The organism is Shewanella sp. SM29 (genome assembly GCF_025654245.1).
In the GTDB taxonomy this organism is placed as follows: Bacteria; Pseudomonadota; Gammaproteobacteria; order Enterobacterales; family Shewanellaceae; genus Shewanella; species Shewanella oncorhynchi.
Genome location: NZ_JAKKRN010000028.1, coordinates 1 through 57,671, shown reverse-complemented (window position 1 = coordinate 57,671; position 57,671 = coordinate 1). Strand labels below are relative to the sequence as shown.

At 46.0% G+C, this 57,671-nt stretch carries 47 protein-coding genes and 1 riboswitch (1 of these 48 running past the window's edge); of the genes, 19 read left to right on the top strand and 28 right to left on the bottom strand.

The features are described from left to right. Positions 1 to 184, bottom strand: partial view of a LysR family transcriptional regulator gene (locus L5L77_RS17225; protein ID WP_263207293.1) — the start only. 731 nt of this gene lie to the left of the window's left edge; only the first 184 of its 915 coding nucleotides appear in the window; its start codon is at positions 182 to 184; the stop codon falls past the left edge of the window. Between the two features lie 96 nt (positions 185 to 280). Between L5L77_RS17225 and L5L77_RS17220 the strand changes: the two genes are divergently transcribed. Then, complete coding sequence (locus L5L77_RS17220) at positions 281 to 1,348, top strand: tartrate dehydrogenase (protein WP_263207291.1); 1,068 nt, start codon at positions 281 to 283, stop codon at positions 1,346 to 1,348. A gap of 128 nt (positions 1,349 to 1,476) precedes the next feature. Here L5L77_RS17220 and L5L77_RS17215 read toward each other — a convergent pair whose 3' ends face one another. Next, positions 1,477 to 1,935 (bottom strand): GNAT family N-acetyltransferase, encoded by a 459-nt coding sequence (locus tag L5L77_RS17215; protein ID WP_028759274.1) that lies wholly within the window; start codon positions 1,933 to 1,935, stop codon positions 1,477 to 1,479. Positions 1,936 to 2,052: 117 nt separating this feature from the next. Between L5L77_RS17215 and L5L77_RS17210 the strand changes: the two genes are divergently transcribed. Beyond that, positions 2,053 to 3,516, top strand: a complete 1,464-nt coding sequence (locus L5L77_RS17210; protein ID WP_263207289.1) for a PLP-dependent aminotransferase family protein — start codon at positions 2,053 to 2,055, stop codon at positions 3,514 to 3,516. 9 nt (positions 3,517 to 3,525) lie between these two features. On the opposite strand, the gene L5L77_RS17205 is transcribed toward L5L77_RS17210, so the two are convergent. The 3 genes from L5L77_RS17205 to L5L77_RS17195 form a co-directional block, all read right to left on the bottom strand. Beyond that, on the bottom strand, positions 3,526 to 3,909 hold the full coding sequence (locus L5L77_RS17205; RefSeq protein ID WP_113941155.1) for an MAPEG family protein: 384 nt from the start codon (positions 3,907 to 3,909) through the stop codon (positions 3,526 to 3,528). Positions 3,910 to 4,001: 92 nt separating this feature from the next. After that, positions 4,002 to 4,397: a GNAT family N-acetyltransferase gene (locus tag L5L77_RS17200; RefSeq protein ID WP_028759277.1), complete on the bottom strand. Its 396-nt coding sequence runs from the start codon at positions 4,395 to 4,397 to the stop codon at positions 4,002 to 4,004. Between the two features lie 29 nt (positions 4,398 to 4,426). Further along, positions 4,427 to 4,942, bottom strand: a complete 516-nt coding sequence (locus L5L77_RS17195; RefSeq protein ID WP_263207287.1) for an AAA family ATPase — start codon at positions 4,940 to 4,942, stop codon at positions 4,427 to 4,429. Between the two features lie 471 nt (positions 4,943 to 5,413). Between L5L77_RS17195 and L5L77_RS17190 the strand changes: the two genes are divergently transcribed. After that, positions 5,414 to 6,532 carry a glycerol dehydrogenase gene (locus L5L77_RS17190; RefSeq protein WP_131525605.1) on the top strand — a complete coding sequence of 373 codons (1,119 nt, stop codon included), beginning with the start codon at positions 5,414 to 5,416 and terminating at the stop codon, positions 6,530 to 6,532. Between the two features lie 224 nt (positions 6,533 to 6,756). Further along, positions 6,757 to 8,148, top strand: coding sequence for an NAD-dependent succinate-semialdehyde dehydrogenase (locus L5L77_RS17185; protein ID WP_263207285.1), 1,392 nt, complete (start codon positions 6,757 to 6,759; stop codon positions 8,146 to 8,148). A gap of 62 nt (positions 8,149 to 8,210) precedes the next feature. Here L5L77_RS17185 and L5L77_RS17180 read toward each other — a convergent pair whose 3' ends face one another. From L5L77_RS17180 to L5L77_RS17125, 12 genes are all read right to left on the bottom strand, one after another. After that, positions 8,211 to 9,038: a cobalamin-binding protein gene (locus tag L5L77_RS17180; protein ID WP_263161634.1), complete on the bottom strand. Its 828-nt coding sequence runs from the start codon at positions 9,036 to 9,038 to the stop codon at positions 8,211 to 8,213. A gap of 76 nt (positions 9,039 to 9,114) precedes the next feature. Then, positions 9,115 to 10,149: a DUF2235 domain-containing protein gene (locus tag L5L77_RS17175; protein WP_263161631.1), complete on the bottom strand. Its 1,035-nt coding sequence runs from the start codon at positions 10,147 to 10,149 to the stop codon at positions 9,115 to 9,117. 927 nt (positions 10,150 to 11,076) lie between these two features. Then, positions 11,077 to 11,460 carry a DUF952 domain-containing protein gene (locus L5L77_RS17170; RefSeq protein ID WP_263139934.1) on the bottom strand — a complete coding sequence of 128 codons (384 nt, stop codon included), beginning with the start codon at positions 11,458 to 11,460 and terminating at the stop codon, positions 11,077 to 11,079. A 113-nt stretch (positions 11,461 to 11,573) separates the two neighbouring features. Then, entirely contained in the window at positions 11,574 to 12,362 is a 789-nt protein-coding gene (locus tag L5L77_RS17165; protein ID WP_263139932.1) for a trypsin-like serine protease, read from the bottom strand. A gap of 760 nt (positions 12,363 to 13,122) precedes the next feature. Continuing rightward, the gene (gene cobO / locus L5L77_RS17160) at positions 13,123 to 13,746 is read right to left on the bottom strand and encodes a cob(I)yrinic acid a,c-diamide adenosyltransferase (RefSeq protein ID WP_028759371.1); all 624 of its coding nucleotides are present in this window, start codon (positions 13,744 to 13,746) and stop codon (positions 13,123 to 13,125) included. A gap of 44 nt (positions 13,747 to 13,790) precedes the next feature. After that, the gene (locus L5L77_RS17155; RefSeq protein ID WP_263161624.1) at positions 13,791 to 15,410 is read right to left on the bottom strand and encodes a cobyric acid synthase; all 1,620 of its coding nucleotides are present in this window, start codon (positions 15,408 to 15,410) and stop codon (positions 13,791 to 13,793) included. A 105-nt stretch (positions 15,411 to 15,515) separates the two neighbouring features. Then, the gene (gene cobU / locus L5L77_RS17150) at positions 15,516 to 16,142 is read right to left on the bottom strand and encodes a bifunctional adenosylcobinamide kinase/adenosylcobinamide-phosphate guanylyltransferase (RefSeq protein WP_263148783.1); all 627 of its coding nucleotides are present in this window, start codon (positions 16,140 to 16,142) and stop codon (positions 15,516 to 15,518) included. Next, complete coding sequence (locus L5L77_RS17145; protein WP_028759425.1) at positions 16,139 to 16,927, bottom strand: adenosylcobinamide-GDP ribazoletransferase; 789 nt, start codon at positions 16,925 to 16,927, stop codon at positions 16,139 to 16,141. The genes cobU and L5L77_RS17145 overlap by 4 nt, the downstream gene beginning before the upstream one ends. Positions 16,928 to 17,032: 105 nt before the next feature. Next, on the bottom strand, positions 17,033 to 18,115 hold the full coding sequence (cobT, locus tag L5L77_RS17140; RefSeq protein ID WP_263148782.1) for a nicotinate-nucleotide--dimethylbenzimidazole phosphoribosyltransferase: 1,083 nt from the start codon (positions 18,113 to 18,115) through the stop codon (positions 17,033 to 17,035). A 208-nt stretch (positions 18,116 to 18,323) separates the two neighbouring features. After that, complete coding sequence (locus tag L5L77_RS17135) at positions 18,324 to 19,454, bottom strand: FecCD family ABC transporter permease (protein ID WP_105251612.1); 1,131 nt, start codon at positions 19,452 to 19,454, stop codon at positions 18,324 to 18,326. Then, positions 19,451 to 20,326 carry an ABC transporter ATP-binding protein gene (locus L5L77_RS17130; protein ID WP_263161622.1) on the bottom strand — a complete coding sequence of 292 codons (876 nt, stop codon included), beginning with the start codon at positions 20,324 to 20,326 and terminating at the stop codon, positions 19,451 to 19,453. The genes L5L77_RS17135 and L5L77_RS17130 overlap by 4 nt, the downstream gene beginning before the upstream one ends. A 99-nt stretch (positions 20,327 to 20,425) precedes the next feature. Continuing rightward, positions 20,426 to 20,619: riboswitch (cobalamin riboswitch) on the bottom strand. A gap of 221 nt (positions 20,620 to 20,840) precedes the next feature. Beyond that, positions 20,841 to 21,566: a histidine phosphatase family protein gene (locus tag L5L77_RS17125; protein WP_263161619.1), complete on the bottom strand. Its 726-nt coding sequence runs from the start codon at positions 21,564 to 21,566 to the stop codon at positions 20,841 to 20,843. 268 nt (positions 21,567 to 21,834) lie between these two features. On the opposite strand from L5L77_RS17125, the gene metH reads away from it, so the two are divergent. Continuing rightward, positions 21,835 to 25,569 carry a methionine synthase gene (gene metH / locus L5L77_RS17120; protein WP_263223272.1) on the top strand — a complete coding sequence of 1,245 codons (3,735 nt, stop codon included), beginning with the start codon at positions 21,835 to 21,837 and terminating at the stop codon, positions 25,567 to 25,569. A 422-nt stretch (positions 25,570 to 25,991) separates the two neighbouring features. Here metH and L5L77_RS17115 read toward each other — a convergent pair whose 3' ends face one another. Continuing rightward, positions 25,992 to 26,870 carry a hypothetical protein gene (locus L5L77_RS17115; protein ID WP_219251132.1) on the bottom strand — a complete coding sequence of 293 codons (879 nt, stop codon included), beginning with the start codon at positions 26,868 to 26,870 and terminating at the stop codon, positions 25,992 to 25,994. Then, entirely contained in the window at positions 26,870 to 28,567 is a 1,698-nt protein-coding gene (locus L5L77_RS17110; RefSeq protein WP_219251131.1) for a hypothetical protein, read from the bottom strand. Before L5L77_RS17110 ends, L5L77_RS17115 begins: the two co-directional genes overlap by 1 nt. Before the next feature lie 68 nt (positions 28,568 to 28,635). On the opposite strand from L5L77_RS17110, the gene L5L77_RS17105 reads away from it, so the two are divergent. The 4 genes from L5L77_RS17105 (at position 28,636) to L5L77_RS17090 (ending at position 35,969) form a co-directional block, all read left to right on the top strand. Then, entirely contained in the window at positions 28,636 to 29,748 is a 1,113-nt protein-coding gene (locus L5L77_RS17105) for an N-6 DNA methylase (protein WP_263223271.1), read from the top strand. A gap of 1,504 nt (positions 29,749 to 31,252) precedes the next feature. Then, positions 31,253 to 34,150 carry a xanthine dehydrogenase family protein molybdopterin-binding subunit gene (locus tag L5L77_RS17100; protein WP_263161605.1) on the top strand — a complete coding sequence of 966 codons (2,898 nt, stop codon included), beginning with the start codon at positions 31,253 to 31,255 and terminating at the stop codon, positions 34,148 to 34,150. Next, positions 34,147 to 34,680, top strand: coding sequence for a (2Fe-2S)-binding protein (locus L5L77_RS17095; protein ID WP_006082848.1), 534 nt, complete (start codon positions 34,147 to 34,149; stop codon positions 34,678 to 34,680). The genes L5L77_RS17100 and L5L77_RS17095 overlap by 4 nt, the downstream gene beginning before the upstream one ends. Continuing rightward, complete coding sequence (locus L5L77_RS17090) at positions 34,680 to 35,969, top strand: cytochrome c (RefSeq protein ID WP_263161602.1); 1,290 nt, start codon at positions 34,680 to 34,682, stop codon at positions 35,967 to 35,969. Before L5L77_RS17095 ends, L5L77_RS17090 begins: the two co-directional genes overlap by 1 nt. A gap of 175 nt (positions 35,970 to 36,144) precedes the next feature. Here L5L77_RS17090 and L5L77_RS17085 read toward each other — a convergent pair whose 3' ends face one another. Beyond that, positions 36,145 to 37,107 carry a dienelactone hydrolase family protein gene (locus tag L5L77_RS17085; RefSeq protein WP_263161599.1) on the bottom strand — a complete coding sequence of 321 codons (963 nt, stop codon included), beginning with the start codon at positions 37,105 to 37,107 and terminating at the stop codon, positions 36,145 to 36,147. A gap of 89 nt (positions 37,108 to 37,196) precedes the next feature. Beyond that, positions 37,197 to 37,943 (bottom strand): CPBP family intramembrane glutamic endopeptidase, encoded by a 747-nt coding sequence (locus L5L77_RS17080; RefSeq protein WP_263161597.1) that lies wholly within the window; start codon positions 37,941 to 37,943, stop codon positions 37,197 to 37,199. 216 nt (positions 37,944 to 38,159) lie between these two features. Between L5L77_RS17080 and L5L77_RS17075 the strand changes: the two genes are divergently transcribed. The 6 genes from L5L77_RS17075 (at position 38,160) to L5L77_RS17050 (ending at position 48,604) form a co-directional block, all read left to right on the top strand. Then, complete coding sequence (locus tag L5L77_RS17075) at positions 38,160 to 39,107, top strand: LysR family transcriptional regulator (protein WP_028761657.1); 948 nt, start codon at positions 38,160 to 38,162, stop codon at positions 39,105 to 39,107. 279 nt (positions 39,108 to 39,386) lie between these two features. Then, positions 39,387 to 40,595, top strand: a complete 1,209-nt coding sequence (locus L5L77_RS17070) for a NupC/NupG family nucleoside CNT transporter (protein WP_263161593.1) — start codon at positions 39,387 to 39,389, stop codon at positions 40,593 to 40,595. Positions 40,596 to 40,812: 217 nt separating this feature from the next. Next, positions 40,813 to 43,110, top strand: coding sequence for a hypothetical protein (locus L5L77_RS17065; protein ID WP_263161590.1), 2,298 nt, complete (start codon positions 40,813 to 40,815; stop codon positions 43,108 to 43,110). 12 nt (positions 43,111 to 43,122) lie between these two features. Continuing rightward, entirely contained in the window at positions 43,123 to 44,883 is a 1,761-nt protein-coding gene (locus L5L77_RS17060) for a toxin-antitoxin system YwqK family antitoxin (protein ID WP_263223270.1), read from the top strand. 167 nt (positions 44,884 to 45,050) lie between these two features. After that, positions 45,051 to 47,363 (top strand): toxin-antitoxin system YwqK family antitoxin, encoded by a 2,313-nt coding sequence (locus tag L5L77_RS17055; protein ID WP_263223269.1) that lies wholly within the window; start codon positions 45,051 to 45,053, stop codon positions 47,361 to 47,363. A gap of 143 nt (positions 47,364 to 47,506) precedes the next feature. Beyond that, positions 47,507 to 48,604, top strand: a complete 1,098-nt coding sequence (locus tag L5L77_RS17050; RefSeq protein WP_025008445.1) for a calcium:proton antiporter — start codon at positions 47,507 to 47,509, stop codon at positions 48,602 to 48,604. Positions 48,605 to 48,633: 29 nt separating this feature from the next. On the opposite strand, the gene L5L77_RS17045 is transcribed toward L5L77_RS17050, so the two are convergent. The 5 genes from L5L77_RS17045 to L5L77_RS17025 form a co-directional block, all read right to left on the bottom strand. Further along, positions 48,634 to 49,539, bottom strand: coding sequence for a hypothetical protein (locus L5L77_RS17045; protein ID WP_263223268.1), 906 nt, complete (start codon positions 49,537 to 49,539; stop codon positions 48,634 to 48,636). Between the two features lie 165 nt (positions 49,540 to 49,704). Further along, a complete protein-coding gene (gene pbpG / locus L5L77_RS17040) occupies positions 49,705 to 50,673 on the bottom strand; it encodes a D-alanyl-D-alanine endopeptidase (protein WP_105251600.1) in 969 nt (322 codons plus the stop codon). A gap of 396 nt (positions 50,674 to 51,069) precedes the next feature. Then, positions 51,070 to 51,561: a GNAT family N-acetyltransferase gene (locus L5L77_RS17035; RefSeq protein ID WP_263223267.1), complete on the bottom strand. Its 492-nt coding sequence runs from the start codon at positions 51,559 to 51,561 to the stop codon at positions 51,070 to 51,072. 175 nt (positions 51,562 to 51,736) lie between these two features. Further along, positions 51,737 to 52,456, bottom strand: a complete 720-nt coding sequence (locus L5L77_RS17030) for an LrgB family protein (protein ID WP_263223266.1) — start codon at positions 52,454 to 52,456, stop codon at positions 51,737 to 51,739. Between the two features lie 2 nt (positions 52,457 to 52,458). Then, positions 52,459 to 52,893, bottom strand: coding sequence for a CidA/LrgA family protein (locus tag L5L77_RS17025; protein WP_028761649.1), 435 nt, complete (start codon positions 52,891 to 52,893; stop codon positions 52,459 to 52,461). Between the two features lie 122 nt (positions 52,894 to 53,015). Here L5L77_RS17025 and L5L77_RS17020 point away from each other — a divergent pair, with 122 nt between their 5' ends. Beyond that, positions 53,016 to 53,906: a LysR family transcriptional regulator gene (locus L5L77_RS17020; RefSeq protein ID WP_219254006.1), complete on the top strand. Its 891-nt coding sequence runs from the start codon at positions 53,016 to 53,018 to the stop codon at positions 53,904 to 53,906. Positions 53,907 to 53,914: 8 nt separating this feature from the next. Here the strand turns inward: L5L77_RS17020 and L5L77_RS17015 are convergent, their stop codons facing one another. Further along, entirely contained in the window at positions 53,915 to 54,733 is an 819-nt protein-coding gene (locus L5L77_RS17015) for a hypothetical protein (RefSeq protein WP_263192298.1), read from the bottom strand. Between the two features lie 433 nt (positions 54,734 to 55,166). Between L5L77_RS17015 and L5L77_RS17010 the strand changes: the two genes are divergently transcribed. Genes L5L77_RS17010 through L5L77_RS17000 form a run of 3 tightly spaced genes read left to right on the top strand, consistent with a single transcriptional unit; the run spans position 55,167 to position 57,307 of the window. Then, positions 55,167 to 55,901: a basic amino acid ABC transporter substrate-binding protein gene (locus L5L77_RS17010; RefSeq protein ID WP_006085902.1), complete on the top strand. Its 735-nt coding sequence runs from the start codon at positions 55,167 to 55,169 to the stop codon at positions 55,899 to 55,901. 7 nt (positions 55,902 to 55,908) lie between these two features. Further along, positions 55,909 to 56,589 (top strand): amino acid ABC transporter permease, encoded by a 681-nt coding sequence (locus tag L5L77_RS17005; protein WP_263192297.1) that lies wholly within the window; start codon positions 55,909 to 55,911, stop codon positions 56,587 to 56,589. After that, positions 56,582 to 57,307, top strand: a complete 726-nt coding sequence (locus L5L77_RS17000; RefSeq protein WP_028761645.1) for an amino acid ABC transporter ATP-binding protein — start codon at positions 56,582 to 56,584, stop codon at positions 57,305 to 57,307. The genes L5L77_RS17005 and L5L77_RS17000 overlap by 8 nt, the downstream gene beginning before the upstream one ends. Positions 57,308 to 57,440: 133 nt before the next feature. On the opposite strand, the gene L5L77_RS16995 is transcribed toward L5L77_RS17000, so the two are convergent. Next, positions 57,441 to 57,671: transposase (locus L5L77_RS16995; RefSeq protein WP_263185067.1), on the bottom strand; the 231-nt coding region annotated here is incomplete at its 5' end.

Genomic DNA, 57,671 nt, shown 5'->3' with positions numbered 1-57,671 from the left:
TGAGGCTGACACGTCTGGCAGAGCGCAGAAACAAACGCACTCCGAGCGCTTTTTCTAATAGGCCAATGCGTTTACTCACATACGCTGGAGAAAAAGATAATTGCTCCGCAGCGGCTGTAAATCCCCCGCTTGTTGCGGCGATAACAAAGACCCGTAAATCTTCAAGTGGCGGCAGTTGACTCACGATTCGTAATCCTTAACAAAACATTTAGCCTATTCATACACGATACGAATATGGAATAACATACTAAAAACGCAGAATCCCCTATTGGAGTCAAAGATGTCTAAGGTAAAAATCGCCGTAATTGCCGGAGATGGCATAGGTACAGAAGTGATCCCCGAAGGGATACGCACACTCGAAGCCGCAGGAAAAATCTTAGGTGTGGTGTTTGAGTGGACCTACTTCGACTGGTCCTGTGAAACCTACCATAAAACCGGTCGCATGATGCCAGAGGATGGACTTAAGCAACTAAAATCCTTTGATGCCATCTACTTAGGCGCTGTTGGATTTCCAGGAGTTCCCGACCATATTTCACTCTGGGGATTGCTACTACCGATCCGCAGAGCCTTTGAGCAATACGTGAACCTTAGGCCTATTCGGTTATTTGAAGGCGTGCCCTGCCCACTCGCGGGTAAAAAGCCCGGCGATATCGATTTTTATGTAGTACGTGAAAACGTGGAAGGCGAATATTCCGCCGTCGGCGGCATTCAATATGAAGGTACTGAACATGAGATTGTCTCCCAGCAGAGCATTTTTACCCGTCGTGGAACAGACCGCATCTTAAAATATGCCTTCGATTTAGCCCAAAGCCGCAAAGCAAAGCACTTAACCTCGGCGACCAAATCCAATGGCATATTTCACTCTATGCCCTATTGGGATAGTCGCGTCGGGGAAATGGCAAAACAGTATCCCAATGTTAAGGTCGACCAATATCATATCGATATTCTGACGGCAAATTTCGTGCTGCAACCCGAGCATTTTGACGTGGTTGTTGGCTCAAATTTGTTTGGCGATATCCTGTCTGATCTTGGCCCTGCGTGCACTGGCACTATCGCCATTGCCCCTTCGGCGAACATCAATCCAAGCAAGGAATTTCCGTCGATGTTTGAGCCGGTACATGGTTCGGCGCCGGATATTGCAGGCCAAGGTATTGCCAATCCTTTAGGCACAATTTGGGCTGGCGCTATGATGATGCAACATTTAGGTTATAGCGCAATGCACGACCTGATACTCAGCGCGATAGAAAACGTATTGAAAGGTAAGCAGTCTTTAACCCGCGATATGGGCGGAACGGCGAATACTCGGGAGCTGACCGATGCAGTGATCGCTGCGATTAGTCGCAATTAAAACGTGCATTAAAACCTAATGCTAAAAGCCCTTTAGCATTAGGATTGAAAGGATTTTAGACTATCAAGACGCTGATAATAAACGCATCAATAAGCTAACCAGTTAATGCGTTAATTAAAGGCCCTTCCTTACAGCGGCATTCTGTACTCAATAACGCCCGGTTTTTCACCAATCCAGTTATAGAGTTTTTGCGCGGTTAAATTTGTTTCCTGTGTATGCCAGTACAGGCGCGCGCAGTTGTGTTCAATGGCCGCTTGCTTTACATACTCAATCAATTGTTTTCCAACATGTTGACCCCTTGCCGTTGGGGCAACAAACAAGTCTTCAAGATAACAATAATCCGTTTCGGCCCAAGTAGAACGATGAAAAACATAGTGTACAAAACCGAGTAAGTTTTGGCCCTCTCTTGCGACGGCGCAATAAATAGGTTCTTGGTCATCGAAGAATCGGCGCCACGTGGCTTGGGTGGTCGCTTCCGATAACGCCACTTTATAAAAAGTCTGGTAATCACGCCAGTGTGGTAACCAGAGTGAATAGTCTGTTTCTTTAACCATATCAATGGTTACTGTTAGTGACTGGCTGGACATTAGCGCACTCCTTGAAATTAAGTAAATGGTCTCAGTTTTACTGAAGCAAGATTCTAGATTCAATTGTGGTACCGCATAAGGTACACTTTTTGCATTTTTTACAGTACCAGTTAGCAAATGAAAAAACCTCAATCCAATTTCCCTCACTTGCAACTCAAAGATGGCATCCTCAAAGATCAGCTTTATCATGCGTTTAGAGAGGCCATTCTTGATGGACGTTTACACCCGCGAATGAAGCTCCCATCCAGCAGAGCCTTGTCGGAAACCATGCAGATTTCACGTAACTCAGTACTGCAAGGGTTTGAGCGCCTGATTGATGAAGGCTATCTGCTGACTAAACCGGGATCGGGCACTTATGTGTCAGATACCATTCCCGATGAATTGATCGATATTCCAAACCGTGCCATAGAAAGCGCTCAAGCCACTGATTCCGAATTAGAAATTAATCCACAGTTAATAGAAATGGCGCGACTGAAAGCGAAGGGAAATACGGACCACAGCCATAGCATGTTTAATATTGGCGTCGGATGTATTGATCTTTTCCCGCACCAACTTTGGGGACGGCTGTTAGGCCGAGTTTGGCGGCAATCGCGTAAAACCTTAGGTAAATCAAACCATAGCGCGGGGTATTTGCCGCTGCGTGAGACGATAAGTGACTATGCGCGTTCGACCCGCGGCCTCAATTGCACACCTGAGCAGATCATCATAGTCAATGGAACTCAGCAGGCCATTAACCTCACAGCGCAGGTACTACTCCAACAGGGAGATGAAGTCTGGCTTGATGAACCTGGGTATGACGGGGCTTTAGGCGCTTTTCTCTCGCAAAATATGCAAGTTCGTCCTGTGAGTGTTGATGATGAGGGCACAAATATTGCCGATGCGATACAGCGGTGGCCCGCAGTGAAACTGGCTTTTACCGCGCCCTCACACCAATTTCCCCTCGGCGGTATGCTAAGTCTGCCACGACGATTGGCCTTACTCGATTGGGCCGCTGAGCAGAGTAAATGGATTTTAGAAGATGACTATAATAGCGAGTTTCGTTATAGCGCCCGTCCGATACAGGCATTACAGGGGCTCGATAAACATCAAAGGGTGATCTACGCTGGCACCTTTTCCAAGATGCTGCTGCCCGAATTGCGACTCGGCTTTTTGGTGGTGCCCCCTAAACTGATACAGGCTTTCCAGTTGGCAAAATATTATGCCGATACGCACACGGCTCACCTAGAGCAAGCAACATTAGCGTTGTTTATCGCCGAAGGACATTACTCGCGGCATGTTCGCCGAGTGAGAAAAGCCAGCTTAGCACGCCAAACGGCGTTAATCGCGGCAATTGAGCAGTATCTGCCCGACAAATTGTCCGTTCAAACCTCTGACTCAGGTATTCACCTCGTATGTTGGCTAAAAGGCAACTTAACCGAAGAGGAAGTGATCAATAAATGCCGCCAACTCAGTTTAGGTGCACAGCCTTTGTCTCGATATTGCCAAGCGCCCTATCCAAGGCAAGCAATCTTACTGGGCTATGCCGCTCATACGCGTGATGAGTTGCGGGAAAGTATCAAAAAACTGGCGCAGATCCTTTAATATCCAAGCTTAAAAAGCCTGAAAGAAAATCCCGAAAGCACTGAAGATGGCAACAAACCATGTGAGGGATCTTAAGGTGCCTTTGTTGGCAAGATAGAGGATGTGATACACAAAGCGGGCGCCTACATGGACGATTGCGAGCCACTCAGTGGTGGGATTCACTTTGCCCGTGGCGATAACCACTAATACGGCTAGGCCAAACACCAGCAATGATTCAAAGGCATTTTGATGTCCCGCTAAAGCGCGAGCGCCAAAACCAGTGAGCTGCGCCTGCTGAGCACGGGGATGATTATTATCGTAACCACCCGCCTTTGCCATCGCCCAAGCCACTGGACCTTTCGCAAGATATGGCAATAACATGGCGACAAATAAGCAAATAAGTAAGGTATTCATGGGGTAATCTTCCTTTGATTGTTGTTTTGAGTTCTACTGTTTGAGTTCTACAGCTATAAGTGCCTAAGCTACAAGTGTATTGGTTAGCGACGTTATTTCACCATATACATGCCTTCACTTGCGGGACGACTAAATTTAAAGCCAAACTTTTCATAAAGTTCTGGCACATCCGCCATCAGGGTAATATACGCGCCCTCAAAAGCCTCACGATCTAAATAAGCCATGATGTGCTGCATAATAAGCCGCCCTAATCCCTTACCTTGATGCTCAGGATCCACTGCAATATCAACAATTTCGAAGTTGAGCGCGCCGTCACCAACCACACGCCCCATACCCACAGTCTGCTCAGCGAGCTTTATTTGCACGCCATATAAACTCCTTGGCAAGGCCTTAATGGCGCCCTCCAATGGTCTAGGGCTTAAGCCTGAAATCTGTCGTAAGCGAACAAAATCATTGGCAGACACAACGCCTTCAAGTACTTGGTACATGATATTTCCTATTGTTTTTATTCACGAACTTATCTTTCTATCACCTCAAGCTCAAAGCCTTCATCCATAGTCGGCGGCTGAAAATAACGGCTCACATGCCAGAACATCGCCTCAGTATCGAACATGGCGCGCTCAGGGTGGCTTTGTCTGCGTTTATCGAGTTGACTCAAACAAAGCGCATCGCTGTGATTAAGATAAATAAGTTTATGGGCGGCGCAATCAGTAAAAATGCTTCGAAACCACAGGCGCTGATTGATAGTATTCGCGGGAAAGTCCATGACCACAGAAACACCCGAACAGAGCAGTTCCTGCACATGCTTTTTAAGCAAAGGCTTAAGGCGAGCGGAATAGCTCAAGTAAGTATCAAAATCTTTAATTTCATCGGGATATAGCGCCGCCAGCCATGCGTCTTCCGAGATTAAAATACAGTTTTCGGCCTCAGCAAGTTGTCGCGATAAGGTTGATTTACCTGCGCCCATTTTGCCACAAAAGAATATTAACGTACCTTTACTGACCAATTGTCCTAACGCATTCTGCTGTGTCATCTTCACTCCTTGATTACTGGTCTTTTATCTCAGCCGACGATTTCACTCGCTATGACACTAATGAACGACAGTACAGAGCATCACATAAAGCATGAACACCGAGCAAGACTTGGGACGAGTTTAAGGTAATAAAATCCCATTACATTAATGACTATCCTGTGTTTAGACAGCAGACGTTTACCGCTATTCGCACAATCCACCGTTAGCTTTTTTTGAGTTCTGACATCTCTTCGCCCGCTTAGATCGCCTCGCTCTCTTAGCCCTATCTTTGCCTTAAATCAGGGAGAAACAAAAGCATTTAACTCGAAGAATAAAACAATAAGCCACATTATTAATCTAACAATTAAGCACTAAAGTAGTAATTTACGCTTAGCAATAAAAACATTACCACCATTCATGCTATGACATTAATTTAGGCGTATGCTAGGGTAAGAATGAAAGGATAACCGTCATAAGTGCAAAGGAGGCTCTATGAGCACTGTAGTTCCACGTACCGTCACTTCCCCTAAAAAATTCATTATCGGCAAGGGCCTATTAGCTCAAATGCATGATTATGTTAAGGACTTTGGTGACAATGCTTTTATCATCTGCGATGAATTTATCCTCAGCCGCGTGAAGAATGAAGCGGTCGCTGGGCTAGATCAAAATGGGATCAGCAGCCACCTCGAAAAATTCAACTATGAGTGCAGCGAAGCCGAGATAAAGCGCTTAGGCGCGCTGGCAGAACAGCATCATACCAACGTTATTGTTGGAGTTGGCGGTGGAAAAACCTTAGATGCCGCCAAAGCCGTCGCCTTCTATCAAAAACGGCCTGTCATCTTGTACCCCACAATTGCCTCAACCGATGCGCCTTGTACTGCACTTGCAGTGATCTACTCCGAAACAGGTGAGTTTGAACGCTATCTGTTTCTGCCACAGAACCCAGATGCTGTCGTTGCCGACACTGCCATTATTGCCGCGGCTCCGGCCCGATTTTTTGCGGCAGGCATAGGCGATGCACTGGCAACCTATTTTGAAGCTCGTGCCTGCTATCAATCAGATGGCGTCAACCTAGTCCTGAAAAAGCCTTCCCGCACAGGGCTGGGATTGGCCCAACTTTGTTATCAGTTACTGACTGAAAATGTTGAAGCTGCTATGGACGCCGTTAAAAACAAAATAGTCACACCTGCGCTAGAGCAAACCATTGAAGCCACCATCTATCTCAGTGGTGTTGGTGCAGAAGCAGGCGGGTTAGCCGCCGCCCATGCCGTAAACAATGGTATGTCAGCGGTGGCGGACTTACATAAAGCTCAGCACGGCGAGAAAGTCGTCTTTGGGCTGCTAACTCAGCTCGTGCTCGAAAATGCCCCAAAAGCCGAAATCGATAACGTTATCCGCATTATCAAAACGGCGGGACTGCCGCTCACTCTCGCAGATTTAGGGCTGAAAACCTTTATCGAGGCCGAGTGGCGCAAAGTGGCTGAGATAGCCTGTGCTGAGGGCGATACTATGGGCAATATGCCGATGAAATTAACCGCAGATGACGTCTATCAAGCCATGATAGCCGCCAATGCCATGGCTGAACGCTATAAAACAGCTGAAGCTTGTTAACCGTAACAATATGACGTGTACGCCGTATGTGGAAACCATCTATCAATTTGATTTAATTGATTAATACTACTGAGATAGTTCCTACTACCACACGAGTTTACCGTTCATCCTAGGCTTCCTTGCCACATATCAATGGCAAGGAAGTCCACAACAAACAAGACATTTCCACCCTCGATGCCAAAGCTGGCATTTACGCTCTATTTGTTAAACGCTTGGAGGCACATATGGCTTATGCAACAACCAATCCCTTTACGGGAAAGCTCATTAAAGAATTTCCAAATGCAACAGATACCGAAGTCACACAGGCGATAGAATCCGCCCATCAGGCATTTTTAAGCTGGCGAACCACTCCCTTTGCCGACAAGGCCGCAATACTGTCTAAGGCAGCAAAGATCCTCAGAGACAATAAATCCAAATACGCCAATCTACTGACCTTAGAAATGGGCAAAGTCACAGCAGAAGCCGAAGCTGAAGTCGAACTGTCGGCGCAAATTTTCGAATACTACGCCGAACATGCCGAGCGACTGCTGGCACCGCAAAAACTGCCGGTTGCCGATCCCGCTGAAGGTGAAGCGATACTGGTTAACGAACCGCTGGGCGTATTATTGGCTATCGAACCTTGGAACTTTCCCTACTACCAAATTGCGCGCATCTTAGCGCCGCAGCTTGCAGCCGGAAATACCTTACTACTCAAACATGCATCCAACGTGCCCCAGTGCGCTGCGGCCTTTGAAGGCTTAATGCGCGATGCCGGACTGCCCTCAGGTGCATTCCAAAATCTGTATGCCACCCGAGAGCAGATAGAACAGATCATCAATTCGCCCAAAGTGCATGGTGTTGCGCTCACGGGATCAGAAGATGCGGGATCGATCATTGCCGCTCTGGCGGGTAAGGCACTGAAAAAGTCCACCCTAGAACTGGGTGGCGCAGATGCCTTTATCGTACTTGAAGATGCCGATCTGCCTAAAACCATCGACTGGGCAGTGTTTGGCCGTCACTGGAACGCGGGACAGGTCTGTACATCATCTAAGCGGATGATCTTAGTTGAAGCCATTTACGATGAATTTATGAAGGGTTATATCAAGGGGATCGAAGCGCTAAAAGCCGGCGATCCTATGGACTCGGCCACTACGCTAGCGCCGCTCTCTTCCCAAGGCGCGGCCGATGAGTTGAAGCAGAAGATCCGTGATGCCATAAAACACGGCGCAACTGCGACCGAAGTGGGTCCTAAAGTGCCGCAGCAAGGCGCCTTTGTGCAGCCAACAATACTGACAAACCTGACGCCAGATAACCCCGCCTATTATTGGGAATTCTTCGGCCCTGTGTCCAGTATCCACAAAGTGAAGGATGAGCAAGCAGCGATTGCCATCGCCAATGACTCGCCCTTTGGATTGGGTGGCTCAGTGTTTACCGCCGATACCCAACGCGGGCTGGCGGTCGCTAAGCAGGTTTCCACAGGCATGATGTTTGTCAATCATCCAACTATGGTCAAGGCCGACTTACCCTTTGGTGGCGTACGCCGCTCAGGTTATGGCCGCGAGTTGATTGATTTAGGATTGAAAGAGTTTGTAAACCACAAGCTGATTAATGTGGTCGACATCAACGCGCCTTTCTAAACGCATAGAAAATAGCAACATCTGACTAAACGCCTGACGGAATAATCTGTCAGGCGTTTTATTTAACGTGCTTTATCCAAGGCATCACATAAGGCTTGAACGCCGAGTAAAGCTCTGGGCGTCGCGCGATGTAATAAATCGGCATTGAGTTGATAAATATGCTGTTTCTTCACGGCAGGAATTTCTGGCCATTGGCGCCAATCAACCCCTTTCACATTACCTTCTTCCCCACTTTGCAAAATCACCTCGGGCAAGGTCAGCAAGACGTTTTCTAAACTGACTTGCGGATAATCACTGGCGGCATCGTAAAACACATTTTGTCCATGGCACACACTGATGATCTGTTGGATCCAACTGTTTTTAGAGACTGTCATCAAGGGGGTCGACCAGAGTTGATAGAATACCTTAGGTTCTGATTTTTTAGCATTTTCAACCCGCAATCGGATAAGTTCAGCGCGATAAGCGGCCGCAGCCTTGCTTGCTTCTTCAACATGCCCCGTAAGTTGGCCTAACTCTTCAAGCTCCTTGGCGACGCCTTCTAAGGTTTTAGGATCGCTACCATAAAGGTTAAATCCTAACGTCCTAAGCTGGTTGATATCTTCGGCTTTATTACCCGAATCCCACACCACAATCAGATCGGGATTAAGCTCCATCACCCGCTCCATTTGAATGCCATAGTAACCGCCAATACGCGGGATATTTTTTGCCGCCTCGGGATAATCCGCATAATCGGTTGCGGCCACAATCGTATCGCCCGCACCTATGGCGTAAAGCATTTCCACCGCATGGGGCGAGAGCGCAATAATGCGTTTAGCGGGCTGCGCCAATACGCTATGGGGAAGAAATAGACTGAGCCCCAAAAAGAGTCCAGCTAAGTGTCGCTTAATCATGATATGCCTTAGTATTTATCCCCAAACCGCCTGAAGATGCAGGCGTAGTCTCTTCAGGTCACTTGGGGTTATAGAGTTAAACTAGCTGCTCTGGCCAGCCATAGTGTTCGATATAAGTTTGTAGATTCTTCGGGCGATACTGAGGATCTTGATCCCAGCGGGCCTTCACCGAATGATGCAAAAGTACTGGGACTTGCTCAGGGTCGAGTGGTCGTAAATATTCCTGTTTTATCCGATAAAAACTGCGTCTCGAGTTATGTAAGGTCGCGAGCGGATTTGGATGCACACTCGCGGCTAAGTGTGGCTCTAGGCTTAAATTAAATTTCTGCGCCTCGGATATCATCCACAACAGTGCAATATCCGACAACAATGAACCGTCTTTATCGGGTTTATAACTGCCGCCAATATTGCTATGGGCGCCCGCAAACCACACTTGCTGCATGTCCATATTGTCGCGTAGTTGCCAAATAGTCGGCTCAAAATCACTGCGGTGTTCATCTATGGCTAAGGCATGGCGGGCAACGCGCACATTGCGGCCAATTTTAGTGTCGTAAAACTCGTCTTTATCTTCGAACAAGCCTAAAAATGAAATAGGGATCCCCATAGCACCCACGGTATCCCACACACCAACAAACTTGATTTCCCGTGATTCATGACTGTATTTAGCTCTAAATTCGAGGGATTTTTCACCATCAGGCGCAAAGGGCGCACTGCTTTTTTTATAGTGATCGAAAGCTTGTTGAATCAACGCCGCATCGGGGCGTTTAAGTATGCCGCAGTTATTAATCAAGCCACACAAACAACGCACAGTGTAAGCACCACGGCTAAAACCAAAGAGATAAATCTCATCGCCAGGGGAATAGTTTTGCACTATATAGCGATACCCATCCATGATGTTTTTATGCAAACCGCGCCCTGTCGCACCACCGATGGTTTGATCGTAATAGGAACCCACGCCCCAATCATAAAATACCTGCTGGGGTTTGCCATCAGCCGCTATCGGGCTGATAGCACGCGCGAGGCGCAGCACATTGGTTGGGAAATCGACCTTAAGATCTTTCTCGGGCCGATTCCAAGTCCCATCGGCACAAATCACGATACGCTTATTCATAGGATCATCCTTGAGTCACTGATGCCCAATCTCGCAGGTAAAAAACTGTCGATAAAGACGCTAACGGGTTTTACCAAGGAATAACAGCCTCGCTATCCTTGTTTGCTGGCGATTCAAGGCGTTAAAAGCTCATCTTGCTTTACATGCTAACGTCACAGCAAAAAACCTATAGTGACATAAAAACCTAAGCTGACAAATTAGAACAATAAGATGCCGCTACAGTTTGCATATGTAATGTTCGTACGAGAGAAGATTAATGCTTTCTTTAACAAGAGTTAGACAGAGGAGCGTTAAATATAGAAGGGCTAATATCACTAAATGACTTATTGCTTGGTTATTAAATGCAGGCCCCTATTGAAGGGGGCGCTCCATGGTATTTGCTCGACGACATGGTGAATAGAAACCTAGGGTTTCTAAGCTTATGAACGAGAGCCATGGATGACGAACTGGCAATTAAACACGGATGTTGTCCAAGCCGCTCGACCGCCCCGACTTATAGGTTTGCCATGCCATTTGCTCATCGACTCGCAGCCAGTCCATCCTTGGATGCTCGACCGCCCCGTCCATGGGGTGGACGGTCGTCTCGCAAATCACCATGGCTCACCGTTTTGGCTTTAGCGTAACCTGTAGATTTAAAAGACATACGCAACACAGTTTTTGGACAAAACCTTGTTAGATGTTTAGCTCTATTTCAAAGCTTTAAGATTAAAATTTCTATGGATTAACGAACGCTTGTTGCAAGTCCAGCGGCCGCTGGCCACGCTGTTTAAGGGGCTTGTTAGCATTTTACCCTACGGAGGTAAATGCAGAACGATACTTAACAAAGCATCAATTTACTCTTTGCTGACCCCGACATAATCTGAAAAATAGATATTCACCCGATCCCTCTTTTTAATTTAGCGTCACACAGAGAATGCGCTTCAATGCTTAGTTAGAATACAGCTCCTCAGACAGAGTTTTTCCTATCCGAAATGAGACTGCACCTTCGTCATCTGGCCCTGCGTCTAACGTAAAAACTCGAACCACATTCTCAACTGGTACGCCCTCAACATAGAGATTTGGCCATGTACCCAAAGGCTCCTCAGCCCTCTCCTCCCATTTCAGATATTCCGCCATTCCAGAAACATCAATCTCAAGAACGACAGGCTCTTCCTCAACAGAAAACCATCGGTTCGCGACAAGCTCCACATCCTTCAACTCGTTCAGATGAACTCTGCCCCGCCGTTTATCTGCCTGGCATCGAGAGACACGCCCGCAACGCTGAGCCTCAACCCAATCTTCTTTAGGAACAACTCTATACAAATGATTCACATCAACGCTTCCTATCAGTTTTATAGACGCCCATTTAAGGGGCTGATTGTTTGCTGAAATGTACAGCGAAGCGAAACAGAACAAACTGTTAGCAGTCTCGCTTTAGATTCTTGTTAGCTATCCAATACACCTAATATCCAGTCACAGTAACTTGACACCCTAACTTGATAAGCAATAGTTCCATACAAACCACCTTTAAAAGTAGATATATCTCCATGCCCCAATTGCCAACTTGATAAACCTACAAGAAAAGGAACACTGTCTTCAAATATGACTGATGCTCCACCACTATCTCCAGATCCATGCATTCCTTCAAGTGATAGTGCATTCGCTGGTTCATCAAATTTAAATGCTAGCCAGTTACCTTCTGCGCTTTCAACAACATTTTGAAAATGGCTCATAACACGAAGTGACTTAGTATCAGGATACTCACCAGTTACTCCGTTCCCAGTAGCTCCCTTACCGTATACTGTGATCTTTTTGCCTTCTTCACTTTTACCCGTGTATATATTGATTGGTTCTATACCGCTAACAGGTGAAGTTAATTTGATTAATGCAATATCACTTCTAGATTTAAAAAATCTCATCAAAGGCGCTAAATCACCTTTGAGTAAATTTTTATCAGGTTCGGAGTAATCTGGGTGTATATGAACGCTTTCTATTTCATAATTTTTTGAACCAACAATTAAACTCTTACCAACATAATCATAAAAAATAGTATGTGCTACAGTCAGAATCCATTGAGAGTTGATAAGAACACCATGACCTTCATGTGGCATATCAATTAGATATTCAGGTGTTTTTTCTACAACATAATTTTCAGGGGGAATGTCATGTCTCATCACTACGGCATCACTGCCAATAGAAAAGAAACAAAAGAATAAGAGAAATAAAATTTTCATGTTACGTCCATGTTCGTTGATGATAGCTATAATTTAGTAGTGCACATGCACGTTTAACTCACTAGACAAGCAAAATTGCGCGTCCTTAACTATCTGTATTAACAAGAAGTTATCAGCTTTTTATTGCTTTTCATATACAAAAAACCAGCAGAAAAACATGCATACGCATTTTCTAAACCTATTATCTAAAAACGATAATCTTTAAGTTATTAATTCTAAGGGTCTTTAGATTTAAGAATTCGAGATATCACGCAAAGATAGCAACTTAAAATAGCTTTAAACCAAGCGATTTGAATACGACGGTACACCAATCCAGTTTCAAACAATCAAATAATGTACGCGCTAAATACAAGGCTAAAAGATGAGATTTTGTAGGGCAACTCATTCGTCAGTTTTCGATACACTAAACGAGTGCTAGCAAGCTTTGGGGCAATAGCTTTTTAGCTAAACGAGCAGCGAGAGGGTTAGTTAAGATTGGCATTGGTGTACCAGTGACCGTTGGCGACATGGATGTCGCCGTCGAGCCTATAGGGATATATTTACGGCGTGTCACTGAGGAAGCAATGACAATTAATACGGAATGCGCGTAACTCAACTGTCTTGCTTTGGGGCATTAGCTTTTTAGCTGAACGAATAGCTAAAGGGATTGTTAAGATTGCCATTGTTGCAACAGTGATCGTTGGCGGCATGACCGCCATTTTATATCTGCCCAATATGGATATAAAAAATATCGCTTTATGATGATAACAACACGCTCAGTTTAATAATCAAAACCTTGCTGTGCCTTGATACCCGCTTCGAATGCGTGTTTCAACGGTTGCACTTCGCTGACAGTATCTGCAAGCTCGATAATCGAGCGATGACAAGCGCGGCCCGTAATAATCACATGCTGCATGGGTGGACGATTTTTAAGTGCGCTAAGCACACGTTCCACATCCAGATAGTGATAGCTCACCATGTAGGTCAGCTCATCGAGCATCACGCAGTCAATCGACTCATCTTGCAGCAGCTTTTCGGCGGCTTCCCAAGCGAGTACAGCGGCGGCGGTATCTTTTTCTTTATCTTGGGTTTCCCAGGTAAAACCTGTGCCCATTACATGAAACTCAACCCCTGCACCTTCGAGTAAATTGCGCTCACCGCACTCCCAAGTGCCTTTGATAAATTGCACTACCGCGGCTTTTTTACCGTGACCGACGGCGCGGGCCACTGTGCCAAAACCTGAGGTCGATTTGCCTTTACCGTTACCGGTTAACACCAGCAGAATCCCCTTCTCCTCTTGGGCGGCGGCAATTTTAGCATCCACACCGGCTTTCACTTTCTGTTGGCGAGCCTTGTGGCGTTCGGCCTTGATTTGCGCTTGTTCGTTGTCGTTCTGTGCTGTCATGGTCTTCTCTTCACTCTGCTGCTAAAAATGTCTGCTTTTAAAACTTATGCTTCTAAAATTGGCTGTAATTTTTGCATGTCTAAATGCTCGGCTAACACATCGGCTAAACGATCGAGTTGCTGCTCACGTATTTGATTGATATCTATCGCCTTAGCATCGTTTAATCCCGCCCAACGTAAAATCAACTGACACGCATCAGGGCTATCAAATAGCCCATGTAAATAAGTGCCAAGGATTTGCCCGTCATCACTTTGCAGGCCATCGGCAAAGCTCACAGATGTGGATTCAGGGATTAACTGCAAGGGCGCATTCGTTTGTTCAAGCCTAGGGATAAGATAGCTTGATTCACCGCAGTGGATTTCATAGCCCTTAACAGCAACCTTTTGCCCAAGTAACGTTAGCTCACCTCTCACTCGCCGTAACTGTTTTTCGGCTTTGAGTTCTGTGCTCAGCGGCAGGTAGCCAAGTCCTGCGGTATCACCCGCACTGTCTTCAATGCCTAAGGGATCAGCAATGCTTTGGCCTAACATTTGGTAACCGCCGCAAATGCCGAGCACTTTGCCGCCGTAACGCAGGTGTGTGGCAATATCTTTATCCCAGCCTTGCTGGCGTAAAAAGGCCAAATCGGCGCGCACATTCTTACTGCCGGGCAAGATCAATACATCGGCGGCGGGCAAATGAGTGGTGTGACTCGCGGCTTGAGTTTGCAATGACACATAGTCAAAATCGATATCGGGATGCAGCCGCAGCGGATCAAAATCAGTGTGATTACTGATCCTTGGGTACACTAATACCCGCACTTTTAAGCGGCTGTTAGCGCCTTTGGTCGGCGAGCTTATCAGCGCATCTTCGGCATCGAGATGTAAATCATGCAGATAAGGCAACACACCTAAAACAGGCTTGTTTGTATAAGCTTCAAGCCAATCGAGGCCAGATTGCAACAGGCTAATATCGCCACGGAAACGATTGATCACAAAGCCCTTTACCCGCGCCTGTTCGGATTCTGATAATAAAGCCAAGGTCCCGACCAAATGGGCAAATACGCCGCCTTTATCGATATCGGCAATGATAATCACTGGACAATCCACAGCTTCGGCAAATCCCATGTTAGCAATATCACCTTCACGCAGATTGATCTCCGCCGGACTACCCGCGCCTTCAACCACTATGGTTTGATACTGGGCCGTCAATCGCTCGAAGGACTCCAGCACAGCGCCAAGCGCCATTGCCTTGTAATCTTTAGATTTAGGCCCAAAAAAGGCCGAGGCTTCGAGTGTTGTCAGGGCTTTGCCATGAACGATAATTTGCGCGCCCGTGTCCGAGCTTGGTTTAAGCAGTATGGGATTAAAATCGGTATGGGGCTCAAGATAACAGGCCACGGCTTGCAAGGCCTGTGCGCGGCCAATCTCGCCGCCATCGACAGTAACAGCGCTATTGAGCGCCATATTTTGCGGCTTAAAGGGCGCAACCTTAATCCCCTGACGGGCGAGCAAACGACAAATGCCTGCGACTAAGGTGCTCTTGCCCGCATCCGATGTAGTGCCCTGCACCATCAAGACTGCCGCGCGCCGAGGTGAATTAACCGCAAGCGTATTAACTACAGGTGTGTCAGCGGTATCGAGTGCATTAGCACAGGCTGTGTTGTCTGTGTTTGGAGAGGACATAGGTTTAAAAGGCTTATTCTAGTTTGCAGTCATTAACATAACAGCTCAGTCTAAAAATCACTTAAGTATGCAACTTAAGCTTAAAACGTGGACTGAGCCCAAAGTCTAAAGTGGTTTCAATGCTAAGGGTAAACCAGCGACCACTAAGGTGACATTATCCGCTAAGGTCGCCACGGCTTGATTTAACCAGCCCGCTTCATCGACAAATTGTCGGCTCAACTCACCTAAGGGTACTATGCCAGAACCGACTTCGTTACTGATCAAAATCACCACTCCCTCAAGCTCGACGAGGGAATCCACAAAAGCGGTTTTCTCGGCCTGCCAACTCGCATGAGCTTTATCGTCAGAGGTTGAAGTGGCAGAGGGTGAAACGGCAAAGTCAGTCGCATTCCACTCAGTCGGCGCGGGTTCATCATCGATGTTAACGTTCGATGCAAGTAATTGATTCGTTAACCAAAGAGTTAAACAGTCTACTAAAATCACTCGCCCAGGTTTTGCTAACTGTTTTAACAGTGCAGTGAGGGCGAGCGACTCTTCAAACAATTGCCATTCGATACCATCGTCCGATCGTCCCGCTTGATGCTTGGCGATACGTGTCGCCATTTCATCATCTAGCGCCTGCGCCGTCGCCACATAGCAGGCATCGAAGCCAAGCGCAGTGTACTGACGCACTAAGGCTTCGCCGTAACGACTCTTACCGCTACGGGCGCCGCCTAGGACGAGGTGGATCACAGTATGTTACCCACAACGAGCAATACAAAATAACACACGATTTCAGATATTTGTTGCGCCGCGCCTAAGGTATCACCCGTGTAACCGCCAATCTGGCGTCTAAAGATCACTATGATCAAACGGCGCAGTCCTATCATCACCAATAGCAATGACAATGCCGCTAACCCCTTGAGGAATAACAGCACTAATACGCCGCTGGCGATCAGGATAAGCAGCTCATTAATGCCTTGATGTTGCGATAGCGGCTTAGACTTACTGGTCTCGTCATCGCGGACATATTTTTCACTAAAGATGATACTGGCTGATACCACACGGCTCACTGTGTGCGCGACGATAAGTGCAGAACCCGCGACTACAGGATCGTACAGGGCCAACTCGACTAACAACTGCCATTTCAGCAGCAGGGCCAACATCAGTGCCAGTGCGCCATAACTGCCAAGGCGCGAGTCTTTCATGATCCGCAGCTTGTCTTCAGCCGTCCAACCCCCGCCAAAACCGTCGAAGGTATCGGCGAGGCCATCCTCGTGGAATCCGCCCGTGAGCAAGACGCCAACCAACATAGCTAAAAGAACAGAAACGCCAGCGGGGAGCCAGTTCTGCGTCAGCCAAAACACTATGGCGCTTAACAAACCGACCAGAAGACCGACGAGACCGAAATAACGGCTGGCCTTATTCAACTTATCGCTATCGACTTCGACCCACTTAGGCATAGGAATGCGGGTAAAATAGCCCATGGCAACTAAAAATAAATCTATCTCTTTGTGCCAGCTTTCGCGTTCTGACATAAAGCATCCTTAGTGAATTCACACTTGCTGCAAGGTTTAAAATTAAAACGGTTGGCTAAAGGCTATTATTTTAAATAAGTAAAATAAGCGACTTAGCAGAGCACATCATACAACAGCCTCAATCCCCGCATCACTAAAACTCGCCATTTGATTGTAAAAATTTACTGAGGCTTGAATAAGCGGCAATGCCAACGCCGCCCCCGTACCTTCGCCTAATCTCAGCCCTAGGGATAATAAAGGTTTAGCCTGCAAAAATTCTAACATTCGCAGATGACCTTGCTCATCGGATTGATGGGCAAAAATCAAATAATCACGCACATTGGGGGCGATTTGCACTGCGACTAATGCCGCCGCTGTCGCGATAAAACCGTCCACGACCACCAGCATTTTACGTTCGGCGGCGGCTAACATAGCCCCCGTCATCTGCACAATTTCAAAGCCTCCTAGGCAAGCTAACACTGACTTAGGCCCAGTTAAAGCGCTTTGATGCAGCAATAACGCGAGCTCAATCAGCATCAGTTTACGTTCTAAGGTTTCGCTATTAATGCCAGTACCACGGCCAACGCAATCAATCACATCCAGCTGCATAATCGCCGCCATAATGGCCGCAGCAGAGGAGGTATTGCCTATGCCCATTTCACCAAAGGCGACTAAGTTACAACCCGCTTGATGGTGACGCTCAATCAAATCGCGCGCCATAGCAAAGCCTTTATCGACGGTTTCCAACGTCATCGCGGGTTCTAAATGGATTGCCCCCGTTCCAGCGCCAAGACGTTGATCGATAATACCTTCAACTCCTTCAACTGGCGTTAACATACCGCAATCGATCACTTCGAGCTTAAAGCCCACCTGCCGACAAAAAACGTTAATCGCCGCGCCGCCATGGGCAAAGTTTTGCACCATTTGGTGAGTCACTTCGCTAGGGGCAATCGACACGCCTTCTGCGGCAATGCCATGATCCCCCGCAAACACTAACATAGTTGGATGGACTATTTTGAGCACATCCGTTTGTGGCTGCTCCGTTTTTTGCAAATCAGTCGTTTGCACGCGGGCAATCTGCAAGGCTAAGGATTCGAGCTGACCTAAGGCGCCGGGCGGCTTAGTCTTAAGATCAATTTTCTGCAGAATCACCAGATCCTGCGCTTTACTCACAAGGCTTATTTGAAAAGACACGGCTGACTGAGACATCCACACTCCACTTTGTAATCTACATTAAATAACCACAACGCATCCCGCGTCTATGACGAACATGTCCAATTGTGCATTTCCAATCGCGGGTGGGATATCAACAGAAATACTGATTATCCCGTCAGTCTGCACTTACGGCATGACTCAAAGATGACGACTTAACTCTGGGTTTACGTCCTGACTAGGTGACTACGGCATGACCTTGTATTTACGGCATGACTCTACGCTTACGTAAAATCAGCAAAAAGAACATGCTACCTATGGCGGCCGTGATAATGCCCACGGGCAACTCTTGATTACCCAATAAACAGCGCGCTAATACATCAATCCACACCATAAATAATCCGCCCACCAGCGCCGTTAATAAAATCGGCTGACGACCGGGAAACAGCATGCGTACTGTGTGGGGGATCATTAACCCGACAAAACCGATACCGCCGCATGTAGCCACCAAAATAGCGGTAATCAAGGAGCAGAGCAGCAACATATTGAGCCGCAGCTTAGGCACATTCACCCCTAAGGTATGCGCCGTTTCATCCCCCGCCTGCAACGCCATGATCTGCCGTTTCATGCCTAAAATAATGAATAAACTCGCACCAATCACCAGTGTCGGCAGTACTAACAAGGACCAACTGGCCTTAGCGAAACTGCCTAAACTCCAAAACAGCACAGAGGCTGTCGCCTGCGGACTGGCGAAATACAGCAGCAGACTCGTTAATGCGCCGAACATAAAGGAGGTCGCCACACCAGAGAGCAACATGCGCTCCACTTGGCTATTGAGCCCAAGCCCAGACAAAGCAAGCACTATCAGTACCGACAAACTGGCGCCAATAAAAGCGCCCAAGGGCAAGCTAAACCAAAGCAAACCAGACAAGGCGCCCGAACCGCTAAAAAGCCCAGAATGTGCCGCCATGCCCGCATTATCAAAAAATCCAGAGCCAGTGAATAAGGTCAACATCACCACAGCACCAAAGGACGCGCCAGAGCTAATGCCAAACAAATAGGGATCGGCGAGCGGATTGCGAGTCACGGTTTGCAACACACTGCCCGCCAGTGACAAACCCGCACCCGCCACAAAAGCCAGTAAAATGCGCGGTAGCCTGAGCTCCATCACAATGCGCTCAGTCATGCCATTGGCTTGAGTGAGGTTCGTCGCCTTATTGATAAACACTTGAATAACATCAGTAAAACTGATGTTCGCCGCACCAAAACTCGTCGCGGCAATAGGCGTTATCAAAGTGATGATACCTAATACGAGCAGCATCAGTTGTTGTCTCGTCAACGGTGTCACGATACGCCCCAAATATGAGATGAAATATTGTTTACTCCCCTGAGTCATCCACCCTCGCCTCGCTCGTTCAGGCCATGATCTACATGGTGGTAACCATAAAAATAGCTGATTAAGGGCTTTTTATGTTGTGGATGGGGCGATACCTGAGCACACACGCCAAACACATCGCTAATTCGCGCCTCGGTTAATACTTCGGTTGGCGTCCCCATAGCGCTGACTTCCCCGTTATGGATCAACAACAAACTATCGCACAGGGCACTGGCTAAATTAAGATCATGAATTGAGGCAATCACGCTAATCCCAAGACTACGCACCAATTCGAGGATTTGAATTTGATAGCGCACATCGAGGTGGTTCGTTGGCTCATCGAGGATTAAAAGCTGCGGCTGCTGCACTATGGCACGGGCAATCAAGGCGCGTTGCTTTTCACCGCCAGATAAGTGCTCATATTGTTGGTGCATCTTATGGCTCAAGCCTACTTTCTCTAAAGCCTTAGCAATACGCTCAGTATCACAGCTCGAATTGGTATCGAACATACCCTTATGCGGCGTTAAGCCCATGCTGACCAATTGCTCTGTGGTGAGGTCAAAATAGTGCGGTGTATCCTGCTGCACTACGGCGACGCGACAGGCAAACGCCTTGGGCGACAAGCGCTCAATATCTTGATCGAAAAGGGTAATTTTGCCCTGAGTCGGGCGAACAAACCGATACAAACAGCGCAGCAAACTGGACTTGCCCGCACCGTTAGGGCCAATCAGCCCCAGCATCTGCCCCGTTGGCAGCGTAAAGTTAATACCGGAAAGTATGGTTTTGCCATCGATACACCAGCTCAAATGACTCACATTGAGCGCGACTGACGGGCTCGATGATGGGTTAGTGTCATTCACGGGGCTGTTAGTTTGGATTGCGGAAAGTTTCACCTAAGCGGCGCTCCTATCGAGTCCAAACCTTTATAAAAAAAGGTTGTGCACATTGTCATCTGCTCCCTCGAGTCACCCGCTCGAGAACTAAGGCTGCACGCAGCGATAACAGAAATAGGCAGGTCTCCTGACTTGTAGAAAAGAAGGAGCTAGGCTCTAGAATCTAGGTGCTTCTTTAAACTACTCACAGTTGCGGGCACAGTTCGGGCTGACTGACGAGCAGCTCCCCGATTCCCTATTATGTTTGGGTTGATATGCTCTTTGTTAACAACGCCACTGTGAATAAAAACAACGGAGCGATTCGAACAAAGAGAGTCTATTCCCAACACCTATTTCTGCGACGTTATCACTCATTGCGCATGTAATACGCTATCTCGTTCAAACGTCAGGGAAAAGCATTATCCTACATCTATCCCATTAGGCAATGCTGTTTAAATCAGAATATTTTCATATCAGCTTATTCTCGCCAAACGATCACGCCTACATGATAGCGCCTAGGTCGTGAAATAAGGCCTCAACACCTGCGCCCACTCGGCCAATCTAAACGCCAATAGCAGGCACCCTGTTCATCTTGCAGCACATTAATGCTCACCACGGCCGCCACGGGTAAATCGAGTTGACTATAAAACCCTACCGCCCGTTCAACTCCTAAGGCACGCGCCATTAAGTGACGGATCACCCCGCCGTGGGTCACGACCCACACTTGAGTGGCAGGCATATTATCAGCGGTTTCATTAATGGCACTGTTTTCATTACCCATTTTATGTGAGTCAAGGGTCAATCGTTCAAACTCGGCGGCGAGTATCTGGTCAATCGTCCCATTCACCCGCGACTCAAAACTTGCCATAGTTTCACCATTGGGCAGCGGATTTTGCCAAGGGTTTTGCCAATACGCCGCTAAGTGTTCGCCCTCTTGTTGATACAGGTCATCGAGCCGACAACCGTCCCAATCACCAAAATCAATTTCCTGTAAACCCGACAAACACTGCGCCTGCAATGGCCTTGACTCAGATATCAGTGCCGCCGTCGAATGCAGCTCGGCGGCAAAAGCGTGGGCAAAATCGGCGCAGCGGCGTGAAGTCGAGCTATAAATCGCGCTACACACGCTGGCCTGTGACTCAACTGCTGCCGACATTTGTTGCCAACCCTTTTTGCTTAAAGGCATATCCACACGACCCCGCAAAATAGCGCCGCCTTCACACTCACCGTGGCGCAACAATAACAATCGAACTTGTTTCATATATGCCTTTTTAGTTAGGGGCTAGATACTAGGAACTCAAGCCAAGGGCCTAAATTCTTGATTCTCGATTCTCGCTCCTAATGCCTTTGACTTTCATCTTGCCCTGACAATCATAAGTCGCGTATTATGGACGTCTATACGTTTAAATGTCCAAAAAAAATTTTAAGAACAAGTATTCAAAAAATGTCGGCTGACGACAATAAAATGCACTTAGCATAACAATGGCCGATTTTTGGACTTAACTTAGCTGTATTTAAGGTAACTATTTATGACGATACCCTCTACTAAAGCCAGCCAGATATTGGCAGACATACGCAAACAGCTTGCAGAGCGCATTCTGATCTTAGACGGTGCCATGGGCACTATGATCCAAGGCTACAAGCTGGAAGAAGAGGACTATCGCGGCGAACGTTTTAAAGATTGGCATACGGATGTCAAAGGTAACAACGACCTTTTGGTCTTGTCACAGCCTCACATCATCAAACAAATTCACACCGACTACTTAAACGCCGGTGCCGACATCATTGAAACCAACACCTTTAACGCCACCACCATCGCCATGGCCGACTACGACATGCAGTCGCTGTCCGCCGAAATTAACTTAGTCGGCGCGCGCCTCGCCCGTGAAGCCTGTGATGCAGCCTTTGCTGCCACAGGCATTCCACGCTACGTAGCCGGTGTGTTAGGCCCCACTAACCGTACGTGTTCGATTAGCCCTGATGTGAACGACCCAGGCTATCGCAACGTCAGCTTCGATGAGTTAGTGACTGCTTACAAAGAATCCACTAAGGCGCTGATTGAGGGCGGCGCGGATATCATTATGGTCGAGACCATATTCGATACCTTAAACGCCAAAGCCGCGCTGTTTGCGATTGAATCCGTATTTGATGACTTATTTGGTCAGCATTCTAAAGACAGATTGCCGATCATGATTTCGGGCACCATTACCGATGCCTCTGGTCGCACACTGACTGGCCAAACGACCGAAGCCTTTTACAATTCCCTTCGCCATATCAAGCCCTTATCTATCGGTCTTAACTGTGCACTTGGGCCAAAAGAATTGCGCCCCTATGTGGAAGAATTATCCCGCATCAGTGAGTGTTATGTGTCGGCGCATCCGAATGCAGGCCTGCCGAACGAGTTTGGCGGTTACGATGAAACCCCAGAGGACATGGCGAACGTGATCGAAGATTGGGCGCGCGAAGGCATGCTCAATATTATCGGTGGTTGTTGTGGTAGTACGCCTGAACATATCCGCGTGATCCGCGAAGCGGTGAGCCGTCACGATCCACGTATTTTGCCGGACATTCCAGTCGCTTGCCGCTTGGCAGGTTTGGAACCACTGACTATCGACGCCCAATCCCTGTTCGTTAACGTGGGTGAGCGCACCAACGTTACAGGTTCAGCCAAGTTTTTAAAGTTGATCAAAGAAGGCAAGTTTGAGCAGGCGCTCGATGTCGCCCGCGAGCAGGTTGAAAGCGGCGCGCAAATCATCGACATCAACATGGACGAAGGCATGCTCGATGGCGCCGAGATCATGCACAAGTTTTTAAACTTGATTGCCTCTGAGCCCGACATCAGCCGCGTACCTATTATGATCGACTCCTCTAAGTGGGAAGTCATCGAAGCTGGCCTCAAATGTATTCAAGGCAAGGGCATAGTTAACTCGATTTCCCTTAAAGAAGGCGAAGCCAAGTTTATCGAGCAAGCAACACTGGTGAAACGCTACGGCGCGGCGGCCATTATCATGGCATTCGACGAGCAAGGTCAGGCCGATACTAAAGCGCGTAAAATCGAAATCTGTACCCGCGCCTATCGGGTGCTGGTCGACAAGGTCGGCTTTCCGCCAGAAGACATCATCTTCGACCCGAATATTTTCGCCATCGCCACGGGTATCGATGAACACGACAACTATGCCGTCGATTTTATTGATGCCATTAAAGCGATTAAAGCCACCCTGCCCCACGCGATGATTTCGGGCGGTGTGTCGAACGTGTCGTTCTCGTTCCGCGGTAACAACCCAGTGCGCGAAGCGATTCACGCGGTATTCCTGTACCACGCCATCAAAGTCGGCATGGACATGGGGATTGTCAACGCGGGCCAGTTAGCCATTTACGACGATATCGATCCTGAGCTTAAAGTGCGGGTCGAAAACGTGGTGCTTAACTTGCCCTGCCCAGTTGAAGGCTCAAGCAATACCGAGCAGTTACTTGAAATCGCAGAGAAATTCCGCGGTGATGGCGCGCAGGTCGGTAAGAAAGAAGATTTAGAATGGCGCAGCTGGCCGGTGAGCCAACGCTTATCCCATGCGCTCGTCAAAGGCATTACCGAATTTATCGATGAAGATACCGAAGCCGCTCGCCAAGAAGCAAAACGTCCGCTGGATGTGATTGAAGGCGCCTTGATGGACGGCATGAACGTGGTCGGCGACTTGTTCGGCTCGGGCAAGATGTTCCTGCCGCAGGTGGTGAAATCGGCGCGGGTGATGAAAAAAGCCGTGGCTTACTTAAACCCCTATATCGAGCTGGAAAAGGTCGAAGGCCAATCTAACGGCAAGATTTTGATGGTGACGGTAAAAGGTGACGTGCACGATATCGGCAAAAATATCGTCGGCGTGGTGCTCGCCTGTAACGGTTTTGAGGTATTCGATTTAGGTGTGATGGTGTCGGTGGAGCGAATTCTCGATGCAGTGAAAGAACACAATATCGATATCATCGGCATGTCGGGCCTCATCACGCCGAGTCTGGACGAGATGGTGCATAACGTGAAAACCTTCCACCGCGAAGGCTTAACCATTCCGGCGATTATCGGCGGCGCGACTTGCTCTAAAATCCACACAGCGGTAAAGATTGCGCCCCATTATCCCCATGGCGCCATTTATATCGCCGATGCGTCCCGCGCCGTGCCTATGGTGAGTAAGCTCATCAACAACGAGACACGCCAAGCGACCATAGACGAAACCTATGCTGAATACGACGACATGCGTACTAAGCGTCTATCCCAAGCCAAGCGCAAAGAGATAGTGTCACTCGAAGCGGCCCGTGAAAACCGCTGCCAACACGATTGGGCCAACTACACCCCGTTCACGCCAAACGTGCTCGGTCGCCAAATATTTGATAATTATCCATTAGAAGACTTAGTCGAGCGTATCGACTGGACACCATTTTTCCGCTCGTGGGAATTGCACGGCCATTACCCTGAGATCCTTACCGATAAAGTCGTCGGCGTCGAGGCGCAAAAGCTGTTCGCCGATGGTCAGGCCATGCTCAAACAAATCATCGAAGAAAAGTGGCTCACTGCAAAAGCGGTTATCGGCTTATTCCCCGCCAATACCGTCAATTACGACGACATTGAGCTGTATACCGATGAGTCGCGCACCACAATTGAAATGACCACACATCACCTGCGGATGCAGCTTGAACGTGTCGGCAACGACAACTTCTGTCTATCTGACTTTGTTGCGCCAAAAGACTCAGGGGTCGCCGATTACATGGGCGGCTTTGCGGTGACCACAGGTCACGGCATAGACGAACATGTGGCACGTTTTGAAGCCAACCACGACGACTACAACGCCATCATGCTCAAATGCTTAGCCGACCGTTTGGCCGAAGCCTTTGCCGAGCGGATGCACGAACGCGTGCGTAAAGAATTTTGGGGTTATGCGGCCGATGAGCAGTTAAGCAACGAAGCCTTAATCCGTGAGAAATACAAAGGTATACGCCCCGCACCGGGTTACCCCGCATGCCCAGATCACACAGAAAAAGGCTTGTTATGGGACTTGCTCAAGCCCGATGAAACCATCGACTTGAACATCACCGAAAGCTACGCCATGTTCCCCACTGCGGCAGTATCGGGCTGGTATTTCGCCCACCCGAAATCGCGCTACTTTGGCGTGAGTAACATAGGCCGCGATCAAGTGGAAGATTATGCCAAGCGTAAAGGGATGACTGTAGCTGAGACGGAGAAGTGGCTGGCGCCAGTACTTGACTATGATCCCGAGTAATCATGTTTACTCAGTAATTTGCCCAAACTGAATTTAGGCAACTTTATAAATGGGCAAAGTTAAGGGGCGAGTTATCGCCCCTTATTTTTTACTTTAGAAAATTAAAATCAAAGTCGTGGGGCTTCACCCCACACCCGACCAAGGAGGACTGCTCGTCCTATCCTCCTTGGATTCTCCAAGACGCCCCTAGCGAAGTTACATGCATTGATTAGTGGCTTCGTGCTTATTCGAAAATAGCTAACGCTTCCGATGGGGCGTCCCTTCCCCCCGAAAGCTACGCAGACGTCCTGTCTGCGTCACGCTATTTTCTTCAACGCCCTTCAGCAACTTCGCAGGGGATCGGTGAACTTCTATGAGATTAGAGTTAACTTTTCGCATTGAAAGAGCGATGCCTGTCTTATATTTAAAATTACTACTCGTATTTAAACTTTAATATTACAAGCAGCTATAAAAGCTCTATAACTCTCTACACGTTTCCCATGTTCCGAAATAGGAGAGAATATAAAAAAATATGGATCGAAATTCACCTTGTCAGTTCTTAAGTCACCATTCCAATTTATAAAAGAAGTACTTCTAACTAAAATATCAGAAAATAATTTATCATTAAGCTCTTTAACTAATGTGTTGCATACTGTTGCAGCCTCTTGAATAACAGAAAAATCTAGTTTAATAGGTTTTTCTAAGTAAGAGCGAAATTCATCAAAACCCAGTGCAAGTGCATTTTTTGAACCTAACAACCCTGATCTGTGAACAACACAGTGTCTAAGTTGACAAACAAAATCGAAATTATCAAAAGCCGAAGATAATGCTGGAAATTTTTGCAAATTATTAAGGTTAATACCCGTAACGGATTTAATAGTTTCTTTTATATTTTTTGCGCAAGAAAAAGAGGCATCTTCAATTAATGCCTCTGGCAACAATACTCTATCGTGATGAAGTGCAGCACCATATGTTAATAGACAAGAATAACTTTGACGTTTTGACTCTAGATCTACGAGTAAAAGCTTTCGAATTAAACACCGACAATAGCTTTCTACTGATGATATAAACCCAAGCAAAACTAAATTACTCAGTTTATTCCACTCATCTTTACCTTCACCAACCAAAGAAACATGCCGCATACTCTCTGTATCAAGAATAAAACAACCTAACAATTTCAAATAAGTCGTCATATTATTATTAAATAGATCGATCGGCGACAAGTCAGGTTCTACATAAGTCGAGTCAAAAAAACCATATGAACGAATCCTAGATGTAGAACGCTCTCCAGAGATTGGGAACTTAAATTCTGCCTTAGCCATTAGTATAAAAACTCGTTTGTCCAAGCATTAATTTTATTTACAATTTTTTCAGCATAAGCAGGGCCGACCCTATTAACTTTTTTCAACTCGGCGATTGTATCATCTGATACAAGTACATCCTCAATAGTTTTATATTTTGAAAAATTTATAACCTTATGCTGAAAGTCCGTAAATGGTAATTCTGACAATTTTTTAGCCATACACTCTTTAAAAATGGAACTATCAACTAACGGATTACCACATATATGGCAGAACTTTTGACCATCTGATATCCGTCCTGTCCCACATGTATTACAGGGTGGTAGATCAAGCTTTATTCTATTGATGGTTGACTCAGGTAACAATCTATTAAACTTTCTTCGTAATGGATGTTTTTCAGAAGGTCCAACCAATATATTTAACAAACCTTTACTATTAAATCCTCTATTCTTAACAAAGATACGCTCCTTAATAAGTAAAGCCAAATGTGGAACGAATCTTCTTATTTTTCTTTCGGAACCATGAGAAATCATATCTTGTTCATACAATAAGCCTGCTTCAACAAGAAACTTGATCATTCTCTCAGCTCGCTCATCAATGTCTTCAATACCTATGGTAATTACTTTTTTATACTCATCACCATTTTCATCAATATATTTATAGTTAAGCTCTTTTAAGGCAGCAATAATCTCATTTAAAAATTTCTCACCAATATTAATGATGTTTTTATACTGCTTTATTTTTTCAGAAATAGAATTATACTCTGTCAATATATTTCTACATTTTTCCTGAATTACTTCATTGAACTTTGCTTGAGTACTTTTTTTATCTGATTCAACAAAAGATCTTATAAGTGTTATATATGTTCTTGGAATTCCAAATGCTGCAAACATTAACAATTCCTTAATATCACTATCCAGTTCATTAAGTCTCTGATTAAACCTTTGATTGATAATAGCTCCCATAAAGCTTAAATAATCAGAGTCTTGTACATTCATCCAAATTGAAACTTTTTCAGCATCCTGTCCAACATGGAAACGAGGGCCATACTGCGTTGTGCCTGGATAAACTGAAGCTTTAGGAGATATTTTTACTGATTTTATACTTCGGAATATTTCAAAAAATTCAACCATATAATCGTGAGTTAATGTCAATGCTGCATCATCAAGAAGTAAAACAGCTCTTTTCCTATTTTTTAAATCTAATGCATTATTGATTAACTCTTGAGTTTCTCTTATATTTAATCTTGATATAATATAAGCATATTCATTCGAATATTTATTTCTTTCTATATCAACAACAAACTTTTCAAGCTTTGAAACTGATAGTTCATCATCACCGAATGATACATCACAATCTTTTATACAAGCTAAAGATATTTTTGCTAAAACCCAACAATGGAAAATATCCAAGGCATTGGACTCATTGTGTAAATATGTTTCCAACCTTAAATAGTGGTTAAATGTGACGTATAAAGCCAAGGGATAGGTATCATTTGTTTTGCATGCTAGATAAGCACATTTCATCTGATGAGTCTTACCAGTGCCTCTAGGGCCTACAATTAACTTTGCCCCCACCTGTATAAGTTTTCTTTGGATATTGTTAAAATGTGAGCTTGTTGCAGTCCATTCTTCAAGCTCAGCATCACTTAAGTAGTCAGCGCGCTCCTCATACTCACTGCTATCCAGAAAAGACAGTATATTGTGTTGTTCATCCATACTAAACTAGTCCTTTACCTTTTAGGTGCTAAGCTGTAAAATTTACAATTTTGAGATTAGCATATAAAGTGCCTGAGTTAAATCAATACTATACGTCTAAACCGATAAGTGATCTACTAGCATCACTTATCGACTTAAAAAATGTCAAAACATGCATTGAGCTCAGCGCTGGTGAAGGCGCTCTTATAGATGCCATACTGGCACATAGCTGTGATATTGACTTTTTCACAGTTGATATTGACCCTAAGAATGTTCAGTACTTAAAACTGAAGTATCCAAAATTTACGCACATTTGCGCTGACGCATTAAATTTAAGCACTGAAATCAAAAATAAAAAATTTGACTTAGCTATCTGCAACCCCCCATTTGCGCAAGTTAACATAAATGAAAAAATAACATATTTGTTTGATGATGAGCTATCTAAAATATTTTCCAATCAAAAAACGATTAGAATGGAAATTGTTTTTTTAATATTAAATTTAAATATATTAAAGTACGGGGCAACACTGTCAATAATTGTACCTGATGTAATCATCAACTCTGACAGACTGGCAAGATTTAGAAGTTATATTTTTTCAAAATTCACACTAGTTAACTTAGTAGAGTGTAAGCATAGAAGCTTCAAAAAAACAGAAGCTAAAACTTTTATAGTAAATATAAAAAACTCAAAACCAAAAGCTGAACAGTACAACTATACACACTACTATTTTTCTGATAGCGAAATACAGAGCGAGAGAAATGAAGTAAAAAATTTATATGAAAACTTCATGCCAACAAAAAATATAAAATTCAAAATATTCAGAGGGAAAAACTCAAGTAAAGAATGCCGAAAATTAAATGAAGATTTTTACCACACATCAGTTAAAATAAAAGATCTTTCAATTTTGAGTTTCGATGAAAGCATCAACGAATCAAATAAACATTCATACGCAATAGCAGGTGATATATTAATAAACCGAGTAGGTAGAGATGTTGGAAAAACCACTTACTTAAACTCGGGAAGAATAATAATTAGTGACTGCATCATTGCAATAAGGTTTAGTAACAACATTGATAGTAATAAATTTATAACTATATGGAGGCATAAAAAAGAACAATGGTTAGTAAAAAATGCAAAAGGGACGTGTGCTAAACACATATCAATTAAAAATATTTCAAAATTTATTAATGAAAACATGTAACAAGCATGGCGTAATGTTAAATAAGCCATGCTAATCATATCAAAGTCAACCACCGCCTTGTAGAATATAACAAAAAAATAATTACTAATTTCAAACACCGACAATGAGTTAGATAAATATATTGAGAATCACTATAAAAATAAATTTAATATAAACCATCCAAGTTCATGCAATGCTAATAAACTTAAAGCTATGAGTAAATTTATTAGCAACAAAACAATACCTACTGCCCCTAACTCTTCTTCGTAGTGAAACAAAGAACACTTATATATTTACGATTTAATTCATAGTGGAATAATATAAATCCACATTCACTATGTAATAACTTTCATCTCATAAAAATATTACAAATAAAATTTAACACCCTATTCACCAATACCCTGCGAAGTTGCCGACGGGCGTTGAAGAAAATCACGTGAGCGAGGCATGGATGCCGAGCTAGCTTTCGGGGGACAGGATGTACCATCGGAAGCGTTAGTGATTTTCGAATAAGCGCTAGGCCAGTAACTAATGCATGTAACTTCGCTAGGGGCGTCTTGGAGCATCCAAGGAGGATAGGACGAGCAGTCCTCCTTGGTCGACTCTTGATTGAAAATCAGGGGTTGAAGACCCACGACCTTGATTCACCTCGGCCGCTAGGCCGCAAAACTGCCAGTTCATTACTTTGTGAACCGACAAATTGTGAACCGACAAAGCTTTCCCATTGCTACCGCACTTCGCCAACACCTGTCAGCCAAGCCATCAATCAAAACAAGGTCGCACTAGCTCAAAACGTTCACTGCTGAACATTGAGCAAAATGCCAATAAGCACTGTGGCAACAAGCATAAGTGCCAAAGCATATTCACCAATTTGCAGGAGGAGTTGGGTATCTAAGAAAGAGAAAAGACACATCGTCCTGATGCAAGTGACTCGAATCGCGGGTACGCGATTAAAGCTCATCCTTGTTAAAAACCTAAGATAGCGACATAGCGTACACTTGTCTATAACTTTAGCATTACAAATCAAGTAATTAAGCAAGCACTGATTTAACAATGTCGATATGAATACATGTGACTAAACCAATCGCCATCAAATAACACTATCTCTTGATCTTGCAGTGACATGAAGTCTCGCGGTGTCAGGCGGTTTGGTTTTGGCAAGCGAGCCAATTTCGACATGCGAATAAGCCCCAATTGAGCGCATTGCTCAAGGGCTCAGCGCAAAGGGTACTGAACAAAATTCAGGCATAACGTAACTGAGTTGAATCACAGTGCGAACATCACTGCAGAAGCCTGATAACACGGGTTTTACACTCTGATTTAGCTTGGTCAAAACTGCAACGATTAACCGCCTAAATTTGCATTTTCGGCCCTACATGCTAACGTGGCTAATGTAAATTTACATTCAGTGTTTATCAAAGCTATGTCGCAACAATCAATAAAAAGTCGATCGACAACAAGCTTATATCGGGCGATACCATGCAGCGCGGCTGATATTACACGGAAGCACAACTGAGGTTGAGATATGGAACCATCTAATACGTCACGCCGGACCTTTATCAAGCAATGTGTGATTGGCGGGGTTGCCGTATATTCGGCCCCTTTGTTGTGGGAAATGAGTCGCGCGAATGCGGCAATTGTCTCACCTGAACTGGCAACCCAATGGCAAACTCAGGTTAATGGTCAATCCAAACCTAAGTTTCGTAATGACGGCATAGCTAAGGTCACAGGCCAAAAGGTCTATGGCCGTGATTACCGTGCTATGGACATGGAGGGCTGGCCCAAGCAGCAAGGTTACGCTTTTATACTTCGCGCCGCCGATGCCTCCCATGTTTATCAAGGCTTTTCCCTCGACCACCTGCCCGCGTCGGCTAAGCCCTATAAAGTGATCACTGCGGCCGATCTGGCCCGTGACAAAATCAAGCTACCCGATTTTTACGGTGACAACATGTTACTGGCCGAGGGGCAAACCGCCGACTACTTAGGTCATGCGGTGGCGATATTGTTGTTCGACAGTTTCCCCGCCTTTAAGCAAGCTAAGTCCTTGTTGCAATTTGACCAGACCTTACTACGCTTTGGTGAGCAAACGCCGTTTGTGTCGGACTCGAAAGACCCTTACGCCAGCTGGCGCCTTATTCGAGTTGAAGGTGAAAATGGCGCACGGGAAGATTTATATAGCCCACTCCACGATGGGCTGTTTTTCCCCAGCGTAAAAGATCGCAAGCCTGAATGGTTAGGTAATCCGAATGCCAAAGGGACAGTGTCTGAGCGCGGGCTTTATTATGCGGGTGAGATAGATAAGCAGATTGCTAGCGCCCAAGCCAATCAACAATGGCAAGTGTTAGAGCGGGAATATCGCACCCAGATCATCGATCCTATGATGATGGAACCCGAAGCCTTTAACGGCTGGTATGACGCAACTAGCCAAACATTTCATACTGTGATTACCTCGCAGTCGCCTCAGGACTTTCAAGAGATGGCAGTGCACATGCTGTTATCTAGCCCACTGGCAGGCAAGGTAAAACATCTTGTGGTGCACTCGCCTTATATCGGCGGTGGATTTGGCGCGAAAGACCATTCGATATTTCCTTATTACGGCGTGATCGCGGCCGTTTATGCCAAAGGGCCAATCCGACTCGCCAATGACAGATTCGAGCAATTCCAATCTGGCCTTAAGCGTCATCCGTTCATCATGAAAAGCCGCTTAGCGGTGGATAAATCGACCTTAAAAATCCAAGCCTTAACTTCACAGATGACTGTCGATGGCGGCGGACGAGTCAACTTTACCCCGTCTGTGACCTCGGTTGGTGCGACAGCGATGCAAAGCATTTACTACACGCCGCGCAACGATATTATCGCCACAGCCTATGCGTCGCGTAACCCAGATGCGGGTTCGATGCGCGGTTATGGCACGCTGCAATCGATGACAGCGATGGAATGCATGATCCACGAGATAGCCGACGAGCTAAAGATTGATCCCTTTAAACTGCGCGCCGCCAACGTGATGGAGTCTGGCCAGCGTAATACTCAAGGCGCGATTCCTAACGGCACTTTACGTTACCGCGAAATGCTCGAGATGGCCGAGCAAGCTCCCGTGTGGCAAAACCGCGCGGTGAATAAAAAGGACTATGAGGCCAAACATCCGGGGATGCGTTACGGCGTCGGTTTTGGTATCGCCACCAAAGATTATGGTACGGGCGCAGCAGCGCCAAGTGCGGCGGTTCGCCTAGCTAAAGATGGAAAAATCACCCTGGAAATCGGCTTTATCGAAATGGGCACAGGCACGCAAACCTCCCAAGCCGTTGTGATCAGCGATGCCCTCGGCAACTTTGCCGATGAAGTAAAACTCGCCGAAGTGGATATTTGGGATGCGATGCAATTAGTGCAAACCGATAATCCTTATATTATTTCGCAGCAACGCCAAGATGAAATGGCGGCCAATCCACGCTGGACACCGGTTAAAGCCATGGCATCGTCGGCGTCTATGTCGGCCTATTACCAAAGCCATGTCAGCCGCATCGCCGCCGATATTATCTATCGCCACGGCCTATGGCCTGCAGCGGTATCGATTTGGAACGAGTTGTATTTTAATACGCCAATGGGCTCAACTAATTTGCATAACTCACGGGATGGTCGCTGGGTCGATGGCAAGCTAACCGCCTTGGGCTTTCCGCCATTGTCGCTAGATATTCTCGCTAAACGTGCCCACGACATGGGCTTAGTGGTCGGCGTGATGGGCCATGCCTTTAATCGCTGGGCTTGGGCTGAAGCCGATTTCGACATTCTTGGCACTAAAGAGCGTTTAGCACTCGATGCGCTGGCGCTGCAATACGGCGAAGGCAACGCGACATTTGCGGCCACTTCCGACACGACTATGAGTATCAAAGCGCGCCAAGCCAGCATGAAGTCTAATGGCTATCACTTGATCGATCGTCAAGCCATGAGTTATCCCAAGGCCGAACTGAACAATGCCATGGTGACTTACTACGCCCCCTGCGCCACTTTGGTTGAAGTGGCCGTAAACGAAGGCAATGGTGAAGTCACGCTACTGAGTTCTCATACTTGGTTAGAAGCGGGCAAAGTGATTGTTAAAGAATTAGTCGAAGGGCAAATTCAAGGTGGCCTTGCGATGGGGATTGGCCATGCACTGCATGAAGGCTTACCGCCATTTGAAGCCGGCGCAGGCAATGGTACGTGGAACCTCAATCGCTATCAGGTGCCGTTAGCGCGGCATGTGGGCGTGTGGGATCAACGTCATACCATATTGCCACAGTTATCTGATAACGATCCTAGCCGTGGTATCGCCGAAGTGGTGATGATCCCTGTGGTCGCGGCGCTGATTGAAGCCGTGTATCAAGCAACCCATGTCCGCTTTTACGATTTACCTATGACAGCGAAAAAAATTAAGGAGGCCATGGCATGAGCCAGTCTATTAAACTGACCATTAATAACCAAGCCGTAGGCCCGATTGAAGTCGCCGATGGTGTGATGATGATTGAGTTTCTACATGAATACTTAAACCTCACAGGCACTAAGTTTGGTTGCGGCGCAGGCGTATGCCACGCCTGTACAGTGATCGTCGACGACGAGCAAGGCATGAGCGAAGTGGTGCGTACCTGTATCAATGGTGTAGAGCGTTTTAATGGTAAACGCGTCCGCACTGTCGAAGGTCATGCTAGACAAAACTCCCTTGGCGAAATCACCGCCCTGAGCCCAGTGCAAGAAGCTTTTTTAGAGCACTTCTCGTTTCAATGTGGCTGGTGTACCTCGGGCTTTGTCAACGAATCGACCGCGCTGCTTGAGCGATTAGAGCGACAACCTATCGCTAAAGATCAAGTTGAAAAAGTCGTTGAAGATGCCTTGAGTGAACACGTATGTCGCTGTACTGGCTACGTAAAATACTATGCGGCGGTCAAAGATCTGATCCTCAAAACTAAGGGGCTAACCCTGTGATGACATCAGCCAATCTGCGCCATTTCTCGCGCTATTTCCCGTACATTAGTAGGATAAAAAATCTGTTGAGTCACAATCTACTCCTGAGTTTAGGGCTAGGTTTGCTCGCCTGTTCCAGCAGCGTTGCCGATGAAGGCGGCAATACGAATAACGACATCGCACGCGGCGCGTATCTGATGAAGATAGGCGATTGCGTGGCCTGCCATACTGCGGTGGGCGGTCGTGAACTCGCGGGCGGTTTGCCGTTCGAAACCCCCTTTGGCGCTGTGTACTCAACCAATATCACCTCAGACAAAGAAACCGGTATTGGCAAATACAGTTACGAGGAGTTTTTTGACGCCATGCACCACGGTGTTGGCGTCAACGGCAACCTCTACCCTGCTATGCCCTACACGTCATACAGCCTGCTGACGGACGACGACACTAAGGCGATTTATGCCTATTTGATGAGTACTAAACCCATCAAGCAAGCCAACCGCGACAATGATGTGTACTTTCCGTTTAACCTGCGTTTTGGCCTAAAAGCTTGGAACTTAGTCGCCCACGATGCCAAGGAATTTACCCCGAGCAAGGAAAAAAGCGAGCATTGGAATCGTGGCAATTACTTAGTCAATGCCCTAGGGCATTGCGGTGAATGCCACACCCCAAGAGACACGATGTTTGCCATGGAGCAGGACAAGCACTTTGAGGGCGCGATTATCGAAGGGCTTGAAGCATCGGACATTCGCCCCGCCGAGCTTAACAGGCAGAACTGGACCCATGAGGATCTTAAGTCGCTGTTTACTGAAGGCTATTCCCGAAAAGGTACTGTCTTTGGCGGCATGTATCCCGTGGTGTATCACAGCTTTAGCCACTTAACCGACGATGATATGCGCGCGGTGAGCAGTTATCTGCTCGATACCGATGAAGATATTCAACCACAAGCGCTCACCTTTAACGGCCATAAACCTGAACTGCCAGGTTATACGCTTTACAAAGGTTACTGCGCCGGTTGCCATGGTCAAAATGGTGAAGGTCGCCCCAACGTCGCCCCCGCGATGGCTGGTAACGCCACCTTAGATAAGGCCAGTCCACACAATATCGTCGCCGTGATGCTAAAAGGCATTAAGAGCCAGCATTACAACCTCACCACCAGCTTTTATGCTATGCCAGGATATGCTGATGAGTTAAGCGACGAGCAGATTAAAGACTTAGCCAATTACCTAAGACTCACCTGGAGCACACAACCCGGTAATCTCGATGTGAAGACCATCCAAAGCTTGAAAGAAGTGATCCTCGAGCACGACTAACCCGCATAAGTATGTGGGAGATTTAAGATAAAAGCCGCATGGGTATGTGGGAGATTTAAAATAAAAGCCGACTCTAGCGTCGGCTTTTGCTTGAATGATATAGAGCGCGAGAATCGGTCACTCATCGACTTAATCAAAGTAAGCGGAATTAGAATAAGCGGAGCTTTACTTTCACTTAGACACGCAGTCGAGTGTCAAAAAAGGCTAAGCTGCGCGCCCAAGCGAGTTCGGCGGTGGCTTTATCGTATCGTCCTGTAGAGTCGTTATGAAAACCGTGATTCACATTCGGGTAAAGATAGGCGACATAATCGGCTTTGTTGGCTTTTAGCTGGGTTTCGTACTCGGCCCAAGTGTCGTTTACCCGCTGATCGAGCCCAGCAAATTGCAACATAAGTGGCCCCTTTACTCGGCTACGCAGTTCTGCAGCCGCGGGTGTGCCATAGAAAGGTACGCCTGCATTGAGTTCATCGGGAATCGTGGCGGCCAGCATATTGACGATATAGCCGCCAAAACAAAAACCCACGGCACCGAGTTTACCATTGCTTTGGGGATGGACTTTTAAAAACTGCGCTGCGGCAATAAAGTCTTGCTCGATTTTGGCTCTGTCTAAACTGCTTTGCATGGCGCGGCCCGCATCATCATTGCCCGGATAACCACCTAGGGAATAAAGTGCATCGGGGGCGAAGGCGATATACCCCTGCGCGGCTAAGCGGCGAGCCACATCTTCGATATAGGGATTAAGGCCACGATTTTCGTGCACCACTAATACCACAGCGGCTTTTTTACTGAGATCTAAGGTTTTCGGCTCACCTGCGGCACTGCCCGCGAGCAATAACTCATCGGGCATGACTAAGTAGCCGCGCCCTTCACCATAACCATTTGGCGAGGGAAACTTAACATAGCTGGCTTGAATACTGGGATCGTTAAAGGAGACTTGCTCGGCGAGGGCATAGTTCGGCAAAAGTGCGCCCGTGAGCATCGTCATGGTGAAACCTAGCGCCACCAGCCCAGCGAGCCGCCCCATAAACTCACGGCGATCGATAATGCCATGGGCATATTCGTCATACCAGTCAAAGGCTTCCTGCGGTATCGATTGCGGCGGCTCCACATCCATTATCACTATTTCTTGCTGTGTCATTAACTTATCCTCCATTTACCAAGCTAGCAAAGAGTGCGAAATACCCAGACCCAAATAACCTATCAGTACTAATTCATTGCGCATTTACATTAGACAAACTGACCCGCTAAGTTCACTAGATTATGAGCAATAATGGGAAACACTAAGCTGCCCGTTCGCTCTCTTAACCAGAGTAAAATAAAACCATAGAAACCTGTAATCAGAATTGAAATAAGCGAGAACTGCCACTCACCGCCGCTATACATAAGTCCATGTACTAGGCCAAATAAGATAACCAACAACAAACCTGCAATATTGAGTTTTGCACCAAAGAGATTAAAGCGCTGAGAAACCACAGCAAACGAAATACAGTATAGCAATATCCCTCGAAACATTGGCTCTTCATCAAACCCTGGCATTAACGCCTGATACAAGAGTTTCTCGGTATCATAGTTAGGCCCATTACCTAAGGAATATGAGAGTATCAACTGCAAGCCTATAAATAAAATAATAACAATAACAGCAGGTTTGACGGAGCCTAGGTTTTGTTTCCAAGTAAAACCCGCATCAGCTAACTTAACTCCCTTAACAAAAGTCTTAAGTAAAAATAAGCTGACGATCCACAAAAGTATAGAAGCAACCTTACCGCCCCAATTCCAATTTAAGTCAGGGATTAACTTATCAAGGGGAATAATATTCCCGCCCTTTAATACGGTAATAAAATAAGCAGTAAAGAGGAAAAATGATAAAGCCATCCAACCGATATTAACGTTAACCTTACCAAGACGTTCGAAGAAAAATACGATTAATACGATAATACCGACATTACCAAGTAACGATAAAAATAGATCCAACATGCTCACTCCTCATTTTTATTATTTATATACAACTATCTAGGAGAGTGAGGCACTTGTATTCATGTTAAAGCGACTCCTTTCGCCAAATAATGCAGCTGTTGCTATTTTGTTAACTTACATCAGTAAATGCAAGCAGTTATCATCAAATGGCACAAACGGCTGTCGGTTAGGGCAAGGCTAGCTTAAAATAGCGATTTAAATTCTAGAGGGCCTAGCGTGATACAACATAGAGCTAGCCAGATGGTGATATTCCACACTCTGGTGACCAGTGGTAGTTTTACCCAAGCGGCGGCCAAGTTAAAAACCTCGACTTCCTATGTCAGCAAGCAGCTTGGCGCACTGGAAGCCGAGCTGAACTTGCTGTTAGTCCAGCGGACCACTCGCACCTTAGTGCTAACCGACGCGGGCCAACAGTTTGCCCATTACTGTGAGCAAGTGTTTGAAGCGACGCAAAATGCCGATGCGATTATGCTGGATGCCCGCGATGACATTAGCGGGACGATTCGTCTCGGTTCCTCCCAGTCCTTTGGCACCTTACACATTATCCCCGCGCTGGAAGTGTTGCAGCAAAAGTACCCCGAATTGCGATTTGAGCTAAGCCTGTTCGACCATAAAGCCGACATGCTAGAAGAAGGCCTAGATCTGTGGATCACTAACCATGAACAGCTGAACGAAGGTTATATCGCCCAGCACCTCGCCGAGACTAACTTTGTGGTGGTCGCCTCTCCCGATTATTTACTCAAGCATGGCGTGCCACACCATCCACAGGCGTTAGCGCAACATAATTGCGTTATCTATCAAAGCAAGAGCCGTAATTATGATCGCTGGAGTTTTGCTAAGGATGACCTAGAACAAACCGTGCATGTGGCGGGGAATTACCGTGTCGATTTAGCCGAAGCCGTGCGCAATGCGGTGATTGCCGGGCGCGGCATAGGCTATGTGGCCACGTATTTACTCAGTGATGAGTTTCAAAGCGGAAAACTGATCCAACTCTTACCCGATTGGAAACCACTACAACAGATGCCCGTCTATGTGGTTTACCCGAGGCGGCGCCATTTACCGACTAAGTACAAGGTGATAATCGAGTGTTTAAAGTCCCATATCGGCCACCCGCCCTACTGGGATAAAAAGCTCAAACCTTGGTTAGGTAAGACAGTCACTTAAACTGCAGCCACTTAAGCTGCATTTCAAACCAGCACAGACTACGACACCAGCCTAAAGTCGTCTGTGGCGTGATTTCGATTATTGCCACAGGCACAAATATTATTTCCTCTGGGCAACAGTAGCTAAAATAGCTTTTATTCTCCTGCATAAACAGCAAGTTAAACTGTTGCTATTTTCGACTGTTTTATCGTAACAGCCCAGTAACGCCCTCGACTTGCCCTTACTGCGACTCGGCCTACAATGCGCGGCTTCTTCCTTAACTCAAAAGAATAATCCCTTATGACCGCGATATTAGGCATGATTAGTATCTTGTTTTTTGCTTGGTTACTGTCAGTGAACCGCAAGAATATTCCCTACCGCACTGTGATTTTAGCCCTAGGCTTACAAATTATATTTGCCCTGTTAGTGCTCTACGTCCCTGCGGGTAAGGCCGTATTGCAATCCGTTACTGCGGGCGTGTCGAGCGTGATAGCCTATGGCAACGAAGGGATTGGTTTCCTGTTTGGCGATCTCGCCACGGGTAAAGTCGGCTTCGTATTTGCAATCAATGTGTTAGGTATCATCATCTTCTTCTCGGCGCTGATTTCAGCCCTGTACCATATTGGTCTAATGCCTAAGGTGATCAACATTATTGGTGGCTGTCTGCAGCGTTTACTGGGCACGGGCCGCGCCGAGTCTTTATCTGCCACGGCGAACATCTTTGTCGGCATGATTGAAGCGCCGCTGGTGATCAAACCTTATTTAAAGCACATGAGCGATTCGCAATTCTTCGCGGTCATGAGCTGTGGTTTAGCCTCAGTCGCGGGCGGCACCTTAGTGGGATATGCCGCTTTAGGTGTCGATCTTAACTATTTGATCGCCGCCGCCTTTATGTCGGCACCTGCGGGTCTGTTGATGGCAAAAATCCTCATGCCGCCTAGCGACAATGACAAACACAGCGCCGATGAAATCACCTCTGTCGAATTGCCACGCGCCACCAATGTGGTTGAAGCCTTAGCCGATGGCGCTATGTCTGGCATGCGGATTTCTGTCGGGATTGGTGCCACTCTACTGGCCTTTGTCAGTGTTATCGCCCTACTGAATGGCATGTTAGGCGCTGTGGGTGAATGGTTCGGTTACCAGTTAAGCTTCGAGTTCTTGCTCGGTTATCTGTTCGCCCCTATGGCATGGCTGCTGGGTATTCCTTGGCATGAGGCCATTACTGCAGGCTCACTCATTGGCCAAAAAATCGTGGTGAATGAATTTGTGGCCTTTATTCAGTTAATGAAAGTCGAAGACCAACTGAGCGCCCATTCTCAGGCCGTTGTGACTTTCGCCCTGTGTGGTTTCGCTAATATTTCCACTATGGCAATTTTGATCGGTGGACTGGGTAGCATGGTGCCAGAACGCCGCGAATTTATCGCCCGTAATGGTTTTCGCGCCATTGCCGCTGGCGTATTCGCTAACCTCATGAGTGCGGCAATTGCCAGCGTGATCCTCTCGCTGTAATCCATCAGCTTGGGCTTTTTTAGGCACTCATCTCACCATTGAGTTAGCCACTAAGTTAGCCACTCGCGCGCAGCAAAACCGCTATCAACACAGACCCAAATCAAGCAAACTTGGTTTGGGTTTTCTTTTATGCCTCAGATATTTTTTGTGTATAATGTCGCCAGAAAAAGATTAATGAGTTTACATTTCAATAACATGCGTAGCCAAAGGAGTACGAATGGCCATAGTGAAATACAAGGCAGTTAACGCCGCAATCACACTGACAATGGCAGGTATAACACTCTTGTTAACCGCCTGCGATAACTCAACGTCACCCTCCAATTCAGTTAATACCAACATACCCACAGAGCGTGAATATCAGATTATCTCCACCATAAACCTCAATGATGGCTTTGAAACCCGCAAAGTGCTGCAGGCACGACTGCTGCTGGATTACCAATTACAGAATGCAGAGGGTAAGGCGGCCAGCTTAACAATGCCATTAACCCATAACGCCCGTTTTTTTATCCAACCTAATATGCTGCAAATTAGCGATTATGGTATGCCGATTCCGGTGAGTAATATCGACCCTAAAGGTAACTCTAATGAAATCTTTCAGTTGGTTAAAGACGGCTTTAATGTGGAATTTAACAATGGTGAAGTCCGCCAACTGACTCCCATTGCCAAAATGGATCAAAAAGATATCAAGGAATTATTTGACCACTGGGTGAATCTTAATAGCTTGTTTAAACAAGCTCCAACCTTGCCTGTAGCACTTGAGCCTAGGGTCGGTTATAGCATCAGCGCCCCCATGGATGCACGCCTAACTTGGACGGTTGAGCAAGTGACCGAAGATAAGTTATTTGCAGTAGTACAAGGTGAGAAAGACAACTTTAAGGCCTATGGAAAGTTCGAGCTTAACCGCAAAACCGGCTGGTTAGAGAGCATGGCGTTTTTTCAACAGGAAGAGAGCAAAGGCAGTACCCTCACCCGCCGCATCGCCATGGCGCCCAAGGATAGCCCTTATATCATGAACATGCTTTGGCATGCCGACGCTCGCTACGATGCCGAACGTGATATAGATGATATGCAAAAAGAACTCTACCCTATTAGCGATGCTCCGCGGGAATATAAAGCCCATGATAAGGACTTTATAAAATCCTTATTATCTGATCAACAAGGTATTCTTGATAATATTGGCCCATGGGGCGCTGACACTCCAGAAGTGCTGCAATTGCGCTTTGTGCATAATATAAGCCCGCGATATGTGGTTGCTAATGTGCATTATGAAGACTTAGCCGCCTTTGATGCCAGCGGAAATCCAATAGACATTCACTTCTGGCAGCACAGCAGAGGTGTGGCAATGAATTTCAACCGCTCGATTGAGTCTTCGGTGGATCTTATCGCCACAGGCTGGGACAACACCGCCAATAAACTCAAACTGATAGACCATATCACCGCCAAGCTGACCCTTATCCCCGAAAGCAATAAGATAGTCGAAAAGTCGTGGGATGAACTGGTCGCGAATCCTTACGCCTTCGGCGATGCGAGCCTCACAATTCAGGTGCTCGACGCCGAGGCAAAGCTATTTAAAGTCGTAATAAAGCAGAGTAGCACTCAAAACATTAACCTTCCTTTTCAGCAATTTAAAGGAAGGATGGCCGAAGCCCGTCGCGATGGTGATTATCCTAAATGGTTAACGGTGACGGATAAGGAACTGCTGGGGGAATTAATCGGTGTCGATGATCCTCATCACCTTAGCACCCGCGCCCTGCTAATTAAGCTAGATGAGATCCCTAAAACCGTTGTAATCGTAGAGAACCAGCCACAGCCGGAGTTAAGCCAAACCAAGAACATCCGCTTTGTGACCTTTACCGACTACAACCAAAATCTGGCCAATCCCCTAAGCGAGTTTGGCAATTCAAGCCTTGATAGCTTCATCTATCAGGATCTTGAGTCATCAAAAGCTGAAATCAGTGCTATCCAAGGGATAAAACCTGTCACTGATAATGGTCATAATCTATATATTCCCATGTCAGCCGCCTTGGCGACCGCCTGCAAACCTGAAATAGAGCAAGGTTTTAATGAGGGTAAAAACCCCGTCACTTGGCAGTTTGATCCCAATGCCCCCAACGGTGCCGCCTATATTTTGATGACTCCGGATCACGTGCGGCAGTTCTTCTACGATAAACAGATCAAGGGCAAGATCCGGTGCCAAGGTGATATCCATTGGCAGCCTTTAGAACTGCCCGTGACTGACCGCCCTTGGTTAATCGATTTGCAGTCTTGGCTGACGCAAACCGGATATGGCAATGAGCCGAGTAGCGATCTTAAAAATTACTTTAAGGTCGAAGATGCCCAAGGCAATCTGTTAACCATTCGACTCCCTGAAAATACTGAGCAGCGGATTAACGAGGTGCTGATCGATGGTCGCTATTTAAGTGTCGTAGGCCCCGCCGCGAAGGTAAGTTATATGACGATCTCTAAAGACCCCGTCGACATCCCCTATGAATTCACCTTTAAACCTTTGCCATAAAAAGGAGCGGTTATGCGTCTATTTACAGTAAAACTGCTCCTTGGAGCACTGGTACTTATCTGTATCACTATCAGTGCCAATGCCAATGCCAATGCCAATGCCAATGCACAAAAGGTGTTACTCGATGCCCATTGGAAGGTTGTCAAAGATGAAAAACAGGCTCAATACTATCTAAAACAATCGACCGAAGTTATCGACGGACATTATAAGGCTGAGATTTATTACAAAGACAAAGATATGCTTTTCTGCGCCAGTGCCCTCGCCGATAACAAAATCGGTAAAACCCTCACGAGCGAACAATTCCGCGGTGCTTATCAATGTTACTTTGAGGATGGCAAGCCGTACGAGCAAGGCTTTCGCAATGGGCAAGGCCAACTTCATGGCCTGCTCAAAAAATATATCGCCACGGGTCAATTGTATGTTGAATCGCACTATGAAAATGGTGTGAAACAAGGCCTCGAAACCGCTTACTGGAATGGCGGCAATATCCGCTACAAAACCACCTTTAAAGATGGACAGGCAGTCGGCATCAGCGAACATTTTGGCCCCGAAGGTGAAGTCACCGCCAAGATCTGCAATGACCCGACCTGTGTGAGTCAATATTTTAATCTTGGCAAACTTAACCGTGAAGCACATCGTGTTGATGGCCTATTGCATGGCACTGAGACAACTTGGGGCCTGAATGGGCAAGTCATCTCGACCCAAGAGTTCGTTAAAGACAAAAGGCAAGGTGACTATTTTGAATATTTTGACAATGGCAAAGTCGAGCGTCACTACCAATATCAAGCTGATTATCAGGTCGGTGAGCAACTGACTTATTATGAAAATGGTCAGATCAAATTAAAGGAAGTGACCAACGATAAAGGGGATGCCCTCCAATCCATCGAATACGATGAGCAAGGGCAAATAAAAAAAACCACCGACAGCAAATACCAAGGTAATCGCTGGGTTTATCGTAAGCAGCAGCGCTTTAGCAAGGGCCAACTGATTGAGAGCACAGAAAACGACATACTCAAAAACTGGTCACTCAGCGAAGACTACCAGCAAGGCGAGTTAGTGAGTCGCAGCGAGGAACTCGATAAAAAATTGACTGGCTTACATATTAAATCCTTCGACCAAACTGATGTAAACACCGTTTCCCGCGAGTATTTTAACGAGGGCAAGCGTGAAGGCCCCTATGAAATGGTGAAAATCGACCATAAAACCGGTAAGCGTTGGGTGGCCGAGCAAGGTCAATATTCCAATGACAAGCCCTCAGGCAAATGGAAGAAGCAGCAAGAGGATACCAGCCTCACCTTTAGCTATGATGACAATGGTGAACTCCATGGCGAGTTTCGTAATGAGACAAGTTCAGGGCAACTGCTTGAATTAATAAACTTTAACCATGGCAAACCCGAAGGATTAGTACAACGCTACGCCACTGACGGCCAATTGTATGAAAAGGGCGAATACCGCAATGGGCAACAGGATGGCGACTGGGTGTACACCCATGGTGAGTACGGTTTCCGCCCAATACCCAATCCTGAAAGACGCTATTGGTATGGTAGTTTCGATCTAGGCAAGCAAGTCGGCCATTGGGAATTGCGCTCAGTTGAAGACTATGTGCTCGAAATCGCCAATTATGACGAGCAGGGCAAACTTCATGGTAAGCAATATGAGTTTGAGGAGCATGGCTGGATAGAGGTGATTAATAGCTACAATCATGGGCAGTTTTTAAATCAGGAAACACCGCCACCTGTGGTGACCAGTGACTCTGGTTTCCCGATGTTTTAGCCTAAGCATATTCGCTTAATCGATTAATCGATTAACTTAACCCTTGGCGCTGTGCACTGTATATAAGTGCACAGCCCGATAAATAAACTCAACAGCAAAAAATTAGGATTCTTGTATAGGCCGCAAACGGCGCGGCCTTACGACCCAGAACAGAGCAAGGAATCAGCATGTTCAATACGCCATTTCGCTTTATCAGCCTCGCGATTGCGGGAGCCAGCTTAACCAGTGCCCATGTACAAGCAGCGCAAAATCTCTCCTCCATGATGGTCGAAATCCGCCAACAGGACGGAATTCCCAGCTATTACAATCTCGCCACTGGCATGCCCTTAAATGGCGATATCGCCATAGTGCGCGACAACCAAGGCTATACCTTAGGGCAGTTTTCCGAGGGGATCCCTAATGGTAAATGGCAAGTATTTCATACCAATAACAGCAAGCTAGTCGAAGGAAACTATCTGCAGGGTTATCAAGATGGCACTTGGCATATGTTCGATTTGAGCGGCGCCGTTACTGAGGAACAGCAATTTGCCAAAGGCGTGCCCACGGACGAATGGAAAGAATACAACAGCAGCGGCCATCTCTGCCAAGCTACTTATTATAAAGACGGTAAAAAGGAGCAGGTAAGACGTTTCTATGACAGTGGCAAACTACAAACCCAAGAAAGCTACCTCGATAACCTGCGCCACGGGAAATGGGAAAGTTTCTATGAAAACGGCACCTTGTCCCAAAGCCAGAGCTATGCGAACAACCAACTCTCAGGTTCTTATTTAGAACAAAATCCCAATGGACAAGCCACAGTGACGGGCCGCTTCGATGCCGAAGGTCGTCGCCAAGGAGCATGGGAAACCTTTTTCGATGACGGGACTAAATCGAGCAGCAGCCAGTTTAATCTCAATCTGCTCGAGGGTGAAGAACGGACATTTTACCCCAATGGTGAACTCGCCAGCCGCTGCCAATATAGCGCTGGGCAACGCCAAGGGAAATGCCAGCAATTTAATGATGCAGGTAAGTTACAAGTTGAAGAACAGTATGTTAATGGTGCATTGGACGGGCCACAGCAATATTTTAATGCCGAGGGCATTCTCACCAGTGCTCTCAACTATAAACAGGATCAACTCGCTGGTACGCAAAAATATTTCCACAACAACGGCCAACTTAAAGAATTACGTAACTACCAAGACTCAAAGCAGGCTGACAATGGTCAATATCCGCTTCATGGACCATCGGAGCGTTATGACACCGAAGGTAATTTGCTCGAAAAAAGCCACTACGATATGGGAATTAAGGATGGCCAATTTGAGCGCTATCACGCTGGTAAGCTGCAATCCTCCGAGCAATGGCGACAAGGGCAGCGTCACGGTGAATCACGCCGTTACCACAACAATGGCAAGCTGCGGACGCTAGATCAATACGTTGAAGGTAAACCAACAGGGAAATCAGAAACCTATTTTGACGACGGCACAGTGAGTGAGCGCGGCGAACGTATCGATGGCCAATGGGTCGGAAAATATGAGTCATTTTACGATAACGGTAAACCTCGGGAAGTATCTCACTACGCACGGGATAAAAAAGACAATGCCAGTCGTTACCCTCTTGATGGCCATTTCGCCCGCTGGTATGCCAATGGTGATCCCAATGAAGAAGGCTCATATCAAAACGGCAATAAAGAAGGCCTATGGATACAGTACAGCGAAGGCCTGAAACAACGGGAGCAAACCTTCGCCAATGGCAAACTTAATGGTAACTATACAGAGTATTACCACGGACGCCGCCGTGTGACTGGGGAGTATCTGGACGACCAAAAAACCGGTCTATGGACGGATTATCGCTACGAAGAAAAAGACCCTACCTATGGCACAATCCCCGAGGGGAATATCCAGCAAAAAAGCCATTGGCAGGAAAACAAGCGCCACGGAATTCGCGAGTTTTACAGCTTTAAGCAAGTGGTTTACCGCTCAGAAACCTATGATAAAAATGATAAAACAGGCACATATGCCGAGTACTATCCCAACAATGGCCAGCTAAAACTCAGCGGGGCTATGGATAAAGGTAATCAAACTGGATTGTGGGAAAGCTGGTTTGAGGATGGAATGCAAGCTGCTAGCACTGAGTTTTTAGACGGTCAAAGCCATGGCCAAACGAAAGAATATTACAGTAACGGCCAACTCAAATTAGAGGCAATTTATGCTAAGGGGTCGCTTGATGGTCAAGTTAAGCAATATCACCAGAACGGTAAGCCAGAACTCGTTGAAACTTGGGTGAAAGGCCAAAAAGAAGGCGATGCCAGCTATTACCACAACAATGGCAAGTTAGCCGAACAAGGCACTTATCTTAGGGATCGCAAGGAAGGTCTATGGCAAAGTTTTTGGCCTAATGGTGAAAAACGCACTGAAGGCAGTTATCTCAGCGATCGAGAATCAGGGGATTGGAATCATTATGATCAACTCGGCAAGCTGATTAAAACAGAACACCATGGCTAGCTTAAAAATGGGGTTTTAGATTAAAAAGCGATCTAGTTCAAACATTTATCCTTAACTCCAAATCTAAAGGAAGTTTCATGCAAAGTGTGCCATAACCAGTGTCTATACTAACGGCCTTTTTTTTCGTTTAGGACAAATTGCCTATGAAGACATTTATGAAAGACGAGTTAGCCCTGCTACTGGGAATACTGACCTTAGTATTCTTTAAAACCGGTGGCGATAGCTTACTCGCCGATGGCACCGCCCTCTCGACCTATATTCCCGTTTCACTCGCCCTATTGGGTGTAGTGACTTGGGCTATTTTCTCTGTGGTACGCCACTCAGATGCACTAGCGATTAAGCTTGGCGATCCCTATGGCACCTTAATCTTAACTTTATCGGTCATTTCACTCGAAGTGGTGATGATCTCCTCCGTGATGCTGACCGGAGAACCCAACCCTGTCATGGCGCGCGACACTATGTTCGCCGTCGTCATGTTGATCATCAATGGCTTAGTGGGCTTTACATTATTACTTGGCGGCTGGCGTTACCATACCCAGCATTTCAATTTAGATGGCGTAAAATCCTATCTCGTGGCGATTATTCCCCTCGCCCTACTCTGTTTAGTACTGCCTAATTTTACCGAAGGTGGCACTATTGGCGGCATGTCTAAAGCCATGTCTTGGATGCTGATCATTATTTCAATTCTGCTCTATGGCGTCTTTTTAGTGGTACAGACGAAGAGCCACAGCCATTTCTTTGTCGATGCCGATCATGAAGACCATGAGGAACACCACGGCATACTGCGCAGTAATGCTTACCATACGATTCTATTAATTGGCTACTTACTCGTGGTCATTTTGCTGGCAAAAACCTTAGCTATGCCCATCAATTACAGCGTAGCTACCCTAGGCGCTCCACAGGCATTAGGGGGCTTTATTGTGGCCTGCTTGATTTTATCTCCCGAAGCTGTGGGAGGCTTTAAGGCCGCGTTAAACAATCAATTACAGCGGGCGATGAATCTGTATTTTGGCTCAGTGCTCGCGACGATTGCACTCACAGTCCCTGCGGTATTAATTATTGGCAGCGTGATAGATCAAGAAGTCCATTTAGGCCTGTCACCCGCCGACATGGTGCTATTAATCACCAGTTTAATGGTCTGTAAGGTAAGCTTTAGTAGCGGTCGCACCAATGCATTGCATGGCGCGACTCATATAGTCTTGTTTATCGTTTACTTGTTCTTAATGTTTGAACATGCCTAAACTTTATTAAATCCAAGGCCGAGCGTGATTTATTTGCGTCTCGGCTTTACGCTTTTCTCATCCAGATTGACCCGCAGTAAGAGTACAAACCAAACTAAAGCGCCAACAATAAACCAGATAAAAATCCACACTAACTTATGGCCATTACGAGCCTCAAATGGCTCAAATTTAGGCATAAAAATCGTTTGATGTTCAGCTTGATAAAGCGGACTTTTTTGTGCGGCGCTGAGCAACTCTGAACGAAGTGAGGATGGGGCTAATCGTTCAAGGTAAACAAAACTCTGGGGATCCAACTCATTGAACTCATTTAGGGATTTAGCCAAAAACGCTTTGAATTGCGCTTCTTTCTCATTGGGTTCAAGTCGATTACTGACCTCCTGCTGATAAACTTTACCATACCAAGCGAGGGCCTTAGCATGCCAACTGTCTGCACGCTCTGCAAAAATCGGCATAGCGATATACAGCGCCATATTTAAGTGACTACTATGTTTACCTGTAACCTCTAGGCTTCGCTGCAAACCAATTTGCGTCTTATCAATATAAGATTGCTGCAACTGATAATACTGAGTATTTTTATGGAGATACAATTCTTGTATCGATGCTAATTGCGTTAACCTCCCCGTGGTCGTCTTGAGATATTCCTGCGCAACGATGCAAGGAACAGCCATTAATTGCACCGCAATCAATAAATAGAAAAAGCGCGAATTATCTTTAACAAACTTGAGTCGTTTTAGCCTAGGCCTGATATAAATGATCGACAATAGCCAAGACAGTATCTGCGGCAGCCACAAATTAACGATATCTTCATCTAGGCTAAAAAACTCAAGGTTAACCAACAACAGCCAATGGACAAAACTGTAACCAGAAACAAATAACAGGCTGATAAATAAGAAGGGAAAATAGATAAGTTGAATTTTTTTTAAAAATACATCCACACGAATGTCATCCTTGAGAACATAAAATAACGACTATGGTACGCTCAAATCCATCATAAATTTACCAACATTGAGTAGAAACTCAAAGCGTTAAAACATAAAGGCCAGATTGATTGCTCATCTGGCCTGTTATGTTTGTACTTTTATAAAGCTGCAACCGAGAAACTAGGTCTCACTCAACTTAGCTAATTGCTGCTGGCTACGTTGTTTCTTGTATTGCTTAGCTTCAGCAGGAATAGGGGTTACTTTGCCAGTCTCTAACCAGTTACGTAAACGGTTAGCATCCGCAATATGCGTATATTTGCCGTAGGCATCGAGCACGACAAATGCCACTTGGCGTTTTGCCATTTCAGTACGCATCACAAGGCAGTGCCCTGCTGCATTCGTAAAGCCTGTTTTGGTTAGATGAATATCCCAGTTATCTTTATAAACCAAACGATTGGTATTACGAAAATCTAAACTGTATCTTGGGTTGGCAAAGGTAACCGTCTTCTTCTCGGTCGAACTCAGCTGGCCTAGCATAGGGTACTTTTCACTGGCCTTGAGTAATACAATCAGATCACTGGCACTCGAAACGTTTTTATAGGATAAACCTGTAGGTTCAACATAGCGGGTATTTTTCATTCCCAGCGCTTTTGCTTTGGCATTCATCGCCTTAATAAAAGCTTTATGGCCACCGGGATAATGATGTGCAAGACTTGCAGCGGCACGGTTTTCTGATGACATTAAGGTCAGTAATAACATTTCTTTTCGGCTGATTTCACTGCCGATACGAACTCGAGAATAAACACCTTTCATTTCTTTGGTATCACGGATGTTTACCGCAAGCTTTTGCTCCATAGGTAACTTTGCATCCAGCACCACCATAGCTGTCATCAACTTAGTGACAGATGCAATTGACATTACTGCATTAGGATTATTGGAATAAAGCACTTCATTGGTTTTTAAGTCCACGACTATCGCACTACGTCCTGCAATTTCTTGCTTTAATGGTGCTTGCTTCGTTTTTGCTGTCGATTGAGTTTTGGTGCTTTTATATGCGACAGAGGCCGAATCGGCTGAATGCGCTGTCGTGGCAACGGTGAGACTGCTGCACGCAAGAATAAAACTACTGAGCAGAAAACGGATCTTCATATAGATTTCACTGAATAGATAAGGGATCGATTGTGCTATGGCACAGGTTTTGGCTAAGTATAGGAGTTCTACAGTGAAAGAAATAGAATGCAATTAGACTTTTATCAGTAAGATCAGCACTTTCTTCTCAATTTTTTTATATAAAACCAGCTTAACCTGTCACCAATTCAGAGCAATAAAGCATCTAGATCTAGGCTTTTCAATTGCAGTAGAGACAAAATCTTAGAAAGAGGCTTTTTTCAGTAGAATAATTTGAAATGAAAATAATGGGCGACTTTTTGCACTTTTAACAAAAGTCCCTGTACAACAGTGGTTTCAAGCATCTAAATACGTCATTTTAGGCGAATGAAAGCGTTAACATACGCCATAAAATGTCGCGTTATAGCATCTTATCCGCTAGCGTAAGACAAATTCGAGTAAAGCTTCAGTATCTTCGCTCTCTTGTATCAGTTGGTCTGTCAGCACAAAACCGTGTTTGAGCAGTACTCGCTGTGAAGCTAAATTATGTTTAGCCACATGGGCAAAAAGGGGTCTTAAACTGACTAAAGGTAAAAATTGCGCTAAGGTCTGTGTCGCGATACCTTTGCCCCAATATTCACGGTCAATCCAATACCCTATCAGCGCTTGTCCATCACTTTGCCAATGTCCAATATTGCCCACAAACTTGCCATCAACCAATATCGCCCTTGGTAATACATTCACTTGTCCCAGAATATTTTGATGCCAATGTTTAAAAAACGCTTCCCGATCCCGAGGAGGAAATTGAGCAAGCTGGTTAGCAATGGGATCGCTTTGATGCACAAAAATAGCTTCAAGATCACTTACAATAATCGGGCGTAAACTCACGCTGTATTGTGTGTTTGGTTGTTTGTCTGACTTACTAGACATAGGTATCACCATTAATACTATGTATTTCAACTTGGTACAGCATGCCACATTTTATGAAAGTAAGCTCAAAAAAAAAGCGCATAACCGAGAAGGAGTTAGCGCTCGAAGAGGCAAATTTGCCGAAATTGAGGTGTGTAAATTCAAACCATAAAACTCACACGATAGCATTCAAAGCCTAGATAAAAATCAATGCAAAAACGGGTGCGCCTAACACCATAGCGATACCAATAAAAATCATAGTCAAACTGGCGATAACGCCCTCTTGCTTGCCGATTTCATTAGCTTTTGCGGCGCCCGCACCATGGGCAGATGCCCCTAGAGCCACACCTTTACCTAACGAAGTACGAATACGCATAAATTTAAATAAGGGATCGCACACCAAGATGCCAATGACGCCTGTAATTAACACCATCATGGCCGTCAACTCAGGCACGCCGCCAAAGGCACTGGTCGCCTCCATCGCAAAGGGAGTCGACACCGAACGCACCAGCAAACTCTTAGACAATTCCACCGGTAAAGGCACAAACTTCACCAACAGCCAAGAAGACATCATCCCCAAAAACAATCCCGCCGTCACGCCTAAACCAATCGTCAGCGGATACTGGCGGATCAAGTTACGCTCACGATAAATCGGCAAAGCAAAGGCGATAGTCGCGGGCGCTAACATGGCCATCAACCAATGGGTGTATTCAAAATAGGTTGGCAGCGGGATCTTAAGATTAAACACCAATAAGGTAATCACTATTGGCGCTAACACTATGGGCGCTAACCACCAGACTCTATGGTACTTATAGAGACGCTTGGCACCGAAGTAACAGAATATTGTCAGAAATAAGCTGAATAAGGCTAATCCCGTCTGCGACAACACAAAATCCACCACTTTTGAGTCAGTCATCATTAAGCCGCCTTAGCGTGGCGACGGGCTTGCTTTTTGATGTTCAGTTGGCGCTCAAAACGAAACACTCTATCGACCACAAAGCCTGTACCAAACATCACACACACACTGCCCATCACTAAAGTGAACAATATATTGGTGCCGTATTGCTCAAACAAACCTTCGTACTTAATAACGGATATCACTGGCGGGATGAAAAACAGCAATAACTCACCAATCAACCAAGCTGCGCCCAGTTGTACGGCATTTTCAGGAATGAGTTTAAAACCTAATAAAAATAAGAGTATGCCTAAGCCAATCACACTCCCTGGAATAGGAGAATGTGCCCAAGTGGCGAACCAGTGACATGCGAAGGACAGTAAACAGAAGAGGCCGATTTGGCTTAATAACAAAGCCCAATGTCGACACTGACGTATTGCGGCTTGTGGGAATGACATGATTTTCTCGGTTAGAACAAAGTTTTCTATAGGGCTATTCTAGGCTTGCCTATTTGATAAAAAAAATGAATATTAAGAATGTAATGCATGAATTTTAAGAATACATTTAAAGGTGAACCTTAATGGACCTCAAAGTTATCCGCTATTTTATCGAAATCGTCGATGCTGGAGGCTTCGGTAAAGCCAGCGAAAAAGTCCATCTCACCCAACCTGCACTATCAAAAGCCGTACGCCAATTGGAAGAGGAGCTAGACCTCATCTTACTCGAACGCGGTAAACGCGGCACCCAAGTCAAACTCACGCCCGCGGGCGAAGTTGTTTATCGACATGGCAAAGAGTTACTCGCTGGCCGACAACGCATGCTCGCTGAACTCACGGCCCAACGCAGTTTAACCGCGGGCGAACTCAATCTCGGATTGGCTCCTCTAGGTAGTGCCGAAATTTTTGCCCCGATTATTGCCAAATATCGCCAGCAATATCCGCAGATAGAGATGCACTTACTCGTCCGTGGCGGTGTAGAGCAAACCGCGGCAATCCAAAAGGGCGAAATTGAACTGGCTACTGGGATTATTGATTTTGATGAGGGTTATGACGGCATACGCGTGTTTAACGATCCTATGGTAGTGGTACTGCCTAAGGAAAATCCGTTATCCACCAGACAGATATTATCGTTTAGTGATCTCAGTGCCGACCCTCAAGTGATGTTCGAAACCGAATACACTCTCTATCAATTAGTGCTCAATGCCTGCCGACAGGCAGGATTTGTCCCTAAAAACATCACCCGCGTTAGCCAAGCCGATTTCGGTATTGCCTTAGTCGCCGCGGGCACAGGGGTTATGGTATTACCGCGCTCCATCGCGCGGCGCTACAGCGTGCCAGGCGTCGTAAATATCCCGCTGGCGAGTGACGAGCTGCGCTGGGAGTTATCCCTCTTTTGGCGCAAAGACCAAGTATTGTCCTTCGCGGCTCAAGCCATGATCGCCTTAGTCGAGAAGCACTTAACCCATAAATAACCCTATTCTTACCAAGGAACCACTAAGCTTAAACGCACTAGCGTATCGCTATCCCATGGCAGAATAGGCAAATACTCAGCCGAGTTAACATCGACTTTGGCATAGTGGTCTAAATTGTATTGCGTGTGCTCAGCACTCAGCATTAACACGCTATTAGGCCGCCAAAAATCGGTTTGGTAACTCAGCTCAAAGCGGTATTGATTCTCTAACCATTGGTCTTCGTCTTGCCAGGTTTGTGCGGCCACTTGCATATGTAGCTTAGGCGTCACATTAGCCCCTAAACTCCCCATAAAGGTATAAGCAAACGTACCATTCCCAAAATCGCCACGATCGTAACCTCGGGTTCTAGGCACATCATCATCGATTTCGAGATAGTAATAACCCGCACCCGCCTTGAACTGGGCCTGTAATGCTTGCCCATCAAAGTTAGCTGTCAGCCCAGGAAATACCTTAGCTTGTTTCTCCACCGAGCTAACGGTATTACGCTTTCCCTGTAAGTCGAACTGCCAACCGAATGAAAACGCGGGATTAACACGATAAAGTTCACCGCTCGCGGCATAGGCAGACTTAAACCACACAGGGATGTGGTCAGGGTCGAGTTTATCGACATCTACGTCTATATAGGCATCCAGCGCCGCCGTCAGCAAAATATCGCTTTGGGTTTTATGTTCTAACAATAGACTCGCATTCACCCCTAAGGTGTGAGAATCCTCGACCACAAAATCATGGCTGCCTAAGCTGTAATGCCACTGAGTTTGCTCTTCGGCCTGCAGTGCACTCGATAAGCACAGAGCTAAGCACACTAATGCTGAGTTGAGATAGTTCACTTTTGACTCCTGAAACATCGTTTCTAGCTTGATAATCAAATCAGCCAGAGGATTAAACTGCATAAAATAGGAATAACAACAACTAAGGTTGCCGTTAAAGAGCGGCTAAACTAGCCAATTTAATCAAAGAATAATAGGCGATAGTTCAAATTATGACACTCTCATTGAGAAGCCGCTAATAAACACCACAGGAGTATAGATAGCCAAAAACCTAACAGTAACAATAGTTATAGACCAAAGCACAATAATTCAACCCAGAAAAAACAACTTACACACAAATTTGTACAGGAAAGCAGCGCCCCTCAATCTTGCGACTGAAAACTGCAAAATAGAAATGAATTTTTAATCAAATTAACAGCATAATTATTGACACTTAATGCTCATCTGCCTATAGTCGCCACACTGATAGTGAAATCGAACAAGAGAGTCTTAAATGAAAAAGTCCATGTTATTAGGCGGCCTGACCTTAACTGCCACCTTGTTGTTAGCTGGATGCGGAAAAAGCGATGACGTGTTAGTCGTTGGCACCAATGCCGCCTTCCCTCCTTTTGAATATGTTGGCGGCCAAAGTGGCGATGAAATCAAAGGCTTTGATATCGATCTGGCCAAGCAAATCGCTAAAGATGCGGGCAAGACGCTCAAAGTCGAAAACATGAAGTTCGATTCACTGATCGTCGCGCTTAATTCAGGCAAGATTGATTTTATCGCCTCAGGTATGACGATTACCGCTGAACGTCAAGCAAACGTAAACTTCTCTGAGCCTTACTACGAAGCGACTCAAGTCGTACTCGTCAACAAAGATAACGATAGTATTCATACGCTTGAAGATATTAAAGGCAAACACTTTGCGGTGCAGTTAGGCACAACCGCTGACATCATGTCGAAGAAATACACCCAAAATATCACCGCCTTTAATACGGGTTTCGAAGCCATTATGGAGCTTAAAAATGCCAAGGTGGATTTAGTATTATTCGACAGCGAACCTGCCGCTAACTATCTGGCTAAAAATCCTGAATTAAAGATGATTAAACTGGATTTTCCTGCTGAGTTTTATGGTTTCGCCGTGTCAAAAGAGCAGCCTGAACTGCTGGCGAGCATCAATAAAACACTGGCTAACATGAAAGCCGACGGCCAATATCAGACGCTAGTTTCTGCCCATATAAAGTGATATCAGCATGATAGACGCAATTAATACCTCGCTGTTTAGCCCGATTGGCAAAGATGGCATGATAGGCATACTGCTGATATTAAATGGTTTGAAAGTGACGTTAATCGTCACTTTCTTCGCCATGTTATTAGGCGCAGTGTTAGGCATTGGCACCACCTTTATGAAGATGTCGTCTAAGTGGTATATCCGCTTCCCCGCCAATCTTTATGTCGGTGTGATCCGTGGCACCCCAGTAGTTGTGCAATTAGTGATCCTTTACTTCATCGTGCTTTCTGCCTTAGATGTCGATAAGATCACTGCCGCCATTATCGCTTTTGGTCTCAATAGCGGCGCGTATATTTCTGAGATAATCCGCGCAGGGATTCAAGCCGTTGATAAAGGTCAAACCGAAGCGGCCCGTTCACTTGGCTTGTCCCAAGCAATGACCATGAAGTCGATTATTCTGCCCCAAGCGATTAAGAATATTCTGCCCGCACTTGGTAATGAATTTATCGTGCTCCTCAAGGAAACCGCCGTCATTGGCTTTATCGGTGGTGTTGACCTTATGCGCGCCGGTGAAATCATCCGTAGCCGTACCTTCGAGGACAGTGTGCCCTTATTTACCTGCGCCCTTATTTACCTATTCCTGACCTACAGCTTCACATTTGTGCTGTCGAAATTTGAAAAGAGGTTGAAACAAAGTGATTAAAATAACCAACCTGCATAAAAACTTCGGCGATAACCAAGTGCTCAAGGGCATTAGCGAGCATATTCGTCAGGGCGAAGTAGTGAGCGTGATCGGTCCAAGCGGCAGTGGCAAGAGTACCTTTTTGCGCTGTATTAATCTGTTAGAGCAGCCAAGCCAAGGCGATATCGAGATTGAAGGTCAATTGATCACAGCGCCAAACGCCTGCGTAGATAAACTGCGGCAAAAAGTGGGCATGGTGTTTCAAAACTTTAACCTGTTCCCCCATAAAACCGTCATCCAAAACATCACCTTAGCGCCCATTAGTCTAAAACTGATGACGCCAGCTCAGGCCGAGACCAAAGCCCTCGACCTACTGGCACAGGTTGGTTTAAGTGACAAAGCCAATGCCTACCCCGCCAGTTTATCAGGCGGCCAAAAGCAAAGGGTCGCCATTGCCCGCGCATTGGCCATGGAACCAGACTTGATGCTGTTCGATGAGCCAACATCGGCACTCGATCCTGAAATGGTCGGTGATGTATTAGACGTGATGAAAGATTTAGCGCTAAAGGGCATGACCATGGTCATTGTCACCCACGAAATGGGCTTTGCGCGCGATGTATCCGATCGAGTGATCTTTATGGACGGTGGTTATGTAGTCGAATCTAGTCCGCCAGATGAGCTATTTAGCCACCCGAAAGAAGCCCGTACCCAAGCGTTTTTAAGCAAAGTATTACGCTAGCTTAAGCGGCTTAAGTCCTGTCACTCACGCTCACTGTCATGACCTTTATAAGTACGTGCAGTGAGCGAAGGATTCAAATTAGGATCCCAACATTCAACGTTTATGACAAAGACTAAATTAACCTGAGATCGGTTTAACTAGCCATAACTGTAATAGCATTAAACTCTGCGTTAGTGATGTTCAGTTGTGGCTTATTGTCTTTCAATTGATAGGCGATGAGTCCCGCAATCATGTTGAGCATAAAACCATGTACGCTGCGGTGTCTAGAGTGCTCTATTTGAGAGATGTTTTTTAACTGGTCGTTGATGGTTTCTATGATGAAACGTCTAGACAGCATCGCTCTATCCCACAACGACATCGCTTT

Bases quoted from the DNA above. Each gene is read 5' to 3' on its own strand.
- L5L77_RS17055 (WP_263223269.1), top strand. From the start codon at position 45,051: ATGTTCAATACGCCATTTCGCTTTATCAGCCTCGCGATTGCGGGAGCC.
- L5L77_RS17145 (WP_028759425.1), bottom strand. From the start codon at position 16,927: ATGTCAGAACGCGAAAGCTGGCACAAAGAGATAGATTTATTTTTAGTT.
- L5L77_RS17050 (WP_025008445.1), top strand. From the start codon at position 47,507: ATGAAGACATTTATGAAAGACGAGTTAGCCCTGCTACTGGGAATACTG.
- L5L77_RS17080 (WP_263161597.1), bottom strand. From the start codon at position 37,943: ATGTTGGATCTATTTTTATCGTTACTTGGTAATGTCGGTATTATCGTA.
- L5L77_RS17060 (WP_263223270.1), top strand. From the start codon at position 43,123: ATGCGTCTATTTACAGTAAAACTGCTCCTTGGAGCACTGGTACTTATC.
- L5L77_RS17110 (WP_219251131.1), bottom strand. From the start codon at position 28,567: ATGGATGAACAACACAATATACTGTCTTTTCTGGATAGCAGTGAGTAT.
- L5L77_RS17135 (WP_105251612.1), bottom strand. From the start codon at position 19,454: ATGACTCAGGGGAGTAAACAATATTTCATCTCATATTTGGGGCGTATC.
- pbpG (WP_105251600.1), bottom strand. From the start codon at position 50,673: ATGAAGATCCGTTTTCTGCTCAGTAGTTTTATTCTTGCGTGCAGCAGT.
- L5L77_RS17185 (WP_263207285.1), top strand. From the start codon at position 6,757: ATGGCTTATGCAACAACCAATCCCTTTACGGGAAAGCTCATTAAAGAA.
- L5L77_RS17180 (WP_263161634.1), bottom strand. From the start codon at position 9,038: ATGATTAAGCGACACTTAGCTGGACTCTTTTTGGGGCTCAGTCTATTT.
- L5L77_RS17035 (WP_263223267.1), bottom strand. From the start codon at position 51,561: ATGTCTAGTAAGTCAGACAAACAACCAAACACACAATACAGCGTGAGT.
- L5L77_RS17115 (WP_219251132.1), bottom strand. From the start codon at position 26,870: ATGGCTAAGGCAGAATTTAAGTTCCCAATCTCTGGAGAGCGTTCTACA.
- L5L77_RS17175 (WP_263161631.1), bottom strand. From the start codon at position 10,149: ATGAATAAGCGTATCGTGATTTGTGCCGATGGGACTTGGAATCGGCCC.
- L5L77_RS17010 (WP_006085902.1), top strand. From the start codon at position 55,167: ATGAAAAAGTCCATGTTATTAGGCGGCCTGACCTTAACTGCCACCTTG.
- L5L77_RS17025 (WP_028761649.1), bottom strand. From the start codon at position 52,893: ATGTCATTCCCACAAGCCGCAATACGTCAGTGTCGACATTGGGCTTTG.
- L5L77_RS17100 (WP_263161605.1), top strand. From the start codon at position 31,253: ATGGAACCATCTAATACGTCACGCCGGACCTTTATCAAGCAATGTGTG.
- L5L77_RS17065 (WP_263161590.1), top strand. From the start codon at position 40,813: ATGGCCATAGTGAAATACAAGGCAGTTAACGCCGCAATCACACTGACA.
- cobT (WP_263148782.1), bottom strand. From the start codon at position 18,115: ATGTCTCAGTCAGCCGTGTCTTTTCAAATAAGCCTTGTGAGTAAAGCG.
- L5L77_RS17085 (WP_263161599.1), bottom strand. From the start codon at position 37,107: ATGACACAGCAAGAAATAGTGATAATGGATGTGGAGCCGCCGCAATCG.
- L5L77_RS17190 (WP_131525605.1), top strand. From the start codon at position 5,414: ATGAGCACTGTAGTTCCACGTACCGTCACTTCCCCTAAAAAATTCATT.
- L5L77_RS17090 (WP_263161602.1), top strand. From the start codon at position 34,680: ATGACATCAGCCAATCTGCGCCATTTCTCGCGCTATTTCCCGTACATT.
- L5L77_RS17020 (WP_219254006.1), top strand. From the start codon at position 53,016: ATGGACCTCAAAGTTATCCGCTATTTTATCGAAATCGTCGATGCTGGA.
- cobO (WP_028759371.1), bottom strand. From the start codon at position 13,746: ATGACAGCACAGAACGACAACGAACAAGCGCAAATCAAGGCCGAACGC.
- L5L77_RS17165 (WP_263139932.1), bottom strand. From the start codon at position 12,362: ATGAAAATTTTATTTCTCTTATTCTTTTGTTTCTTTTCTATTGGCAGT.
- L5L77_RS17200 (WP_028759277.1), bottom strand. From the start codon at position 4,397: ATGTACCAAGTACTTGAAGGCGTTGTGTCTGCCAATGATTTTGTTCGC.
- L5L77_RS17005 (WP_263192297.1), top strand. From the start codon at position 55,909: ATGATAGACGCAATTAATACCTCGCTGTTTAGCCCGATTGGCAAAGAT.
- L5L77_RS17070 (WP_263161593.1), top strand. From the start codon at position 39,387: ATGACCGCGATATTAGGCATGATTAGTATCTTGTTTTTTGCTTGGTTA.
- L5L77_RS17195 (WP_263207287.1), bottom strand. From the start codon at position 4,942: ATGACACAGCAGAATGCGTTAGGACAATTGGTCAGTAAAGGTACGTTA.
- L5L77_RS17030 (WP_263223266.1), bottom strand. From the start codon at position 52,456: ATGACTGACTCAAAAGTGGTGGATTTTGTGTTGTCGCAGACGGGATTA.
- L5L77_RS17205 (WP_113941155.1), bottom strand. From the start codon at position 3,909: ATGAATACCTTACTTATTTGCTTATTTGTCGCCATGTTATTGCCATAT.
- L5L77_RS17210 (WP_263207289.1), top strand. From the start codon at position 2,053: ATGAAAAAACCTCAATCCAATTTCCCTCACTTGCAACTCAAAGATGGC.
- L5L77_RS17095 (WP_006082848.1), top strand. From the start codon at position 34,147: ATGAGCCAGTCTATTAAACTGACCATTAATAACCAAGCCGTAGGCCCG.
- metH (WP_263223272.1), top strand. From the start codon at position 21,835: ATGACGATACCCTCTACTAAAGCCAGCCAGATATTGGCAGACATACGC.
- L5L77_RS17125 (WP_263161619.1), bottom strand. From the start codon at position 21,566: ATGAAACAAGTTCGATTGTTATTGTTGCGCCACGGTGAGTGTGAAGGC.
- L5L77_RS17215 (WP_028759274.1), bottom strand. From the start codon at position 1,935: ATGTCCAGCCAGTCACTAACAGTAACCATTGATATGGTTAAAGAAACA.
- L5L77_RS17220 (WP_263207291.1), top strand. From the start codon at position 281: ATGTCTAAGGTAAAAATCGCCGTAATTGCCGGAGATGGCATAGGTACA.
- L5L77_RS17155 (WP_263161624.1), bottom strand. From the start codon at position 15,410: ATGTCCTCTCCAAACACAGACAACACAGCCTGTGCTAATGCACTCGAT.